53 protein-coding genes, 1 tRNA gene and 1 other RNA gene (2 of these 55 running past the window's edge) are annotated in these 56,723 nt (G+C 66.5%); 9 read left to right on the forward strand and 46 right to left on the reverse strand.

Translation table 11 applies throughout. The features are described from left to right. On the reverse strand, positions 1–14 hold the beginning of the coding sequence (locus Sj15T_RS08085; protein WP_013040564.1) for a D-glycerate dehydrogenase. It extends 985 nt beyond the left edge of the window; the window shows 14 of its 999 coding nt (coding positions 1–14); the start codon lies at positions 12–14; the stop codon falls past the left edge of the window. A gap of 118 nt (positions 15–132) precedes the next feature. On the opposite strand from Sj15T_RS08085, the gene Sj15T_RS08090 reads away from it, so the two are divergent. Further along, positions 133–603, forward strand: coding sequence for an SH3 domain-containing protein (locus Sj15T_RS08090; RefSeq protein WP_013040565.1), 471 nt, complete (start codon positions 133–135; stop codon positions 601–603). Positions 604–610: 7 nt separating this feature from the next. On the opposite strand, the gene Sj15T_RS08095 is transcribed toward Sj15T_RS08090, so the two are convergent. Further along, a complete protein-coding gene (locus Sj15T_RS08095; protein ID WP_007688216.1) occupies positions 611–2,131 on the reverse strand; it encodes a peptide MFS transporter in 1,521 nt (506 codons plus the stop codon). Positions 2,132–2,270: 139 nt separating this feature from the next. On the opposite strand from Sj15T_RS08095, the gene Sj15T_RS08100 reads away from it, so the two are divergent. Beyond that, the gene (locus tag Sj15T_RS08100; protein WP_013040566.1) at positions 2,271–2,849 is read left to right on the forward strand and encodes a nitroreductase; all 579 of its coding nucleotides are present in this window, start codon (positions 2,271–2,273) and stop codon (positions 2,847–2,849) included. Positions 2,850–2,921: 72 nt separating this feature from the next. Beyond that, positions 2,922–3,266 carry a GntR family transcriptional regulator gene (locus Sj15T_RS08105; protein ID WP_007688218.1) on the forward strand — a complete coding sequence of 115 codons (345 nt, stop codon included), beginning with the start codon at positions 2,922–2,924 and terminating at the stop codon, positions 3,264–3,266. 196 nt (positions 3,267–3,462) lie between these two features. Here the strand turns inward: Sj15T_RS08105 and prsR are convergent, their stop codons facing one another. The 7 genes from prsR to Sj15T_RS08140 all read right to left on the reverse strand — a co-directional run bounded on the left by prsR (position 3,463) and on the right by Sj15T_RS08140 (position 10,551). Continuing rightward, entirely contained in the window at positions 3,463–4,827 is a 1,365-nt protein-coding gene (gene prsR, locus Sj15T_RS08110; protein WP_007688219.1) for a PEP-CTERM-box response regulator transcription factor, read from the reverse strand. After that, entirely contained in the window at positions 4,827–6,896 is a 2,070-nt protein-coding gene (prsK, locus tag Sj15T_RS08115; RefSeq protein ID WP_013040567.1) for an XrtA/PEP-CTERM system histidine kinase PrsK, read from the reverse strand. The genes prsR and prsK overlap by 1 nt, the downstream gene beginning before the upstream one ends. Beyond that, on the reverse strand, positions 6,893–8,281 hold the full coding sequence (locus Sj15T_RS08120) for a TIGR03013 family XrtA/PEP-CTERM system glycosyltransferase (protein ID WP_013040568.1): 1,389 nt from the start codon (positions 8,279–8,281) through the stop codon (positions 6,893–6,895). The genes prsK and Sj15T_RS08120 overlap by 4 nt, the downstream gene beginning before the upstream one ends. Positions 8,282–8,458: 177 nt before the next feature. After that, positions 8,459–8,710 (reverse strand): hypothetical protein, encoded by a 252-nt coding sequence (locus Sj15T_RS08125; RefSeq protein WP_013040569.1) that lies wholly within the window; start codon positions 8,708–8,710, stop codon positions 8,459–8,461. Between the two features lie 48 nt (positions 8,711–8,758). Beyond that, positions 8,759–9,415, reverse strand: a complete 657-nt coding sequence (locus Sj15T_RS08130) for a sigma-70 family RNA polymerase sigma factor (RefSeq protein WP_007688223.1) — start codon at positions 9,413–9,415, stop codon at positions 8,759–8,761. A gap of 113 nt (positions 9,416–9,528) precedes the next feature. Then, positions 9,529–9,663, reverse strand: coding sequence for a hypothetical protein (locus Sj15T_RS08135; RefSeq protein ID WP_007688224.1), 135 nt, complete (start codon positions 9,661–9,663; stop codon positions 9,529–9,531). A gap of 93 nt (positions 9,664–9,756) precedes the next feature. Further along, positions 9,757–10,551 carry a response regulator gene (locus Sj15T_RS08140; RefSeq protein WP_007688227.1) on the reverse strand — a complete coding sequence of 265 codons (795 nt, stop codon included), beginning with the start codon at positions 10,549–10,551 and terminating at the stop codon, positions 9,757–9,759. Between the two features lie 351 nt (positions 10,552–10,902). Here Sj15T_RS08140 and Sj15T_RS08145 point away from each other — a divergent pair, with 351 nt between their 5' ends. After that, positions 10,903–11,157 (forward strand): NepR family anti-sigma factor, encoded by a 255-nt coding sequence (locus Sj15T_RS08145; protein ID WP_125445834.1) that lies wholly within the window; start codon positions 10,903–10,905, stop codon positions 11,155–11,157. A 233-nt stretch (positions 11,158–11,390) separates the two neighbouring features. Then, positions 11,391–12,899, forward strand: a complete 1,509-nt coding sequence (locus tag Sj15T_RS08150) for a sensor histidine kinase (protein ID WP_049775160.1) — start codon at positions 11,391–11,393, stop codon at positions 12,897–12,899. Positions 12,900–12,944: 45 nt separating this feature from the next. On the opposite strand, the gene trxB is transcribed toward Sj15T_RS08150, so the two are convergent. The 19 genes from trxB to Sj15T_RS08245 form a co-directional block, all read right to left on the reverse strand. After that, on the reverse strand, positions 12,945–13,907 hold the full coding sequence (gene trxB / locus Sj15T_RS08155; protein ID WP_007688234.1) for a thioredoxin-disulfide reductase: 963 nt from the start codon (positions 13,905–13,907) through the stop codon (positions 12,945–12,947). A gap of 224 nt (positions 13,908–14,131) precedes the next feature. Then, the gene (locus Sj15T_RS08160; protein ID WP_007688235.1) at positions 14,132–14,869 is read right to left on the reverse strand and encodes a peptidase; all 738 of its coding nucleotides are present in this window, start codon (positions 14,867–14,869) and stop codon (positions 14,132–14,134) included. Between the two features lie 24 nt (positions 14,870–14,893). Continuing rightward, positions 14,894–15,763 carry a transglutaminase family protein gene (locus Sj15T_RS08165; RefSeq protein WP_013040572.1) on the reverse strand — a complete coding sequence of 290 codons (870 nt, stop codon included), beginning with the start codon at positions 15,761–15,763 and terminating at the stop codon, positions 14,894–14,896. A 15-nt stretch (positions 15,764–15,778) separates the two neighbouring features. Continuing rightward, positions 15,779–16,711, reverse strand: a complete 933-nt coding sequence (locus Sj15T_RS08170) for an alpha-E domain-containing protein (protein WP_013040573.1) — start codon at positions 16,709–16,711, stop codon at positions 15,779–15,781. 121 nt (positions 16,712–16,832) lie between these two features. Further along, positions 16,833–18,242, reverse strand: coding sequence for a circularly permuted type 2 ATP-grasp protein (locus Sj15T_RS08175; protein WP_013040574.1), 1,410 nt, complete (start codon positions 18,240–18,242; stop codon positions 16,833–16,835). Positions 18,243–18,356: 114 nt separating this feature from the next. Further along, a tRNA-Met gene (locus Sj15T_RS08180) sits at positions 18,357–18,433 on the reverse strand. Positions 18,434–18,540: 107 nt separating this feature from the next. Next, complete coding sequence (locus Sj15T_RS08185) at positions 18,541–19,302, reverse strand: A24 family peptidase (RefSeq protein ID WP_013040576.1); 762 nt, start codon at positions 19,300–19,302, stop codon at positions 18,541–18,543. Continuing rightward, the gene (gene gspN / locus Sj15T_RS08190) at positions 19,299–20,018 is read right to left on the reverse strand and encodes a type II secretion system protein N (RefSeq protein ID WP_013040577.1); all 720 of its coding nucleotides are present in this window, start codon (positions 20,016–20,018) and stop codon (positions 19,299–19,301) included. Before gspN ends, Sj15T_RS08185 begins: the two co-directional genes overlap by 4 nt. Next, positions 20,018–20,503, reverse strand: coding sequence for a type II secretion system protein M (locus tag Sj15T_RS08195; RefSeq protein ID WP_013040578.1), 486 nt, complete (start codon positions 20,501–20,503; stop codon positions 20,018–20,020). Before Sj15T_RS08195 ends, gspN begins: the two co-directional genes overlap by 1 nt. Further along, the gene (gspL, locus tag Sj15T_RS08200; protein WP_013040579.1) at positions 20,500–21,612 is read right to left on the reverse strand and encodes a type II secretion system protein GspL; all 1,113 of its coding nucleotides are present in this window, start codon (positions 21,610–21,612) and stop codon (positions 20,500–20,502) included. The genes Sj15T_RS08195 and gspL overlap by 4 nt, the downstream gene beginning before the upstream one ends. Next, on the reverse strand, positions 21,609–22,598 hold the full coding sequence (gspK, locus tag Sj15T_RS08205; RefSeq protein WP_013040580.1) for a type II secretion system minor pseudopilin GspK: 990 nt from the start codon (positions 22,596–22,598) through the stop codon (positions 21,609–21,611). Before gspK ends, gspL begins: the two co-directional genes overlap by 4 nt. Then, positions 22,591–23,229, reverse strand: a complete 639-nt coding sequence (gene gspJ, locus Sj15T_RS08210; protein ID WP_007688415.1) for a type II secretion system minor pseudopilin GspJ — start codon at positions 23,227–23,229, stop codon at positions 22,591–22,593. Before gspJ ends, gspK begins: the two co-directional genes overlap by 8 nt. Next, entirely contained in the window at positions 23,226–23,609 is a 384-nt protein-coding gene (gspI, locus tag Sj15T_RS08215; RefSeq protein ID WP_013040581.1) for a type II secretion system minor pseudopilin GspI, read from the reverse strand. Before gspI ends, gspJ begins: the two co-directional genes overlap by 4 nt. A gap of 10 nt (positions 23,610–23,619) precedes the next feature. Then, on the reverse strand, positions 23,620–24,027 hold the full coding sequence (locus Sj15T_RS08220; RefSeq protein ID WP_049775162.1) for a GspH/FimT family pseudopilin: 408 nt from the start codon (positions 24,025–24,027) through the stop codon (positions 23,620–23,622). 103 nt (positions 24,028–24,130) lie between these two features. After that, the gene (gene gspG / locus Sj15T_RS08225; protein WP_013040583.1) at positions 24,131–24,649 is read right to left on the reverse strand and encodes a type II secretion system major pseudopilin GspG; all 519 of its coding nucleotides are present in this window, start codon (positions 24,647–24,649) and stop codon (positions 24,131–24,133) included. A 72-nt stretch (positions 24,650–24,721) separates the two neighbouring features. Beyond that, positions 24,722–25,939 carry a type II secretion system inner membrane protein GspF gene (gspF, locus tag Sj15T_RS08230; protein WP_013040584.1) on the reverse strand — a complete coding sequence of 406 codons (1,218 nt, stop codon included), beginning with the start codon at positions 25,937–25,939 and terminating at the stop codon, positions 24,722–24,724. Continuing rightward, a complete protein-coding gene (gene gspE, locus Sj15T_RS08235; protein WP_049775164.1) occupies positions 25,932–27,473 on the reverse strand; it encodes a type II secretion system ATPase GspE in 1,542 nt (513 codons plus the stop codon). Before gspE ends, gspF begins: the two co-directional genes overlap by 8 nt. 71 nt (positions 27,474–27,544) lie before the next feature. Then, positions 27,545–29,725 carry a type II secretion system secretin GspD gene (gene gspD / locus Sj15T_RS08240; RefSeq protein WP_013040586.1) on the reverse strand — a complete coding sequence of 727 codons (2,181 nt, stop codon included), beginning with the start codon at positions 29,723–29,725 and terminating at the stop codon, positions 27,545–27,547. Further along, positions 29,722–30,540 carry a type II secretion system protein N gene (locus Sj15T_RS08245; RefSeq protein WP_013040587.1) on the reverse strand — a complete coding sequence of 273 codons (819 nt, stop codon included), beginning with the start codon at positions 30,538–30,540 and terminating at the stop codon, positions 29,722–29,724. The genes gspD and Sj15T_RS08245 overlap by 4 nt, the downstream gene beginning before the upstream one ends. Before the next feature lie 80 nt (positions 30,541–30,620). Between Sj15T_RS08245 and Sj15T_RS08250 the strand changes: the two genes are divergently transcribed. Beyond that, a complete protein-coding gene (locus Sj15T_RS08250; protein WP_013040588.1) occupies positions 30,621–31,358 on the forward strand; it encodes a 2OG-Fe(II) oxygenase in 738 nt (245 codons plus the stop codon). Positions 31,359–31,562: 204 nt separating this feature from the next. On the opposite strand, the gene Sj15T_RS08255 is transcribed toward Sj15T_RS08250, so the two are convergent. The 4 genes from Sj15T_RS08255 to ssrA all read right to left on the reverse strand — a co-directional run bounded on the left by Sj15T_RS08255 (position 31,563) and on the right by ssrA (position 37,227). Continuing rightward, positions 31,563–34,247 (reverse strand): TonB-dependent receptor, encoded by a 2,685-nt coding sequence (locus tag Sj15T_RS08255; RefSeq protein WP_025772674.1) that lies wholly within the window; start codon positions 34,245–34,247, stop codon positions 31,563–31,565. Between the two features lie 89 nt (positions 34,248–34,336). Next, on the reverse strand, positions 34,337–35,926 hold the full coding sequence (locus Sj15T_RS08260; protein ID WP_007688430.1) for a hypothetical protein: 1,590 nt from the start codon (positions 35,924–35,926) through the stop codon (positions 34,337–34,339). A 274-nt stretch (positions 35,927–36,200) separates the two neighbouring features. Beyond that, positions 36,201–36,584 carry a hypothetical protein gene (locus Sj15T_RS08265; RefSeq protein WP_007688431.1) on the reverse strand — a complete coding sequence of 128 codons (384 nt, stop codon included), beginning with the start codon at positions 36,582–36,584 and terminating at the stop codon, positions 36,201–36,203. A 295-nt stretch (positions 36,585–36,879) separates the two neighbouring features. Next, positions 36,880–37,227, reverse strand: a transfer-messenger RNA (tmRNA) gene (gene ssrA, locus Sj15T_RS08270). Positions 37,228–37,250: 23 nt separating this feature from the next. Here ssrA and Sj15T_RS08275 point away from each other — a divergent pair. Further along, positions 37,251–38,003 (forward strand): NRDE family protein, encoded by a 753-nt coding sequence (locus Sj15T_RS08275; protein ID WP_013040590.1) that lies wholly within the window; start codon positions 37,251–37,253, stop codon positions 38,001–38,003. A gap of 39 nt (positions 38,004–38,042) precedes the next feature. Here the strand turns inward: Sj15T_RS08275 and Sj15T_RS08280 are convergent, their stop codons facing one another. The 5 genes from Sj15T_RS08280 to Sj15T_RS08300 all read right to left on the reverse strand — a co-directional run bounded on the left by Sj15T_RS08280 (position 38,043) and on the right by Sj15T_RS08300 (position 43,444). Beyond that, entirely contained in the window at positions 38,043–39,263 is a 1,221-nt protein-coding gene (locus Sj15T_RS08280; protein ID WP_013040591.1) for an MBL fold metallo-hydrolase, read from the reverse strand. A gap of 112 nt (positions 39,264–39,375) precedes the next feature. Next, the gene (locus Sj15T_RS08285) at positions 39,376–40,758 is read right to left on the reverse strand and encodes a HAMP domain-containing sensor histidine kinase (RefSeq protein ID WP_013040592.1); all 1,383 of its coding nucleotides are present in this window, start codon (positions 40,756–40,758) and stop codon (positions 39,376–39,378) included. Then, positions 40,758–41,852, reverse strand: a complete 1,095-nt coding sequence (locus Sj15T_RS08290) for a DUF2336 domain-containing protein (RefSeq protein WP_013040593.1) — start codon at positions 41,850–41,852, stop codon at positions 40,758–40,760. The genes Sj15T_RS08285 and Sj15T_RS08290 overlap by 1 nt, the downstream gene beginning before the upstream one ends. Positions 41,853–41,898: 46 nt before the next feature. After that, complete coding sequence (locus tag Sj15T_RS08295) at positions 41,899–43,065, reverse strand: hypothetical protein (protein WP_013040594.1); 1,167 nt, start codon at positions 43,063–43,065, stop codon at positions 41,899–41,901. Between the two features lie 76 nt (positions 43,066–43,141). Then, a complete protein-coding gene (locus Sj15T_RS08300; protein ID WP_007688437.1) occupies positions 43,142–43,444 on the reverse strand; it encodes a hypothetical protein in 303 nt (100 codons plus the stop codon). 80 nt (positions 43,445–43,524) lie between these two features. Between Sj15T_RS08300 and Sj15T_RS08305 the strand changes: the two genes are divergently transcribed. Further along, entirely contained in the window at positions 43,525–46,197 is a 2,673-nt protein-coding gene (locus Sj15T_RS08305) for a hypothetical protein (RefSeq protein WP_041386478.1), read from the forward strand. A gap of 87 nt (positions 46,198–46,284) precedes the next feature. Here the strand turns inward: Sj15T_RS08305 and Sj15T_RS08310 are convergent, their stop codons facing one another. The 6 genes from Sj15T_RS08310 to Sj15T_RS08335 form a co-directional block, all read right to left on the reverse strand. Then, positions 46,285–46,557 (reverse strand): DUF4242 domain-containing protein, encoded by a 273-nt coding sequence (locus Sj15T_RS08310; RefSeq protein WP_007688441.1) that lies wholly within the window; start codon positions 46,555–46,557, stop codon positions 46,285–46,287. 102 nt (positions 46,558–46,659) lie between these two features. Then, positions 46,660–47,385, reverse strand: a complete 726-nt coding sequence (locus Sj15T_RS08315; protein WP_013040596.1) for an extensin family protein — start codon at positions 47,383–47,385, stop codon at positions 46,660–46,662. A 3-nt stretch (positions 47,386–47,388) separates the two neighbouring features. Next, complete coding sequence (locus tag Sj15T_RS08320; protein ID WP_013040597.1) at positions 47,389–48,150, reverse strand: NUDIX domain-containing protein; 762 nt, start codon at positions 48,148–48,150, stop codon at positions 47,389–47,391. A 106-nt stretch (positions 48,151–48,256) separates the two neighbouring features. Beyond that, positions 48,257–49,699, reverse strand: coding sequence for an aldehyde dehydrogenase family protein (locus Sj15T_RS08325; protein ID WP_013040598.1), 1,443 nt, complete (start codon positions 49,697–49,699; stop codon positions 48,257–48,259). Positions 49,700–49,741: 42 nt separating this feature from the next. Further along, positions 49,742–50,713, reverse strand: coding sequence for a hypothetical protein (locus Sj15T_RS08330; RefSeq protein WP_013040599.1), 972 nt, complete (start codon positions 50,711–50,713; stop codon positions 49,742–49,744). Between the two features lie 40 nt (positions 50,714–50,753). Next, complete coding sequence (locus Sj15T_RS08335; RefSeq protein WP_013040600.1) at positions 50,754–52,388, reverse strand: GMC family oxidoreductase N-terminal domain-containing protein; 1,635 nt, start codon at positions 52,386–52,388, stop codon at positions 50,754–50,756. A gap of 286 nt (positions 52,389–52,674) precedes the next feature. Between Sj15T_RS08335 and Sj15T_RS08340 the strand changes: the two genes are divergently transcribed. Beyond that, on the forward strand, positions 52,675–53,484 hold the full coding sequence (locus Sj15T_RS08340) for an IclR family transcriptional regulator (RefSeq protein WP_233431864.1): 810 nt from the start codon (positions 52,675–52,677) through the stop codon (positions 53,482–53,484). Positions 53,485–53,529: 45 nt separating this feature from the next. Here Sj15T_RS08340 and Sj15T_RS08345 read toward each other — a convergent pair whose 3' ends face one another. From Sj15T_RS08345 to Sj15T_RS08355, 3 genes are all read right to left on the reverse strand, one after another. Then, entirely contained in the window at positions 53,530–54,834 is a 1,305-nt protein-coding gene (locus Sj15T_RS08345) for an MFS transporter (RefSeq protein ID WP_025772664.1), read from the reverse strand. Positions 54,835–54,994: 160 nt separating this feature from the next. Continuing rightward, on the reverse strand, positions 54,995–56,278 hold the full coding sequence (locus Sj15T_RS08350) for a metallophosphoesterase (RefSeq protein ID WP_013040603.1): 1,284 nt from the start codon (positions 56,276–56,278) through the stop codon (positions 54,995–54,997). A 122-nt stretch (positions 56,279–56,400) separates the two neighbouring features. Continuing rightward, positions 56,401–56,723, reverse strand: the 3' end of a protein-coding gene (locus Sj15T_RS08355; protein ID WP_253720652.1) for a TonB-dependent receptor. The gene runs 1,930 nt beyond the window's last position; the window shows 323 of its 2,253 coding nt (coding positions 1,931–2,253); the start codon falls outside the window, past its right edge — the gene reads right to left on this strand; its stop codon occupies positions 56,401–56,403.

Raw genomic sequence — 56,723 nt, forward strand, 5'->3', positions numbered from 1 at the left:
GGTTTCTTGGCCATATCCGGCCGCTATTCCCCGGGAGCACGATGGTCAAGCGCTTATCCATATCCGCAAGAGAGCGGTTGTCGCTGACGGCCGCGAACGGCTATGGTCGGAGGGTCAGACGATGGGGACGATATGAGCATGAAGGGCTATCTGGGCGCGGGCATGGTGGCGGCGCTGTGCTGGACGGGCGGGGCATGGGCCGCGCCTGCGAAGCCGGTGCCCTATTGGGCTTCGCTGACGCAGGAGGAGGCGCGCATGCGCGTCGGCCCCAGCCTGGATTACCCGTCCAACTGGGTCTATCGCCGCCGCGACCTGCCGGTGAAGGTGGTGCAGGTGCTGGGCCTGTGGCGCAAGGTGGAGGATCCGAGCGGCACGCAGGGCTGGATGCATGTGCGCCTGCTGAGCGACACGCCGACCGCCATCGTCACCGCCGACATCGCGCCGATGCGCGATTCCCCCAGTGAAGACGGCCGCGCCCTGTTCCGCGCTCAGAAGGGCGTGGTGGGACGGCTTTCCTCCTGCGGCAAGGGCTGGTGCGCCTTCGACGTCGGCGGGCAGAAGGGCTTTGTCCGCGCCAGCGACATTTGGGGCGCGACGCGGTAGCGCCGCCCTACTCGCCCTCCTCCGCGAAGCGGTCGGCGTGCATCAGCCGCTTCACCAGCGGCGCCAGCGCCATGACGGCCAGTCCCGCGCCGACGGACCACCAGCCGATCGTGCCGTAAACCGCCAGCACGTCGCCGCGGGAGGCGGCTCCGCCCTCCCCGCCCGTGGCCGCGGCGATCAGACCGGCGGCATATTCGCCCAGCGCCATCGCCAGGAACCAGATGCCCATCATCAGGCCGATCATCCGCGACGGCGCCAGTTTCGACATGGCGGACAGGCCGACCGGCGACAGGCAGAGTTCGCCCAGCGTGTGGCAGAGGTAGAGCAGGAAGATGAACAGCACCGGCGTCAGCGTGCCGGGCGCTCCGGTTCCCGCCACCAGGATCAGGAATCCCGCGCCCACCAGCGCCAGCGCGATGCCGAACTTGGCCGGGGTGGAAGGTTCCCATCCCCGCTTCGCCAGCCAGATCCACAGGCCCGCCAGGACCGGGCCGAACATCAATATATAGGCGGCGTTGACCGACTGGAACATCGAGGCGGGGACGTTGAAGCCCCATATGGTGCGGTCCGTATAGCGATCCGTGAACAGGCTGAGCGACGATCCGGTCTGTTCGTAGAGGCCCCAGAAGATCGGGTTGACGACAAGCAGGAACAGCGCCGCCAGCATCCTGTCCCGCCCGATCCGCTCCATCCGGCCAAAGGCTTCCCAGAGGATGTACAGCACGACGGCCGCGCTCGCCGCCGCCAGCATCCAGCCGACGATCACATGGTTCTGGATCAGGAACCAGCACAGCCCGATCGACGCCAGGCTGGAGAGATAGACCAGCCATTCGCGGCTGACGACGCCGCCGACCCGTTCCTTCAGCCGTTCGGGATCGCGGGGTTCGCCCCGACCCTGCAACAGCGGCTTGCACAGCATGAAGCCGATCACCCCCGCGATCATGCCCACCGACGCCGCGCCGAAGCCCCAGTGCCAGCCCCATGTCTGGCCCAGATAGCCGCAGATGATGGGGCCCATGGTCGCGCCCACATTGATGCCCATGTAGAAGATCGTATAGGCCGGGTCGCGCCGCATGTCGTCCCGCGGATAAAGCTGGCCCACCAGCGCCGAAACGCTGGATTTGAGGAAGCCCGTGCCCGTGATCACGGTCGCCAGGCCGAGCCAGAAGAGGCCAAGGCCCATCGCGCCCGCATCGTCGCTTTCCATGCCCAGGACGATATGGCCGATGGCGATCACGACGCCGCCGAACAGCACCGCCTTGCGCTGGCCCAGATAGCGGTCCGCCAGATAGCCGCCCATCAGCGGCGAGATGTAGATCAGCGACATATAGGCGCCATAGGCGTAGCTGGCGTCGCGGTCGGAAAAGAGGAAATGCTGCGTCAGGTAGAAGATCAGCAGCGCGCGCATGCCGTAGAAGGAGAAGCGTTCCCACATCTCCACGAAGAACAGCAGGAACAGCCCGCGCGGATGGCCAAGCCAGGTCTTGCCCATCCCCGCGCCGGCCGCGGTTGAAACTGAGGTCGCCATCCGGCTCCCGATCCTATCTTGTTGCGGGGCCTGCGGAACGCATCCCTTGTCCAGGCCAGCCTAGAGCCCAAACTATTCATCTGTCAAAGAGCGGCCACGCCCCTTGCGCCATGCGCGTTGCCGGGCCATCTGGGCGGCCATGTTCAACGATCGCACTTCGCCCCTCTCGCTCCTCCAGACCCGCCGATCCGGCAAGCCCCGCGACCTGATCGCGCCGGGACCGGACGAAGGCCAGCTTCGCACGATCCTGGAAGTGGCGCAGCGCACGCCCGATCATGGCAAGCTGGCGCCCTGGCGCTTCGTGATCGTGCCGTTGGAAAAGCGGGACGCTCTCGCCGCATTGCTGGAAAATGCCTATCGCGCCGAAAAGCCCGATGCCGGACGGCTGGAGATAGAGGCGATGCACCAGTTCGCGCATCAGGCGCCGACACTGGTCGTCGCGCTTTCCGCGCCGGTCGAGGGCAGCAAGATCCCGCTTTGGGAACAGGAACTGTCGGCGGGCGCGGCGATCATGAACCTGCTCCATGCGGCTCATGCGCTGGGCTTTGCGGGCGGATGGCTGACGGGCTGGCCCAGCTATAACGAGGATGTACGCGCCGCCTTCGCCAAAGCCGGGGAACGGATCGCCGGCTTCGTCTTCATCGGCACGCCGGGACGGGAGCAGGAGGAGCGTCCTCGGCCAGAATATGACAATATAGTTTCCATCTGGGACAGATAGTTGCATGGTTGACACGATATTGCGCAAGGGCGTCGCTTGACCTGACACGCTGTATTATGGCACTGATGCACCATGGCCGACGATTCGAAACCCGTCTATCTCCGCCTTCGGGAGATCATTGCCGCTTCGATACTGGACGGGGAATTTCGCGACGGGGACATGTTGCCCTCTGTGCGCGCCCTGGCCGCGCAGCAGGGCGCCAATCCGCTGACGGTGGCAAAGGCCTATCAATGCTTTCAGGACGACGGGCTGATCGTCGTCAGGCGCGGCGTCGGCATGTTCGTCGCTGACGGCGCGACGCGCCGGTTGCGGGACATGGAGCGGGCGCGGTTCATGGATACGGTCTGGCCGCCGGTGGCGGAGCAGATCAGGCGGCTGGGGATCAGCGCGGCGGATCTGGGAGTCGAGAGGGTTTAAAGGCAGGCCGATTTGGTCGGGTTACCTATTCCTCCCCATCGCTAGATGGGGAGGTGGCAGCGCGAAGCGCTGACGGAGGGAAAAATGCGCAGGTCATGCCATTTCCCCTCCACCACCGCCTTCGGCGGCGTCGAGGAGAGTCACGTGCCTCTCTTCGACCCTCCCCACGCTTCGCGCAGGGAGGATTTAGCGGCGGCTAATTCTGCATCCGATATTGCTTCAGCAGGTCGTAGAGCGTCGGACGGCTGATCCCCAACATCTTCGCCGCGCCTGAGATATTGCCGTCCGTCCGCGCTATCGCCCGGCGGATGGCGCGGCGGTCGGCCATTTCCCGCGCCGCCTTCAGGTTCACGACATCGCCCCCCTCGGCGCGGTCCCCGTCCAGGTCGAGGTCGGCGGCGGTCACATGCTTGCCGTCGGCCATGATGACGGCGCGCTTCATGCGGTTTTCCAACTCGCGCACATTGCCCGGCCAGCCCCAGGCGTCGAGCGCCGCCAGCGCGTCCGGCGCGAGGCCCTTCACCTGCGGATTCATGTCCTTAGCGAAGCGGTTGAGGAAATGCCGCGCCAGCAGCGCCGGATCGCCGGGCCGTTCCCGGAGCGCGGGAATGCGCACCACGATCTCCGCCAGGCGATAATAGAGATCCTCCCGGAACGTGCCCGCCACGATCATCTCCTCCAGATTCTGGTGGGTGGCGCAGACTATCCGCGTGTCGACCGCTATGGGCTGGCGCCCGCCGATCCGTTCGATCACCCGATCCTGCAGGAAACGCAACAGCTTCACCTGCAGGGCCAACGGGATGTCGCCCACTTCGTCGAGGAACAATGTGCCGCCCTGCGCCAGTTCGATCTTGCCGGGCGTGGTCTTGACTGCGCCGGTGAACGCGCCTTTCTCATGCCCGAACAGTTCCGCCTCCAGCAGCGTTTCCGGGATCGCCGCGCAGTTGATCGCGACGAAGGCCCCTTGCCGCCTTGGGCTGGCGTCGTGCAGGCCCTGCGCGAGCAATTCCTTGCCGGTGCCGCTCGCCCCCAGCAGCAGGACGGATACGTCCGCCGCCGCCACCCGCTCTATGGTGCGGGCGACCTTCATCATCTCAGGCGCGGCGGTGATCAGCCGGCCCAGCACTCGCCCCCCTTCCGGCGCGGTTTCGGCGAGGCGGGCATTTTCCCGCTCCAGCGCATGGACATGGAAGGCGCGGCGAACGATCAGCCCCAGTTCGTCGATGTCGACCGGCTTCTGGTAGAAATCATAGGCGCCGCCGGAAATGGCGTGGAGCGCGCTTTCCCGGGCCCCATGGCCGGATGCGACGATAACCTTGGTATCCGGCTTGATGCGCAGGATTTCCTCCAGCGTGGCGAAACCCTCGCTGGTGCCGTCGGGATCGGGCGGCAGGCCCAGGTCCAGCGTCACCACGTCGGGCGCGTGCTCGCGCAGCATCTCTACCGCCTCCTCGCGGTCGCCCGCGATGAAAAGCTGATATTCCTCATAGGCCCAGCGCAACTGCCGTTGCAGGCCCGGATCGTCCTCCACGATCAGCAATTTCGGTCGCATGTCGCTCATCAGGCGGCCTTCCCCCTAAAATCCCCTAGCGCCAAAGGCAGGCGCAATGTGAACCGGCTCCCCGCGCCGGGCTTGCTTTCCACATCGATCCGCCCGCCCATCGCCTGGGCCAGCGCCCGCGCCTCATAGGCGCCGATGCCGAAGCCCCCCGCCTTGCTGGACGAAAAGGGCTTGAACAATTCGCGGCGGATGAATTCGGCGGTCATGCCCCGGCCCCGGTCGATCACCTCCAGCAGAGCGTCGGTCCCGTCGGCGGACAGGCGCAATTCCACCGGGCTGTCCGGATTGCTGGCGTCGATGGCGTTCTGGAGCAGATGGGTGACGATCTGCTCCACCCGCGCCGGATCGGCCAGCACCGGCGGCGCGTGGCCCGTGACGGCTATTGCGTGCTGGCGCGAGCGGGTTCGCGTCACCTGCTCCGCTACATCGCGCAGCGCCATCGGGCGGGGTTCCTCCGCCCGGCCCTTGTTATGCTGCGACAGGCGGGCGAGCATGTCGTTCATCTTGCCCACCGACTCTTTCAGCGTCAGCATCATGTCGGCGCGAAAGTCCGGATTGTCGGCATGCCGCTCCGCATTGCGGGCCAGCAACGAAAGCTGGCTCACCAGATTCTTGACGTCATGGATGATGAAGGCGAAGCGGCGGTTGAATTCCTCGAAACGCTGGGCGTCGTCCAGCGCCTGCTGCCCTTGCGCCTCGCTCAAATAGCTGGCCGCCTGCCGTCCGGCGGCGCGCAGCATGTCGAAATCCTCCCAGTCCAGCCGCCGGTCGATGGGCGGGCGAGCCAGCAGGATCGCGCCGATCAGCCGGCCGAAATGGATCAGCGGCACCAGCGCCCAGGCGCGGCGATCGAGGCTCATCCAGCCGGGGGCGCTGATTTCCCCCGCGCCGTTGGGCGGCCGGTCGATGTCGATGATCCAGCCGCTCTGTTCGATGAGCGCGGCGAGCGGCGCGGGGACGACCGCCCCGTCGGGCCTGTCGCCCTGCCAGTTCCAATGCGTCTCGAACGCCAGAGCGCCATCCTCCGCCCGCAGCATCAGGAGGGCGGCGGGGGAATCGGTTATGTCGGCCACCGCCTTCGCCACGCGCTCTCCCAGCGGCAGGGCGTTGTCGCCGGGGCGGCCTATCGTATCGCCGAATCGCATCCATTCGGTGCGGTAATCATAGCGGTGCTGGAAGAAATGCTTGGCCACCTGCACCTTCCAGAGGGCGCGCAGCCGGCGGGAGGGCAGCAGAACCAGCGCGCTCACCGCCAGGAAGAAGACGCAGCCGATCTCGACCAGCCGGGCATAGGGACCGGCGACTAGTTCCACCAGCACCGCCGTCGCCGCCAGCACCGCGACGTAGAGCGCGATGGCGGCAAGGGAAAGCGACTGGAAGGTCAGGGCGCGCGACAATTGCAGCCGTCCCGCCATGTCGGCGCGCATGCCCGCCCCGATCACCGGCGCCAGCAGCGCCATCATCGGCCCCCTCAGCGCGTAGAGGTCGCTCGCCCGGTCGACGGCGAAGGCGGCGATGGCGTAAAGATTGAGGTCATATGTCCACATCGCCGCCAGCGCGCCCAGCAGCAGCGCCACCCGCTGCCGTTCGCGCACCGGCCAACTGACGTAGAGGTGATGGACCAGCATCAGGCTGCCGATGGCGGTCATCAGGTGCAGCACCAGCGAGGCATGAAGAAGCGCGCGATGCAGGTCGCTCGATGTCGGCAATTGCCGCCAGATGAGGTCCGTGAAGGTCTGGAGCAGGATGATCCCCGCCACGGCGGCGTAGACAGATCCGATCGCCAGCAGCGATTCTCCTCGCGCGGCGCCGTTCCGCCGCAGCAGCGCGAACAGCAGCAGCAGCCAGGCGGCATTGCGGATATTCTCCCCGATGCCGGTCAGCGGCTTGTCGACCCCGCCGAAGGAGACGTAGAGCGACCAGCAGGAGGTGAGCAGCAGCGCGACGGCCAGCGGGCGCTGTTCGGCGCCTTCCTCCCGGCGGCGCAGGGCGAAGATGCCGAGCGCCGCGAACAGCACGGCGGCCAGCGCATGGCCCCAGTCGCCGACGAATTGCAGCAGGCCGCTCACCGCGCCCCCTCCGGCCAGAGGATGACGCGCAGCGTCTGGATCAGGATCAGCAGGTCCAGGAAGGGCGTGTAGTTCTTGGCGTAATAAAGGTCATATTCCAGCTTGTTGCGGGCATCCTCTATCGACGCGCCATAGGGATAGTTGATCTGCGCCCAGCCGGTGATGCCGGGCTTCACCATGTGGCGCTCCGCATAATAGCGCAGATGCTGTTCCAGATCCTCGACGAACTGGCGGCGTTCGGGGCGCGGGCCGACGAAGCTCATCTCCCCCTTCAGCACCGTCCAGGTCTGCGGCAGTTCGTCGATGCGCAGCTTGCGCAGCCAATAGCCCAGGCGGGTGATGCGCGGATCGTCCTTTTCCGCCCAGACGGCCTGGCCGGTCAGTTCCGCGTCCTGCCGCATGGTGCGCAGCTTCACGATCCAGAATTCCTCGCCGTAAAGGCCAACGCGCTGCTGGCGGTAGAAGGCGGGGCCCTTGCTGTCGAGCTTCACCAGTATTGCCGCCAGCAGGATGACGGGGCCGGTCAGCAGCAGCAGGATCGAACTGGCGACGATGTCGAACAGCCGCTTGGCGATGCTGGACAGGCGGCGGCCCGCCGAAAAGCCGTCGGAGAAGATCAGCCAGCTCGGATTCACGCTGTCCAGGTCGACGCGGCCGGTCTCGCGCTCCAGGAAGGTGGAGATTTCGTTCACATGGACGCCGGTGGTCTTGATGCGCAGCAGGTCGCCCAACGGCAGGGCGTTCCGCCGCTCCTCCAGCGCCAGCACCACCTCGCTGGCGGCCAGGCGGACCACGAAATCGGCGAGGTTGTAGATGGCGTTGCGGTTGATCGCTTCCGGGATCACCTGCGCGCCGTCGTTCATCGCGATATAGCCGACGACGAGGAAGCCGGAGCCCTTGCGCTGCTCGATCTCCCGAATGCGGTCGGCGCGATTGCCCGCGCCCAGCACGACCAGCCGCCGCTTGAACGCCTCGCCGCCCAGCATCGACCCCAGGAGGAGGCGGATCGCCAGCAGCAGGGCGATGGCCAGCCCCATGGCGTAGAGCGAATTGGAACGCCAGAGCGTGATGTCGGGCAGCAGGAAATGCATGACCGACAGGAACAGCACGCCCAGCGAGATGGCGACCAGCAGCCGCGCCAGCGCATGGCGGATGGATTGCAGCGATTCCGGGCCGTAGACGCCGACCGCGATCATGGCCGTCTGGATCGCGATGCCGAAACTGAGCAGCGGCGCGATGCGGGTCGCGATATGGTCGACCTCCATGCCGATCTGTCGGGCGCGCAGGAGCCACCCGCCCTCGGCCGCCGCCAGCAGCAGCATGAAGTCCAGCAGGCCGAGCAGCAGGACCGCATAGGGCACATAATGTTTGAACAATCTTATCATTTGTCGCGCGTTCCCGCTGCGCCCGGCGGGCAGGTTATGGCCGGATCAGCTTACAGGCGCTGTAAGGAAATCCGACACTGGCGGCAGATTGCACGACAATCGCAAAGATTTTCTGAACAGGATCGCGGGCCCGCCGCGCTCCGTCGGCATGCGGGCGGAGCGGACCGGCAAAGGCGGTCAATCATGGTTGCGAAGCGTGTCCGCCGCGCTCCTGGCGGCGTTGCCCACTATATGGGCGGCGCTGTCGAGGGAACCGGCCGCCTCCGTCAAGGCGTCGGCGCGGCGATCGTCGCGATCCTTGGTCATGTAGAAAAAGCCGATCGCCAGCAGCAGCGCCATGGCCACCAGCAGGAATATGATCAGGCTGCCCCGCGACCGACCCGGCAGGGGAGCCGGCTCGAAGGGTTCGTCCTTACGACCTTCGTCCATTCTCCTTCTCCCGATCCTCGTATCCCGAGGCGGAGAGCATAGCACAGATCAGTCCGGGTCGGAGTCGGTATCTTCGCCTGCTTCCCTGGCCTCCCGGCCGCGGCTCAGCCGGTCGACATCGTCCATGATCTCGTCCAGCACGGCCGCGTCGCTGCTTTCCTGGCTGCGCCGGGACGGCAGGTCGCCATTTTCCAATATCTGCTCCAGCGCGGCGCGGCCCCTGGCGACGCGGCTCTTGATGGTGCCGACGGCGACGCCGCAGATTTCGGCCGCTTCCTCATAGGCGAAGCCGCCAGCGCCGACCAGGATCAAGGCCTCCCGCTGGGGCTGGGGCAATTGCAGCAATGCGCGTTGCATGTCCGACAGCTCGACATGCTTGTCCTGCCCGGCGGGCGCCGCGAGCAGGCGATCGGCCGCCAGATCGTCCCAATCGCCGCGAAAGCGGGATCGGCGCATCTGCGAGAGATAATGATTGCGCAGGATGATGAAGGTCCAGGCGCGCATGTTGGTGCCCGCCTGGAAACGGCTGCGCGCCGCCCAGGCCTTCAGCAGCGTTTCCTGCACCAGGTCGTCCGCGACGTCGCGATTGCCCGACAGGGACCGGCCGAAAGCGCGGAGATGGGGAATGACCGCAGCCAGTTCCCGCTTGAAATCCGCGTCGGACAGCGTTTCGCGTTCAACATCCTGGCCCACGCCGTCGCTCATGGTAACAACCCCTTCTCCGGCTGTCGCCCTCGCTGCATGAACGGAAGTCGTCAAAGCCATATGTGCGTCCGCATCCCAATCTTTTTCTTCTCAAGGACCAATTGCCGCAGCATTCAATAGCCCCATAATATCACAATCATCACGATGATCGCGAGCGTCAGTGAAACGCCGAGCACGTAACGCACGACATGCGGGGTGGAGCCTGCCCGGGCTTCTTCCGTCGCAATATGCCGTTCCCGTTCGACCATGGGGTCTCTCCCGATCGTTACGCATCAATAACGCGAGTCGCGGACCGGGGTTCCCCCCTCTCCAGCCTAATTTTCGAACGCCGGGATCGGCGGTCAGGCCGGGGCGGTCGCTTCGTCGAAGAACAGCGCCTGCGAGATCGCGGCCTTGACGGTCGAACGCTGGAAGGGCTTGGTGATGAGGAAGGTCGGCTCCGGCCGCTCGCCCGTCAGCAGGCGTTCGGGGAAGGCGGTGATGAAGATCACCGGCACGGAGAATTCGGCAAGTATGTCCTTCACCGCGTCGATGCCGCTGGAATCGTCGGCAAGCTGGATGTCGGCCAGCACCAGGCCGGGCCGTTCCGCCATGGCTTCGCGCACCGCATCCTCCCGCGTGACGGCGATGGCAGTCACTTCATGGCCCAGGTCGCGGACGATGGTCTCTATGTCCATCGCGATGATCGGCTCATCCTCTATGATCAGCACCTTGGCGCGGGTCTGCGCCTCGATCTCGGTCAGCGCTTCCTTGACCAGCGCCTCGACATCGTCGCTGTCCAGGCCGATCAGGTAACCGACATCGTCGACCGTGAATCCCTCCAGCGCGGTCAGCAGCAGCGCCTGGCGCGGCAGCGGCGTCAGGCGGGCGAGGCGCGCTTGGGCGATCGCCTCCTGCCCGTCGGCGCCGGTCAGCACCGGCACGTCCTCCAGGTGGGAGGAGGACCAGATGGCATGGAAAGTCTTGTAGAGGCCGAGGCGGGGATCGACGTCCGAGGGAAATTCGTCGGGCGCCGCCACGATCGCCTCCAGCGTGGCGCGCACATAAGCGTCGCCATGCGCCTGGCTGCCCGTCAACGCGCGCGCATAACGCCGCAAGAAAGGAAGGTGGGGGTGCAGTTGCTGACCAAGCGACATCTGTAAAACTTCTCCCAGCCCATCGGGCGCCTTGTCCTGAGTTAAGGCGGCGCCTTAACAAAATTTCGAAACATTCGCCGGACAGGAGGATGGATGGACGATGCCGATGTGGCAAGCCCCCTTAACCCCCTGTCGGAATGGAAATGCGTTCGGCATCAGCGCCCGCATCGCCTCCATCCTAACCACCGAACGTGCGCGGCGGGCAAAAAATGCTTCGGCATGGGAACCAACAACCCAACGATTTGTTTCACTGCCGTTCGGTTTTTTCGAGAATCTTTGGAATTTTGTGTTTTGATTTCCCAGACGCTGAATTGACGTCACCAGGGGAAAGCCGCAAAAGAGCAGGCTGGCATGACATTGATGGCTGCAGAGGGACGTGTTTTGGTTGCTTCAACGACGGAACGGGACGTGACGGGAGGGCACAGGAAAGATGTCGGCACCAGCACTCCGGATTCTGGCGTGAAGGGCGGCGCCGCCCGCAAGAAACGCGCGGCGGCCGCGAAAGATGACGGGCAGGTCGCCAATGCGTTGCGATCCGTCTACCAGCGCGCGGTCGATGAGGATATTCCCGCGGAAATGCTCGACCTTCTCAGCAAGCTCGACTGACTCTCCCTGATCGGCCGGACCGGGGGGAGCCGGAAACAAGCGGAGGGGACATGGCGCATCTGGTAAATTCCGGCCGGCGAGCGACGCCTTCCCCCACAGATCGGCGTTCGATGTTCAGCGTCAGCTAGATGGACAGAAGTTCTCCACCGCCGCCCGCCGCGGACATGCCTCCCTCGGTGACCGCTTCCCTGCTTCGGAAATTGAACGCGGTTTCGCATTCCACCGGCGTCAAGATGTTCCTCATCCTGACGCTGGCGCTGCTGCCGCTCGGCCTGATCGCCCTGGCCGCCTCGCTCCAGGCGATCCGCACCACCGATCTGGAAAAGGAAGCGCTGCTGCGCGTCGCGGTGACGCAAAGCGCGCGGAAATTGTCCGCCGATCTCGCGTCCGACCGAACGGCGCTGATGCTGACGGCCAATGCCTTCGCGACGTCGGGCGCCGATCCGGCAATGTGCGCGCGCCTTTCGGTCTTCCTGGCCTCTCATGATCGCGGCGGGGGCCGTTATTATATCCACGACCGATCGGGCCGGCGGCTGTGCGGATCGCCCCTGCCCGAGCCGGCGGGCCTTTCCCTGTCGGACCGTTTCGACGATGCCGCCGCGCAACTGCTGCCGGACTCGCCCTATCTCGTCAGCCGGGCAAGGAGCGCCAATGGCGCGGTGGTCGCCATCGCTTATTATTCCCGCGGCTATCTGGAGGCGATGACCAACCCGGCGGGCAGCTCGCAGAACCGGCAGATCAGCCTGCACCAGGGGCGGCGCAGCCTGCTCATCACCCGCCCGGCCAGCTTTGCGGGCGGGCACAGCACGACGCTTTCCGCGCGGCTAGACCCGCCCGACATCGTCCTTACCATGACGGTGCGCGATCCGCCGGTCACCATCGCGCGGATGTTGTCGCTGTTCCTGCCGCTGGTGATGTGGTTTGCTGCGGCGGCCATCGGCTGGTTCGTCGTCAACCGCCTGCTGATACGGCCTCTGGTGCTGCTGCGCCGCACGGTGGCGGCCTATCAGCCCGGCGAGGTGCTGGAACCGATGCGGCGCATCCGCACACCGGCGCAGGAGATCGTGGCGCTGGGCAACACCTTCCGCGAAATCAGCGAGGATGTCGCCACCCATGAGGCGGAGATGGCGGAGAGCCTGGAAACCCAGCGCAAGCTGACGCGGGAGGTGCATCACCGGGTCAAGAACAACCTCCAGATCATCGCCAGCCTGATCAACCTGCATGCGCGATCCGCCCATGACGCCGAAGCGGTCGAGGCCTATGCGACGATCCAGCGGCGGGTCGACGCGCTGTCGGTCGTCCATCGCAACCATTATGCCGAGCTGGAGGAGCATCGCGGCGTCGGGGTGCGGTCGCTGATCAGCGAATTGTCGGCCAGCCTGCGTGGCACCGCCCCGGCCGAAGCGCGACGCTTCGGCATCCAGATCGACAGCGACAACCTGCACATCAGCCAGGATGTCGCGGTGCCGGTCGCCTTCCTGCTGACCGAGCTGGTGGAACTCGCCATGCTGTCCAATCCCCGCACGGCGATGCGCATATCCGTGCAATTGGAACCGGGACGCACCGACCGGGCGGTGCTCCACATCCTTTCGCCGGCGCTGCGCGGATCGCCGGACATGACCGCGCGGCTGGAGGAACGCTATGGGCGAGTCCTGACCGGCCTGTCGCGCCAATTACGCGCCCCGTTGGACCATGATCCGGAGACAGGGGATTATGCGATCGTGATCACGGTGCTGGAATAGGCTCTTGGCGCGTGGGGATGGGCCGCCATCCCCCGTCCAGCCCCGTCATTCGGCCGCGACAGCCTCAAAATCGGCTTCGGCCAGGAACTTTTCCACGTCCAGCGCAGCCATGCAGCCCATGCCGGCGGCGGTCACGGCCTGGCGATAGACCTTGTCGCTGACGTCGCCTGCCGCGAACACGCCGGGAATGGCGGTCTTCGTCGTGCCCTTTTCCACCAGCAGATAGCCTTCGTCCATCGGCAGCTTGTCGACGAACAGTTCCGTCGCGGGCTGGTGGCCGATGGCGACGAAAGCGCCGTCCGTGGCGATATGCGACTTGTGGCCCGTCACCGTGTCGACCAGATCGACGCCCACCAGCCCTTCCGGATTGCCGCCGCCGACGAAGCGCTCCACCGCCTGGTTCCACAGCACCCTGATGTTCGGATGCGCGAACAGCCGCTGTTGCAGGATCTTCTCCGCCCGCAGCGAATCGCGGCGGTGGATCAGCGTGACGTCATGGCTGTGGTTGGTGAGGTAGAGCGCTTCCTCGACCGCGGTATTGCCCCCGCCGATCACGACCACCTTCTTGCCGCGATAGAAGAAGCCGTCGCAGGTCGCGCAGGCCGAAACGCCCTTGCCCTGCAACAACTGCTCGCCCTCCGCGCCCAGCCATTTGGCCTGCGCGCCCGTCGCGATCACCAGGCTGTCGGCGTAGTAGAGCGTGCCGCTGTCGCCCTTCAGGCGGAAGGGGCGTTCGCTAAGGTCCACGTCGACGATCTGGTCGTACATCATCTGCGCGCCGACATGTTCGGCCTGCGCCTGCATCTGCTCCATCAGCCAGGGGCCCTGGATGACGTCGCGGAAGCCGGGATAATTTTCGACATCGGTGGTGATGGTCAACTGCCCGCCCGGCTGCATGCCCTGCACCACGATCGGCGCCAGACCCGCGCGCGCGCCGTAGATGGCGGCGGACAGGCCCGCCGGGCCGGAACCGAGGATCAGCATGCGGGTCGAATGAGTGGCGGTCATGTAGGTCTTTCCGGCTGCGATTCGTCTGTCGGGATGAGATAGGCCAAGCAGGCTGGCGCGCAAGCGATGGATTTGCTTGAAGGGCTGGAAGCTGAGCCTCTTCGTCTCCCCTCCCCCGCTGTCGTCATCCCAGCATAGGCTGGGATCTAGTGCGGCTATGCTGTGGCCTATGGCCTGAGATCCCAGCTTTCGCTGGGATGGCGGAAAGGGGCTGGTGGGGCTATTTAATCGAGGACGTTGGGCAAATCCTCGAAACCCTTGCGCAGCGCGGCCGACCAACTGTGGGAGAGAAGCTGGAACTCCTCATTATCCGCCTCGATCCGGGTCCGCACGCGGAAGTCGAAGGCGTCCCGCTCGATCACCGTCAGGTCCAGCGGCATCCCCACCGACAGGTTGGAGCGAAGCGTCGAATCCATCGACACCAGCACCGCCTTGGTCGCATCCTCCAGGCTGGTTTCGCGCTTGATGATGCGATCGAGGATAGGCTTGCCATATTTATGCTCGCCGATCTGGAAGAAGGGCGTGTCCTCCGTCGCCTCGATGAAATTGCCGGCCGAATAGATGAGGTAGAGGCGCGGCTTGCCACCCCTGCGCTGGCCGGCGATCAGGATGGAGGCGTCCGCCGCCGCCCCCTGCATTTCTATGGTGCTGCGATAGCGGCCCTGCATGGTGCACATCGCCTCTCCCACGATCTGCGCGACGCGATGCATGGTGGGACAGTTGAGGATCGTCTCCACATCCAGGTCGAGCGCCGAATCCTTGATGGCCCGGCCCAGCATCGCCTTCACCCCCTGGGTGATCGACAGATTGCCGGAGCACATCATGGTGATCGCCCGCTCGCCCGGCACGCTGTAGGTGAAGCTCTTGCGGAAGCGGGCGATATTATCCATCCCCGCATTGGTGCGGGTGTCGGACAGCATGACCAGCCCCTGGTCCACGCGCACCGCCACACAATAAGTCATGGCCCCAAGGGCTCCTATCGTCGTTCAACCCTGCGTGGTGGTCTGCGCGCCCTGTTGCTGCTGCCGCTGGAGCTGCCGCTCCTCCACCCCGTCCTCCGCCTGCGCGATCCGGACGTCCGCGTCAATCCAGATATCGCCCGCCACGGTCACGGAACCGCGTATCGGCGCGGCCTCATCCGCGTCCAGCCCGCAAGCGAGGCGCAGGTAGCGCTCTGTCACGCAGACGCGGTTGGAGGGGTCGAAACCCACCCATCCCAGTTCGGGCACCAACGCCTCCGCCCAGCCATGGGTTTCGTGCAGCACGTCGCCCTCATCGGCCAGCAGATAGCCGGACACGTAGCGCGCCGGAATGCCCATGGCCCGCGCCCCGGCGATGAACACCTGCGCATGGTCCTGGCAGACCCCGGCGCCCAGCGCGAAGGCCTCCGCCGCCGTGGTGTCAGCGCTCGTCACGCCCGCGCGATAGGCCACGGCATCGCTGACGGCGGTCGACAGGGCGTGCAGCCGGGCCAGCGGCCCGTCTTCGTCGGGAAGGGCCAACGCCATCGCCCGGATTTCCGGCGACGCCTGGGTCAGCCGCGTATCCCGCAGGAAATAGCGCGGGTTCACCGGGCAGCCCAGCCAGCCGAGCACGCCATGGCTCTCCTGCGTCTCGACCAGTCCTTCGGCGACGATCACGGCATTGTCGGTGCGGTCGTGCCGGACCCAGATCGCCTCCATCTCGCCATAGCTGTTGGGGCGGAAGCCGACCAGCGGCTCGCCATTGACGCTGACCTGCCAGTCCAGCACCTTCTGGCTGGGCGTGTCGACCGGCATCAGCTTCAGCCGCATCGCCACCCGCCCGGCGGCGGCCTCATAACGATAGATGGTCTGGTGACGGACGAGCAGTTTCACCGCGTCCCCTCCCCCTCATCCGAAATGATAGGCCTGGGCGATCTCCACGCCCAGCCGGTTGGTGCTCATCAGGCCGTTCTGGACCGTTTCGTGCAACCCCGCGCGGAAGATTTCGCCGCTGTCCAGCTTCTCCAGGTCGGCCACCATTTCGCGCACGGTATCGTGGCAGGCGGCCCGCGCATCGTGCCACCCCGCCAGGCGGTTCAACCGATAGGCAAGCTGGTCGTAGCAATAGGCGACGCTGCGCGGGAACAGGCGGTTCAGCATCAGGAAATCCGTGATCTGCCAGGGCGTGTAGGTGCCGCCATAGACATGATGGAACGCCCGCGCGCCCGACAGAGCGTACAGCACCGACGTCCATTGATAATGGTCGCGATTGCCGCCCACCACCTCGGTCTCCGGCAGCAGCACATAATATTTGATGTCCAACAGGCGCAGCGTCATCTGCGCCCGCTCCAGCGCCGATCCGGCGCGCAGGAAATCATGCCCCTCATTGCGGAGCTGGCCGGAATGAGCCGCGCCGCGGAAGGTCATCACCCGCGTCTTCACCCAGTCGATCAGCGCGGGAAGCTGCTGCCGCGCTTCGGCCACGTCGTAGCTGTCGAGCTTGCGCCAACCCTCGTTCAGCGCCTCCCACATGTCCTGCGTCAGCATGGTGCGGGCCGACTTGGCGTTGGCGCGGGCCTTCAGCAGGCTGGAACGGATGGAGGAGGGATTGTCGAGGTCGAGCATCAGGAAAGCGATGGCGTCGCTCTCCGTCACCTGGGCGCCTTCGGGGAAATGGTTGAGCGCGCCGGTGGCCCGCACCACCGATCGCCATTCATCGCGATGATGCGCGCCGGGCAGGATCGCCATGCGCTGGCCCATGGTCAGCAGGCGCGCCGTGGCCTCGGCACGCTCCATGTAGCGCGCCATCCAGAAGAGATTTTCGGCGGTGCGGCTCAGCATGGGCGGGCCTCCGTCATCCCGGCAAAAGCTGAGATCTCAGGCGAGAAGGCACGGCATAGCCTCACGAAATCCCAGTTTTCGCTGGGATGATGAATAAGGAAAAGGGACAGGTCCACGATCATCAATCCTGCAAAACCCAGGTGTCCTTCACCCCGCCGCCCTGGCTGGAGTTCACGACGAGCGATCCTTCGGTCAGCGCCACGCGGGTGAGGCCGCCGGGCACCAGCCTGATCTGCTTGCCCACCAGGCAATAGGGACGGAAATCCGCGTGGCGCCCGACCACCGCCGCCGGGCCGAGCGTGGGGACGGTCGACAGGTCCAAGGTCGGCTGGGCGATGAATTCGCCGGGATTGGCCCGGATGCGGTCGGCATAGGCGGCGATCTCGTCCTTGGTCGATTTCGGCCCGATCAGCATGCCATAGCCGCCCGATCCATGGACTTCCTTCGCCACCAGATCGTGGAGATTTTCCAGCACATAGGCGCATTCGTCGGGCTTGCCGCATTGCCAGGTCTGGATATTGTCCAGGATCGGCTGCTCGCCGAGGTAGAAGCGGATCATTTCCGGCACGTAGATGTACACGGCCTTGTCGTCCGCAATGCCCGATCCCGGCGCGGAGGCCAGCGTCACCCCGCCATTGCGATAGACGTTGAAGATGCCGGGCACGCCCAGCAGGCTGTCGGGCCGGAACACCAGCGGGTCGATATATTCGTCGTCGATGCGGCGGTAGATGACGTCGACCGCCTTCGGACCCAGCGTGGTCTTCATCCACACCCTGTCATCGTCCACGAACAGGTCCGCCGGTTCGACCAGTTCCACGCCCATCAGGTCGGCCAGGAAGCTGTGTTCGTAATAGGCGCTGTTGAGCGAGCCGGGCGTCAGCACCACCACCACGGGATCGCCCTTGCAGGCCGGGGGGGCGACTTCCTTCAGGCTCTTCAGCAATTCCGCCGGATAATCGTCAACCGGCGCCACCACCCCCTGCGCGAACAGTTCCGGGAACATGCGGGTCATGATCTCGCGATTTTCGAGCATGTAGGAGACGCCGGAAGGGGTGCGGCAATTATCCTCCAGCACCTCGAACCGGGTCGGCCCGGTGCGGACGATGTCGATGCCGACGATATGGCTGTAGACCTTCCCCGGCGGGGTGAAGTCAGCCATTTCGGCCAGATAGGCGCTGTTCCGGTAGATGATGTCGGCGGGCATGATCCCCGCCTTCACGATTTCGCCGCGATGATAGACGTCGTGCAGGAAGGCGTTGAGCGCGCGCGCCCGCTGGCGGATGCCCTTGTCCAGCACGCGCCATTCCTGGCCGGTGAAGATGCGCGGCAGCAGGTCGAAGGGGATCAGCCGTTCCGGATCGCCGCCCTCGCCATAGACGGCGAAGGTGATGCCGATGCGCCGGAAGATCGCCTCCGCCTCATCCATCCGACGATTGAGCCCGGCAATGCCCGTCCGCTCCACCCAGTTCTGCACTTCCGCGTAACAGGGGCGTATCGAACCGTCCGGCTCAAACATTTCGTGGAAGGGCAAAGTGTCGATCCTCCCTCAGCCGGCATTCGGCTAGTTGTGCATTGCAACATTAGTGCAACAGGAAGGAACGAATGCAAGCGGAAAATCCGCCTATGCCTAACATGCCGGAAAGGATGGTAGCGGAGGAGGGACTTGAACCCCCGACACGCGGATTATGATTCCGCTGCTCTAACCAGCTGAGCTACTCCGCCCCATGGGCCGTCCGCCGGGCCATGCCCTGCGGTGAGGCGGCGCTATAAGCAGAGCGGGCTGATGGGTCAACGGGGTTTCACCGCATCGTGAAATTTCTCTGGCCGCGTCATCCGCCGCCGCCGGTGAGGATCGTGGCGAGCCACCATCCCGGCACTGCGGCGATGGCGAGGAAGGCGCCCAGCGGCACCCGCGTCGTGCCATCGACCCGCCTGCCCGTCGCCATGACGGCGACGACCGACAGCAGCCCCACGCTCGCCGCCAGCAGCAGGATGAAGGGCAAGGCCTGCCAGCCGAACCAGGCGCCGAGCGCGCCCAGCAGCTTGGCGTCGCCCAGGCCCAGCCCGTCCCGCCCCCGCGTCCGCCGATAGCCGAACGCGATCAGCAGCAGCGCGAGGTAGCCGGCCAGCGCGCCGATCGCCCGATCCGCCATCGTCGCTTCGGTGGCCCAAGGCCCCATGGTGAAGCCCAGAAAGGCCAATGGCAGGGTCAGCGCGTCGGGCAGCCAGAAATGCCGCCTGTCGAGCACCGCCAGCGTCAGGAGCAGCCAGCCCAGCAGAGCCCATCCAACCCCGCCCGGATCGGGCGCAAACCCCAGCGCAAGCGCGCCGATGATCGCGCATCCCGCCTCCACCCGTCCATGCAGCGGATCGATGGGCGCACCGCAGGTCCGGCACCGCCCCCGCTGAATCAGCGCGCTCAGCATCGGCACCAGATCGACTGCGCCAAGCACGCGCCCGCAGCCGTCGCAGGCCGACCGGCCGCGCAGCACGCTCCGGCCCCTGGGCCAGCGCAGGATGATCGTGGCCAGGAAGCTCCCGGCTATGGCTCCGGCTGTCGCGCCCAGCAGGGCGGGAAGGGCCTGGATCACAGCGTCCCTTCGATCTTCAGCACGCGCGCGCCCCCGGCTTCTGCAAAGCCCGCCCTGGCCAATGCCTCGCCCAGGGTGGCGTCGGCGGTTTCCACCCGCATTTCCGCCTGATAGCGACCCGATCGCCAGATGCGCAGATCGAGCTTTTCCAGTCCCGACTGGCTGACCAGCGGCAACAGCAGCGTTTCACCGTCGCAACTGGCCAGGCCCGAAAGGCCCTGCGACAGATTGAGGCCCGGAAACTGCCCCGCCATTCGCGCCCGCACCCGCCCCTCTGCATGGCCGCAGCGGTCGCCGGAGAACCAGGCCGACACATCTTCCATCACAAGGCTGCTGAGCGGCAGCGGCGCGAAGGTCCGGCCCAGCGGCACCGCGCCCGTCACATCGTCGATACCCATGCGCCCGAAGCCGACGGTCAGCGCGCCGCCCAGATCGTCCGCCGCGCCGTTGCGGCGCCAGATGTCGAACCGCGCCCGTCCCGCCAGCAACGACAGGGGCGACAGGCCGGCATGGACCGACCCCAGCGGCACCGTGCCCAGCATCAGCCGGTCGATCCCGCCGCTCCACACCGTGCCGCGCACCTCCCGCGCCGCCACGCCCAGCCGCTCCAGACCCGCCATGCCGAGCGCGACGCGCATCGGCAGGAAGATGACGAAGCCCATCGCGAACAGGGCGATGATCGCGATGCGCGTCCGTCGCGAAAGGCCAAGCCCCATCACCGCTCGCCCCGCACCAGCACGGCCTGCACCGATACGCTGCCCGCCGTCGCCGCCGGCCGCGCACTCATCGTTTCGACCCGGATGCCCTGCCCTTCCAATGCGGCAAGCCATGACAGCAGCGCGACCGGCCGGACGGAGGCCATCGCCATGTCGATCCGGTCCGCGCCCTGCGCCTGCGCGCGTTCCAGCGTCAGCCCGGCCTCGCCAGCGCTCTGGCCGATGAACTGCTCCAGCGGCACGCCCGCATCGACCGTCGCCGTCGTGCGCGGCAGGGATTTCAGCAGCGTCACCTTGGCGCGGATCGCGGCGTTGCGGTCCGTCGCCTCCCGCAACGCGTCCCCTGCCGAACGCTGCGCCGCGTCCAGCGGCCGCGCCACGCCCAGCCACAGGATCACCACCGCCAGCAGCGCGAACATCACGCCCAGCATCCATTGTTCGCGGGGGCTTCGTTCGCCCCATAATGCCTGCAACCGTTCCATCATGACCGCACCGTGATGTCCGCCAGCATCCGCCCGCCGGGATCCTGCGAAGGCGTCGCCGTGATCGTGAAGCCCGCCGCCTGCAACGCCAGCAGCACGCTGTTGATGTCATCCCCCTTCGCCGCCGCCAGCGTGGCGCGGATCATCCCGTCCGGATCGCGCGACAGCGCCGTCAGCGATACGCCCGGCACGTCCTGCATCGCGCTCAACAGGCCGGAAACGGGCGCGGTGAAGGCATAGCCGCCCGCCCCTCGCGCGGCGAGCCGGCGGTCCATCTCCACCTCCGCCTGGAGGAGGTCGTTCGCCCCCGGCACCACCTGCCGCGCCAGGGCCAGGCTTTCCGCGTCCAGCCCGCGCGCCGCGAAATGCCGTTTGGCAAGGCCGACCAGGGCGATGGACAGGCTGACGAGCAGGATGAGGGCGCTCCACAGCGCGATGCGAGCCATGGTCCGCTTGTCGAAGGACCGCCGCACCCGCTTGGCGAAGTCGCCCTGCCGCAGGTCGAGCGGCGGCCGGTCCAGCGCGGCGATCGCCCGCGCATCGATCTGCCCTGCGGGAACGTCCCGCACCACGGCATCGCCGACCAGTTCCGGCAGGGCCAGGTCGCCCGCCAGCGCCAGATCGGGCCCCCGCAGCACCGCTTCGCCGCCGATCACGCCGCGCTCGAACCCCTCCTGCGGTTCGGGCAACAGCAGCGGGGCAGGCACGATGATGTCGGGATCCAGACCATGATGCTGCGCCCAGAGCAGCCAGTGCTGCATGTCCGCCCGCGCCGCCACGGCGACGCAATGCGGCCGCGCCGGATCGTCATTCTCGTCCGCCGCGGCGAAAAGCTGGTCCGCCGGCGCGATCCCGCTCGCCATGGCCGCGAGCCGCGCCGCCGCCCTGCCCTGCCGCGCCGGCAGGTCGGGATAGGCGCCCTGGTGCAGCGTCACCAGCGCCGCCGGCGGCACCAGCATCACCGTCATATCCTCCGGCAGCGCCGTCAGGCCGCAGGCCGCCAGCCAGTTCGTCCCCGCCCCCTTCCGCACCACGGCGCCGTTCGCCACCCGCGTCCACAACGGCTCCGCGCCCGGCCGTTCCGGCAGGACGACGATCAATCCCTCGCTCACGCGCCGGTCCCCCAATTGCGGCGTATCAGCGTGGCCGGACTTTGCCGCGCATCGATCAGCGCTCGTTCGACCACCTGCGTTCCCCCGACATCCACCGACACTTCCACTTCGAAAAATCCCGTCGTCAACTTGACCTGCCGCGCCGCCTCCTCCAGCGGACTGAGCCCCGCCAGCGACGGCGCGCGCCAGAATTCCACCGTGCTGCCGTAGCCATCCGCCGGGCGCTGCGCCAGCAATTGCCGCGCCTGCGCGACGCTCAGCTGCCCCTGCATCAGCATGGCGAAAAGCGGCGCCTGATCGGGCAGCAGCGTATTGATGTTGATGGGCGACAGGTCGGCGGTCGGCAGGGCGCAGACCCATGGCCGCACCAGCCCGTAAATGGCCGGCGTCGCCCCGTTGACCGCCCGCAATTCGCTGGCGTCGACCATGAAGCGGTTGGCCGCGCGATAGGGCCGCGGCGCCCGCGCATAGGTCTCGTCCTCCGCGCCGCCGGGCTGGGGCGCGCCATCCGTGTCGATCCAGTCGGCCAGCGACGCCGCCGCCACTTGCGCCTGCCGCGCATCGACTCCCAGCGCCTGCAACAGCGCCTGGAACTGCGACACGCCCACCGGACGCACCTTCAGGTCAGCCTCTGTCTCGCCCGCGACCACGCTGTTGAGGTTGAAGCAATTGCCCGCGTCCGTCACCCGCGCCGTGGCCACGCCGCCCGGCACGGATATGGCCTGGGGCGTGCCCATCCAGTTGCCCGCCAGCGTCGTCTTGCCCGGACTGGCCGCCACCAGGTCGCCTATGCGCAACCGGGCGATCTCCGTTCCGGCATCGGCAAAGGCGCGCGCCTGGTCGACCGCGCCGCCATTGCCGGTCATCCGCGTGGCCAGCGCCAGCCGCTCCAGCGCGGTGGAGGCGACCACAGCCATCACCGCCACCAGCAGCAGCACGGTGAGCAGCGCAGCGCCGCGCTCACCCGGCTTGCGCGGGTCAGCCATTGGCCGGCGCCCCTTCCGGCCTTTCCGCCGGCCCCGGCCCCACCAGGAAGCGCAGCGTCACCGGCGGCTCCCCGGTCCGCGTCACTATCATCTCCACGGCGCGGGGCATCAGGTCGGGCTGGGTCGGCGCCCATTGGTCGCGCCACTCCCCGCCAGCGTCGCGGAAGCGCAGCGCGACATCCTCGACCCCGGTGAGCAGCGCGGCCGGCTCGTCGCCCGCCGCGCCGTCGACCTGCGCATAGGTGCGCCGCTCCAGCCGCCCCTGCCGCACCCAATATTCGACTTTCTGGAGGGAGGGCCGCGGCAGGTCGCCCAGATTGTCCCACCCGCCGCGCACGAACTGGAGGACGGGCAGGCTCTCCCCCTCCCGATGCGACCAGAAGGCGGGCGCCAGCGTACCCGCTTCGGTGCGGCTGATGCGCGGCACCGCCTGCCCCAGATCGGCCGCCAGAGCGCCGCTCGCCCGCTGCACGGCGGCCATGTCGTCCAGCCGCAGCTTGATCTGCGCCTGCGCCGACACGCCGTTGCCCAGCAGCAGCACGCCCGCCGCCGCCAGCATGGCGAAGATCGCCAGGGCTACGAGCAGTTCGACCAGGGTGAAGCCCTGCTGGGCGGAGCGCGCCCTTGTCATTGCACCACCCGCACGAAACTCAGCACCACGGGGGAGGAACCCGCCTGCCCGTCGACGGTCAGGTCGACCTGCAACAGGCGCTTGTCGTCCGTCGCCTTGACTTCCCGCGTCCAGTGCCAGCGCCGCCCGCCATTGTCGATGTCGCCCTCTTGAGAACCAAGCGAAGGCGGCGCGGGGTCGGTCTGCACCTCCACCATCAGGTTGCGCGCGACGATCTGGCCCATCGCCTTGCTGTCGAGGTCGGCGGCGGTGTGCAGGGTCACGCCCTGCAAGCGCACCAGCGCCAGCGCGGCAAGGCTGAACACTGCCAGCGCGACCAGCATTTCGAGGAGGGTAAAGCCGTGCTCCTTCCCACGCGCCTTGCGGCAACGTGACAGCATGAGGCGCATCCTACCCACCGACAACGACCTTTCCGGCCATGTCGACCGAAATCGAGACCCGTTCCCCCTCGCGGGCAAGGGTCACGGTCATCGGATCGGTCGGCAAGCCCGTCCCGTCGAAACCGATCTGCTGCCGTCCGTCCTTGCTGACCAGCGCTCGCGTCCCCGATTTCCAGTCAGCGGTGGCGAAGGGCTTATCCTCCAGCCCCACCCATTGCCCGCCGTCGCGGCGTTGAAAGCCATAGCCGGAAGCCGATACCCACACCCCCATGGGACGCGCCGTGACGACCGCTTCGTCGCGCGCCGCGGCCAGGCGCGCGGCGAAGCGGTCGGCATCCTCTATCACGCGCCCGCGCGGATCGGGGATCGCCAGCACGACCGCAGCCGAAATGAAGCCGATGATCGTCAGCACGACCATCAGCTCGATCAATGTGAAGCCCGTCTGCCCCTTCGTTTCGAACGAAGTCGATAAACGGCAGGCCTTTCCCTTCCCGCCTCCGCCGAACGAGGGGCGGAAACGATCAAAGCTCGCTGGAATAGATGTCGGCATTTTCATTGTCGCCACCCGGCTGCCCGTCCGCGCCCAGCGAACCGATGTCGAACGCGCCCTTTCGTCCCGGCACGACATAGCTGTAGGGCCTGCCCCAGGGATCGTTCGGCAGCTTCTTGATATAACCCCCGCGCCGGTAACGCTGCGGCTGGGCGAGCGAGGCCGGCGGGCTGATCAGCGCCTGCAGCCCGTCCGTCGCGGAGGGATAGGTCAGGTTGTCGAGCCGATATTGCTCCAGCGCCTGTTCGATGGTGGCGATGTCGGCCCTGGCCTTTTCCACCCGCGCCGTGTCCGTGGCCGGAATGACGTTGATCGCCACGATCGTCGCCAGCAGGCCGATGATGACGATCACGACCATCAGTTCGACCAGCGTGAAGCCGTGTTCGGCGGAACGCCTCACGGGCGTGAAGCCGTGTTCGGCGGAACGCCTCACGGGCGTGAAGCCGTGTTCGGCGGAACGCTTCAAGGACATGAAGCCGTGTTCGCCCATTGCGCCATCCTGCTCCTGCCTTCGCAGGAGCACGGCGCACTTCAACCTCTTCAAATCGGGCATAAACACTCCTCAGGCCCCGGTAAGGCTCTGCAATTGCAGGATCGGCAACAGGATGGACAGGATGATGACCGCGACGATGCCGCCCATCAAGATGATGATCGCCGGCTCCAGCATGGCCAGCGCGGCGGAGGTGAAGCTGTCGAATTCCCGCTCCAGATAGTCCGCCGCCCGCTCCAGCATGCTGTCCAGCCGCCCGGCGCTCTCTCCGCTCGCCGCCAGATAGACCAGCAAGGGGGGAAACACCCCCGCTCGCCGCAGCGCCGCCGACAGGCTGCCGCCGCCGCGAATGGCCTCCACGATCTCCTCCGACGCCTGGCGCAGCACCCGGTTATGGACGGTCTGGGTGGTCAGCGACAGCCCCTCCATCAAAGGCAGACGGCTGGCCACCATGGTCGAGAGCGTCCGCGCCATCCGCGCCGCATGCAGGTCGCGGATCAGTCGTCCCAGCAAGGGCAAGCGCAGCAGCGTCGCATCGAAACGATAGCGGAAGCTCTCGATTTTCAATGCCCGCCAAAAGCCGAAGCCAGCCACCCCCAGCAGGATCGCCAGCAGCCACCAATAGCCCGCCAGAAAGGCCGAAATCCCCATCACCATGCGGGTGAGCAGCGGCAGTTGCTGGCCCACCGTGTCGAACTGCTCCACCACCTTGGGGACGACGAAGATCATCAGCGCCGCGACCACGCACACCGCAAAGGCGGCAAGCACGGAAGGATAGGCGATGGCGGTCAGCACCTTCGACCGGATCACCGCCTGCCGTTCCATGAGGTCGGACAGGCGCTCCATGATCGTGGGCAGGCTGCCCGAACTCTCGCCCGCCGAGATCATCGCGCGGTATAGCGGCGGGAAGCTCCTCGGCTCGGCGCCCAGGGCATCGGCCAGCCGCCGCCCCTCCAGCACGCCAGAATGCACCTTGCCGACAATGGCCCGCACATGCGCCTGCTCGCTTTGACGCCCGATGGTGCGCAGCGACTCCTCCAGCGGACTGACCTGGATCAGCGTCGACAACTGCCGGGTGAACAGCGTCAGTTCCTTGGCCGAAAGGCGCGGGGCGCGCAGCGACAGCCCTGCCCGCCTGCGCGCCGTCTCCACCGCGCCCGGCTCGATCCGCACGATGAACAGCTTGCGCGCATCCAGCTTCGCCCGCGCATCCTCGACCGTTTCGGCCTTGATCGCGCCCTTGCGCTCGCGCCCGGCGGGGTCGATGGCGATATAGTCGAACTCAGCCATCCGGGATCGTTTCCACCTCGCCCGCGTCGCGCCGGGACACGCGGATCGCCTCTTCCGCCGTGGTCTGGCCGTCCCGCACCAGCGCGCGCGCCGCCGAACCCAGATTGGGGGCGTTCAGGAAAGCATGGCGCGCCACCAATGATTCATCGCCGCCGTCGTTGATCAGGCGGCGGATGGTGTCGTCCACCCGGATCGCCTCGAACACGCCGATGCGGCCCTTGTAGCCGGTGCCGTTGCATGCCTCGCATCCCCGCGCCCGATAGATGATCGTGCCCGGATCGAAGCCCAGCAGGGCGCTGGCGGACTTGTCCGCCTGCACCGGCTCCCGGCAATGCTGGCACAGCCGCCGCACCAGCCGCTGCGCGATCACGGCGCGCAGGGTGGAGGCGAGCAGGAATGGTTCCACCCGCATGTCGCGCATCCGCGTGATCGCGCCCACGGCATCGTTGGTGTGGACGGTGGACAGCACCAGATGCCCCGTCAGGGACGCCTGCACGGCGATTTCAGCCGTCTCCCGGTCGCGGATTTCGCCGACCATCACCACATCGGGGTCTTGTCGCAGGATCGCCCGCAGGCCCGCCGCGAAGGTCAGGCCGACCTTGGCGTTCACCTGCGTCTGCCCGACGCCCTCGATCGCATATTCGACCGGGTCTTCGACGGTCAGGATATTGCGCGTGCCGTCGTTAAGTTGTCGCAGCCCCGCATAGAGCGTCGTCGTCTTGCCCGATCCCGTTGGTCCGGTGACCAGGATGATGCCATTGGGTTCCTGCAACCCCTCCCGGAAAATCCTGTCCGCCGCCCCGGCCATGCCCAGCAGGTCGAGGTTCATGCCCGCATTCTCCTTGTCGAGAATGCGCAGCACCACCCGCTCTCCCGCCCGGCTCGGCAGGGTCGACACGCGCACGTCGAGCAGCTTGCCGCCCAGCGTCAGCCCGATCCGCCCGTCCTGCGGCACGCGCCGCTCGGCTATGTCGAGGCGGGCCATCACCTTGATGCGGCTGACGACGACCGGCGCGACATGCGGCGGCATCCGCAAGGTTTCGCGCAACACGCCGTCGACGCGCATCCGCACGAGCAGGCCGGTCTCATAAGGTTCGATATGAATGTCCGACACGCCCTGCCGCGCCGCTTCGGCGATGATGCCGTTGATAAGGCGGATGGCAGGCGCATCGTCCGCGCTGTCGAGCAGGTCGTCGGCGGTCGGAATGTCGGCGGCCAATATGTCCAGCTCGTCCGCCCCGACGTCGAGCGATCCCGCCATGGCCGCCGCGCTGCCCTCCATCGCATAATGGTCCGACAAATGCCGGTCGAACTGCGCGGCATCGACGAAACGCACGTCGAAGCTGCGCGCCAGATGCCGCCGCACCTCCAGCAGGACGCGGGGATCGCTGCCTTCGCGCACGGCGATGGTCAGCCGCTCTCCCTCCAGCGGCAGCATGACCACGCCATGCCTGCGCGCGAAGGCATAGGGTATGTCGACGGCGCGGGGGGCGATATGCGGGGCAATCGCTCCATCTTGCTCCTGCGCAGGCAGGAGCCCAGGGCCAGATTGCGCTTTCCCACCCTGGACTCCTGCCTGCGCAGGAGCACGTTGCTGCTCGTCGTTCACGGCTTTGCCTCACTTGGCGGAACGGGCCGCACCACGCCGCTCGACTGGCGGGCGGTCGGTTCGATGATCTCGGCGGGCGGCCGCGCCACGGCGTCGCCGGGCTGCGGCGCTGCGGCCGGAGGAGCCGCGCCCATATAGTCGCGCACCAGTTCGTCGATGCTCGGCTCCTGTTCCGGATTGCGCAGCAACTGCATGCCGCGAATATAGCCGTAGCGCTGCTGCGTCAGTTTCTGCGCATCCTCCTTGGACCGCAGGATGGTGGGGCGGATGAAGACCATCAGGTTCGTCTTGGTCCGGCTCTTGCTGCGCGACTTGAACAGTTCGCCAAGGCCGGGAATGTCGGACAGCAGCGGAATGCGCTCTATCGTCTTGCGCTCATTGTCGTCCAGCAGGCCGCCCAGCGCCAATATCTCGCCATCGTCGACCGTCACGGTCGTCTCGATCTCGCGCTTGTTGATGATGAGGTCGCTGTTGTTGTTCGACACCGGCCCGGCGACGCTGGACACTTCCTGCTTCAGGAACAGCTTGATCGCGCCGCCGGTGTTGATCTGGGGCTTCACCTCCAGCTTGATGCCGACATCCTGCCGCTGCACAGTGCGGAACTGGTTGTCGAAATTCTGGCTCAGCGCCTCGCCCGTCGTCACCGGCACCTGCTGGCCGACCAGTATCGACGCCTTCTGGTTATCCAGCGTCATGACGGAGGGGGTGGAGAGGATGTTGCTGTCGGTATCGGATTTGACGGCATTGATGATCGCGCCGAAAATCCCGTTCCGCCCCAGCGACGTCGCCACCCCGCCGAAGCCGCCGGTCGCGTTCATCAGGCTGTCGACCGCCGCCTGCTGCAGCGTATTAGCAAGGTCGCCATTTTCCCGCGTCCTCGTCTCCGTTCGGGTGCCGTCCGGCGCCACGACGGTCGTCGTCGTCTCGCCCAGCCGATCGGCGGCGATCGCGCCTGCCAACGTCAAGATATTGGGCGAAGCATTGGAATAATTGGTCGCGGCAAAGCCCGTCTTGGTGCTGCCGATCAGGAATTGCACGCCCAGCTTCTTGGCGGCGGCGTCGCTGATCTCGACGATGATCGCCTCCACCAGCACCTGTTCGCGCCGCGTGTCGATCTGGCGGATCGTCTCGCCCAGCATCCGCTGCACGTCGCTGTTCGCCGCGACGATGATCGCATTGGCGCCTTCATAGCGGGTGACGATGGCAGGCCCGCGGGACGAAATCCCGTTGCCGCCCGAACCGCCCGACCCCGCCACCACGGTCGAGGCGGCGGCAGGCGCGGCGGAGGGCGGGGTTCCGGCGGCCGGGGTTGAAGCGGTCACGGGCGAAGCGGTCGCCTGGCCCACCAGTTGCTGCAACACCGGCAGCAGCTTTTCGGCATCGGCATGTTCCAGCCAGTAGACGCGGATTTCGGTCCCGCTGGCCGCCTGCCGGTCCAGGTCGCGCGCCATCTGCGCCAGCCGCGCCACCGTTCCGGCGTCACCCCGGATCGCGACGGCGTTGCTGCTGTCGATCGGCACGACGGTCGCGGGCTTCGCCGCCCCTTCCCCGCCCGTCGTCACCAGCGCCTGCAGGGACGTCGCGATCTCCCGCGCCCCGGCATTTTTCAGCACGACCGTGGTGGTCGAGGCCGTATCCCGGTCGATCCGCGCGATCACCTGCCGGATGCGCCCGATATTGTCGGCATAGTCGGCCACGACCACGCTGTTGCCCGCCCGGTTCGCCGTCACCGAACCATCCTTGCTGACCAGCGGCCGCAGCGTTTCCAGCGCGCTCGCCGCGTCGATGGAGCGCAGGCGGAACACCTCCGTCACGAACTGGTTGCGATTGGCCGCCCGGCCCACGGCGCTGGGCTGGCCCGCCGCGCCGTCCGCCGGCTGGATGCGATAGGCGCCGCCCGGCGCCGGCACCGCCACCAGTCCGTTCGCCCGCAGGGTCGACAGGAAAATCTCGAAATATTCGGACCGCGACAGGGGCCGGTCGGTCACGACGGAAACCTTCCCCGACACGCGATTGTCGATGATGAAGGTCCGCCCCGTCACTCGCGCCGCGTCCTGGATGAAGGCGCGGATGTCGGCGTCGCGCACGTTCAGCGTCTGCTGCGCCATGACCGGCGATGCGATGGGAGCCGCCAGCGCGAGGGCCATGGCGGCGGAAAGAAGCGGTTTTCTGGTCATTGGCCTTGCAGTGTCAGATTGACGGAGGATGTGGCCGCGCCGCGTTCCACCATCAGGGAAATGCGCGCGCCGGGCATGATCCTGCCCTGCAGCGCCTGAAGATCGCTCAGCGATCCTATGGGCTGGCCATCGACCTGGGTGATGACGTCGCCGGGCTGGAAGCCGGCCTGCTGGAAGCCCGGTCCCCTGGCCGTCAGGATCAGGCCGGTGACGCGCCCGTTCTGCATCCGGGGGGTGAAGCCGACGTCGCGCTTCAGCATGTCCGCGCTGGGATTGTCCATCCCCGCCACCGGCGGCGGCGGAGGCGAACCTTCCGGCGCGACGACGGGCGCGGGCTGCGACTGGTCGAGGAAAACCTGCTCCTCCGCCCCGCCCCGGTCGATGGTGATATGGTCGAAGGCGACCGCCTTCAGCACCACGCCAGGCATGATCTCCTCCCCCACGGCAAAGCTGTTCTGCACCCCGTCCGGTCCCGCCACGATGGCCGAGCCCAGTCCCGACCCTTCGTTCAGCCGGATGCCGTAGACCGTCAGCGCCAGGGAGGTCACGACGCCGCCGCCCGCCTGTTGCGGGCCGCCGCGATAAAAGGGGTCGAAGCGGGAAAACAGGGCCTGCCGCTCCGCGACGGAGAGGAAGCGGGCCTGCCGCCCTTCCCAGGGGCCGAAACTGCCGACGGGCGTCAGCACCGCCCAGACCAGCGCCGCGCACAGCAGCGCCAGCAGGCCCAGAAACAGCTTCTCGACCGCCGCCAGCCAGTCGACGGGCCGCAGCCGCCCGCCCATGTTCCGGATATTCTCGCTGAAAGCCACACGCATGCGCGTCGTTCATCCCCCTCGATATCGGCGCCTGCTATAAAATCGGTTTTACCACCGGATGACACTATTGTGACGCTTTGATGACAATCGCAACGACCGAAGCGACGGCGCTTGCATTTCGCGCGGCCAGCGATAGCAAAAGGCTTGATTTCCGCTTCCTGGACCCGCCGATGGCAGACAGCCTTCCCCCCTTCGCCGCCGACGCCGATCCCGCCTGGATCGCGTCCCACCCCCGCGTCCAGCGCGTGCCCAGCCGCGACCTTACCCTGTTCATCCAGCGCCATTTCCTCTCGGCGGAGGAATGCGCCGGCCTGGTCGAACGGATCGACGCCCACCGCCGCCCCTCCACCATCGCGGACGCGAATGGCGACGGATATTTCCGCACCAGCGAGACATGCGACCTGGATGCTTCCGACCCGTTCGTCGCGGGGATCGACGCGAAGCTCGCCGCCTTTGTCGGCATCGACCCCGCCCATGGCGAGCCCATTCAGGGGCAGCGCTATGCGCTCGGCCAGGAATTCAAGGCGCATACCGACTATTTCGAACCCGGGGGCATCGATTTCGAACGCTTCTGCGCGGTTTCCGGCAACCGCACCTGGACGCTGATGGTCTACCTGAACGAACCGGCGGCGGGCGGCGCGACCCGCTTCGTCAAGATCGGCAAGACGGTGCAGCCCGAAACCGGCAAGCTGCTGGCATGGAACAACCGGCTGGGGCCGGGCGCCTGTAATCCCGCCAGCATCCACCACGGCATGAAGGTGCGCGGCGGGGTCAAGCATGTCATCACCAAATGGTATCGCGAGCGCCCCTGGGCGTGATCGGGCGTGGGGCGCGAATGACCCTTGGCGCCATCAGGCGCGCCGTGCTCCTGCCTGCGCAGGGGCACGGCGCGCCCTTGGAGCGATTTCCAAGCGATCGAAACTGATCGCTGGTTAAGAAATCGCGGAAAACCAAAATCCAGAGCGGCCATCTGATTCAACCAGATCGAAACCCGCTCCAGGAGAAGGCGGCGGCCGGCAGGTTCAGAAGGCGACGGTCAGCGACGCGGCCAGGGTCGTGCCGATCTTGTATCGGTTGTAGAACAGCTTGGCGCCGTCCAATTGCTGGAACTCCTGGAATTTCCGGCCGGTGATGTTGCGCGCCTCGAACTTGAACTCGCTGTTGATGCCGCCCGGCAGCTTCACCGCCTGGCGCGCCACGAAGTCCAGCGTCAGGCCCGGCTTTTCCCTGATGTCGGGCTGAAGGTTCGGACCACGGCTGGTCACGCGGGGACTGGCGTAGGTGAGCAGCAGGGTCTGCTGCGACAGCTTGTCGGTATCCTCCAGCCCGACCTGGACGTTCACCAGATGGTCGGACTGGCCGGTCAGCGGCACGCCGTCCTGGAAATAGTCCGACGCCGCGGGCAGCGGCCCGGCGGTGTAGCTGTAGGGGACGGTCGTGTCGCCTTCGCCGACCTTCAGCTTCGACCTGGTATAGGTGTAGTTGCCGATCAGCACCAGGCGCCGGCTCTGGAAGAAGGCCGCGTCGGACAGGCTGTCGAGCGGCAGATATTTCTGCGCCTCGACCTCCGCGCCGTAGAGCGTCGCTTCCGGCGCGTTGGCGAAGCTGGTCGTCACGTCATATTTGTCGTTGATGGTGGTGTAGGTTTCGATCGGGTTGTCGATCTTCTTCCAGAAACCCGCCAGCGTCAGCCGTTCGTCGCGGCCCATATACCATTCGGCCCGCGCTTCCGCATTCCACAATTCGCTGTCCTGCAGGAACGGGTTGCCGCGGTAGAAGCGGTTGGATTCCGTGTCGATATAGGGCTGCGCGATCAGTTCGCGGAACTGCGGGCGGGCGATGGTCTTCGACCCGCTGATGCGGAACTGAAGCCCCTTGGACGCCTCGAACGTCAGCGTCGCGGCCGGCAGCCAATAGCTTTCGTCGATCCTGTTAACCGGGGTCAGCCCGGTGTTGTAGACATCGACGCCCGTGACCGACTGCCGGCCCTTTTCATGGCGCACGCCCGCATCGATGGTCAGGCCCGGCGCCAGTTCCGCCTTCACCTGACCATAGCCCGCATGGACGCGCAGCGCGGCGTCATAGACCGGATAGTTGCCGGAAAAGTCCAGCAGCGTCATGTCGTAAAGCTGGATGGCGGCATCCGACAACAGATAGTCGGGCCGCATCTGCTGCGCGTCGATCGGCAGGTTGGTCGCATCGAAATGCAGTTCATAGCGCGACGACGTGCGCTTCGTGTCGCTGAACGCATAGCCTGTCGTCAGCGTCAGGGCGGGCGAGAATTTGTAGCTGAGGTCGGCGCCCGCCGACCACAGATCCTCGTTCAGGTCGCTGAAGGTGATCGACGCGTCGCCGCGCTGGCGGTTGAGCGCGTTGATGAAGCGATCCCCCACCGGATCGGCGGCAAGGTCGCGATTGGTGCGCACATATTCGAACTCGCGCTCATAGGGCGCCTCGCGCTGAGAATTGGCGTAGCCGCCGCGCAGATCCAGGCTGAGCGCGTCGGCCAGCCTGAACTCGCCCACCAGTTGCGTGTCGATCAACTGCCGTTCGTACCAGGCGGTGTTCTGCTTCATATAGTCCGCGCCCTCGATCTCGCCATTGTTCCGCCCGAGCGACAGGGCGCCGCGCTTCAGCGTGTCGCGGATGAAGACGTTGGTCCAGCGGATCTTCTGCTCCCCCAGTTCCAGCCCGGCCCCGAACAACGCGTTGACGGTGACCTCATTGTCCGTGCTGACCTGCGTCCCCGTCTTGCCCGGCGCCTGGCTGAGGTCGGTCGACGCCTGCTGGAGCGAAGCGCGCGTGCGCCATTTGTTGCTGTAGGACGCGGTCAGCAACAGCCCCAGGCGCCCGTCGCTTCCAACGTCGAAGGCGGTGCCGCCGTTCAGCGATCCGGAAAAGTTGAACGGCAGGCTGTTGGTCCGCTGCAGCACCGATGTCTTGGCGTTCAGGAACTGCATCGAGATCGCCTGCAGGCCGCCCCGCGGAATGTTGGAGAAGGGAACGCCGCCCTTGAACGCCTGCGCCAGCAGCGGCGGGACGTCGCGCGAACCGTCGTCGAAACCCGTCCAGTCCGACTTGCTGCCATAATAGGTGTAGCCCAGCTGGCCGGACGTCTCCGTATTGGCCGAGCTGCCGACGCTCAGTTCCAGGTAGCTTTCCGCCGGAATCGCCTTGGTCGTGAGGTTGATCACGCCGCCGCCGAATTCGCCGGGGAAATTGGCCGAATAGCTTTTCTGCACCAGCGTCGAGGCGATCACGCTGGTCGGGAAGATGTCGAGCGGCACGACGCGCTTCAACGGTTCGGGGCTGGGCAGCGGCGAACCGTTCAGCAAGGCCAGCGAATAGCGGTCGCCAAGGCCGCGCACATAGACATAGCCGCCGGACACGACCGAAAGGCCGGTCACGCGCTGGAGCGAACCGGCGATGTCGCCCTCGCCCGTGCGCTTGATGTCGGCGGCGGACAACACGTTCACCACCTGCGGCGCGGCCTGGGACACATTGCTGTTGCGGCGGCCGGTGACGATGATGTCGGAACCGGGGATGGACACGTCGACCCGCCCGGCCTGGGCGTCGGCTTCCTCCGATTGCGTCGGGGTGCCGGAGGTGACGGGCGGCGTGGGCGCGGCGTTCTGGGCCATGGCCGCAGGCGCGACCAGCGCGGTGGAAATCAGGAGCAGGCGCGCCATGTTCAGCGGCTGTGACATGAAAATGTCCCCCAAAAGAAATTCAGTGCAAAGAAGGCGGGGAAGCGCCGGATGCACGCTTCCCCGCCCCTGTTGAGGTCAGGAACCGATCAGGTGGTCGGGATGGCCGTGCAGTTCTTGCTGCTGCTGCCGAAGCTCGCCGTCACCGAGTTGCAGGTCCAGCCGGCATACCAACTGTCGTTGCTGTCCTTCACCGCGCCGACATAGTTGGTGGTGGTGAAGGCGCTGTCGACCGTCTTGGGGTCGATCGCGGTGCGGGCGGTTTCAGTCGCGCCGTTGACGAACAGGCTGGTCAGCGACGGCGTGTAGGTGAACGTGCTGTTCGGGTCGGTCGTGAAGATCGACTGGACCAGCGCCACGTCAGCGCCGCCGGTGCCCTTGAACGGGGTGGCGTTGCACTGCATGACCACCGACAGGTAGCGCGGCTTGCCCGCGTCCTGCAGCGCCGGGTCGGCATCGCGCACGGTCGACGCGCTGTTGATGCGCAGGCAGCTCTGGTCGGGGCTGACGATGATGCCGTTCACCATGGCAAGGTCGGCGCCGCCGCGCAGCATCATGGTCGCGCCGTCATCGCCGGTGTTCGACCGCTGGATATGGGTGAAGTTCGCCACCTTCAGATATTGGCGGGGCAGCGCGTCCTCGCTGGCATTGCTGTTCGTGGTCGAACCATTGGAGTCCGTCTCGGTGAAGGTGTCGCCGATATTGGCGTTGGCGCGCTGGACGGAGATGATGAACTGGGCCGTGCCGCGGAAGCCCACGTCGGTATCCAGATTGTCGTCCTCATTGCCGGTCAGCACCAGATATTTCATGTGCGTCGAACCGCCGAACACCTCGATGCCGTCGTCCGAGCTGTTATGAACCTGGATATGGTCGATCTGCGTGCCGGTGCCCACGCCCGAGGGAGTCAGGCCCTGCAGCTCCTTGCCGTTCGACAGCACGAAGCCCGAATAGCGGATCTGGACATAGCTCAACCGGCCGGAACTGTCGGCATCGTCCGCGCCGCCGTAAATGGCGTTGCTGGCGCCTTCGGTGTCGCGCGTGCAGGCGGTGGTGCCCGGCGCGGCGGCCGGCGCGTCGCAATCGGTGATCTTCGCCCGGCCGAGCAGCACGATGCCGCCCCACTGCCCGGATGACTGGTCGTTGGCGGCGCCGGTCACATTCTCGCGGCTGGTGAAGACGATGGGGCTTGTCGCGGTGCCCACCGCATTGATCTTATTGCCGCGATTCACCGCCAGATAGGCGTTGCCGGTGCTGGCGAAGACCACCACGCCCGGATCGATCGACAGGGTGACGTTGGTGCCGGTGCTCGCGGCGCCCTGATCGGTGCCGACGTCCACGCGGCCCGGCAGGGAATAGATGACGCCCGCGGCCTTGGCGATCGCGGTGGTGCTGTTGAACCGCGCGGGAAAGCCGCAGTTCCGCCAGGTGTTGCTGCCGTCGGTGATGGTGCCAAGGTCGGTCAACTGGTCGGAACCCGCAATCGTCGGGCAGCTCGAAGCCGGCGTCACCGCCGTCGGCGTCGGCGTGGGAGTCGGCGTGGGCGTGGGGCTGGGCGTGGGGGTGGGCAGCACGATGGTGCCTTCGCCGGGCGAAGCGATGTCGTCCGCGCCGCATGCGCCGAGCGCCGCGCAGGCGCAGCCTGCCATCAGGATGGTTTGCAGTCGGTTGAACTTGGCCATGTCGTCTCCGCTTCCGGCTTTGCCGGCATGTGATGGAATGCGGAGCGCCAAGGGGAACTAGAATCGGACAACGCCCCCTGTCGCCCTCCGAGGCGGCAGCTAGGCTCGTCAGATGACAGGCTTATTTTGATTCCGTGACGAAACGGCGTCTTTGAGATGACAGTTTGAAGACTATTCTTTCATTCGCGTGACGGCGAACGCGGCAGGGGCGCCGTCCGGTAGCGGACGACGCCCCCTCTCCCTGCACCCAGGGCTTCCGCCTGACGCCTTTTTTTCAGCGCATGGCGTATTGCGCGTTCAGCCGGCCGAGAGCGCGGCGGGCGATGTCCCGCGACGACGCCTCGTTGCCGTCCGCCGTCACCAGGGGAGTGTCCGGCGCGAACCGGGCGGCCTTGTAGGCCGCATGGGCAGCATCGATGCGGCCCATGCCGGCATAGGCATTACCCAGGTTGATGAGACGGGCCGGATCGTTCGCCGCATCGGGACGGACCGCTTCCAGGCGGCGGGCGGCGCGGCCGTAATCCCCCGCGACCAGCGCGCCGGCGGCGAGACGGCCGTCGGGCACGCCGACCACGACCACCTCCTCCGTCGCCGCGAAGGCCATGGCCGGCGCCATCGCCGCCAGCCCAAGGGCCAGAATCGCTGCCGCCTTCGCCATTCCGTTTCTCCTGAAAAAACCTTCTACAATAGCCATTAGTATTTCACTTTGATGACATGGCGACAAGGGGCCGGGAAACCTCTGGAAGGGATTTTTATCACTTTATTTTCAATGCCTTATGACTTTTTCTTCGAACTGTCATAAAAGTGTAATCGAATGAAGGGGTTACGGCCCCTTCCGATTCGCGCCAGGAGCGCACAGGGCTGAACGATCCGCGATAGGCGGCTGGCGGGGACATGGATTTTCGGGAAGAAGGGTCCGGAGGGTTCTGTTGCCCGGCCCCTCCGGAGGCCGCTGAATTCCCTTCTGTTGCCCGGTGGGTTCAACCGCGTTCTTTTTGAGTAATGTCCGGCCGTGAGGCCATCAATTACGCAGCAAGAGCAAGAGCCTCGTTATCGTTGGCACTTGTGAGTTTTGAACCTTTTTACGGCTTACTCAGGCCGGGTGAAAATATCGCTTTTCAACACACGTCGATCCTAGTTCGGCCCCGTCAAACACCCCCCTCGCGAAAGGGGATATGTGGTGGAGCCGCCGGGTACCGCCCCCGGGTCCGCTGCGCCTATTGCACGACACAATTTATCACCATAGCCGGGCGAACCCGGCACGGGCCTATATGGAGAGGCGCGGACCGTTTATCAAGCCGCCGCTGAATCGGGAGGAAAAGGCATGTGCATCATGGCGATGGCGTGGGACGCGCACCCGCACTGGCGGCTGATCCTGATCGGCAATCGCGACGAACTCCACGCCCGCCCGGCGGCGCCGCTCGCCCGGTGGGAGAATCCGGACCATCTGATCGCGGGGCGCGACCTGCTGTCCGGCGGAACCTGGCTGGGCGTGTCGGAACAGGGGCGCGCCGCGATCGTCACCAACCTGCGCGGCCATGGCGATCCCCATCCCGATCGCGCCTCTCGCGGCGCGCTGGTTACGGACCTTCTGAGCGGCCGGGAAGCGGCTCCGCCGGCGGATTTCAATCCGTTCAACCTGATCCTGGTCGAAGGGGATCGGGCGCAGTTCCTGACCAACCGCCCCGCCCCGTTGCGCACCGACCTTGCGCCCGGCCTTTACGGCCTTTCCAACGGCACGCTCGACGCGCCCTGGCCCAAGACGCTGGCCCTGAAATCCGCCCTGCTCGATTGGCTGGTCGCGGGAGCAGACGATCCGCTGACGCTGTTCGACGCTCTCCGCGCGGAAAGCCTGCCCCATGCCGGCATCGCCCCCGACGCGCCCTCTGACGTTCCGGCCGAGGCGATGGTGTCGCCCATCTTCATCCGAAATCCCGTCTATGGCACGCGATGCAGCACCATCGTCGCGGTGGACGCGCAGGGGCAAGGCGTCATCGCGGAGCGCCGCTTCGACGCGGACGGCGCGCAAACGGGGGAAAGCGGCATGGCCTTCCACTGGCCCGAAAGAGGCCGATGACGCGAAACGGCCGGCAGCGGCCATCCCGGCGGCGGCAAGCTACTCCAGTCCCGCGATCGCGCGCCGGTCGCACCGCCGCTCTCCGCGCCGCACCGGCGACAAGCCGGGCACCTGGATCGACTGCCCGACCCTGAGCGGCGCGAAGCGACGCCGTTCAATGCCCGCGCAGCGCAGATAAAGCTCCAGCATCCTGGGCGGCGTGTCCCATTTCTCATAGGAAAGGCGGAACGTCCCCCAATGGATGGGAATGGCGGTGGAAGCCTCCAGCTTCCCGAACAACCGCACCGCCTGTTCCGGTCCGACATGCGCGTCCGACTGCATCTGGCCGGGCCAGAAACGGAAGGCTCCGATGGGAATCAGCGCCAGCCTTATCGACCCCAGCCGCGCCGCTTCGTCAGGCCAGGCCATGTCGCCCGCGCCCGTGTCGCCCGCGAAGAAGATATTTCCCGCCCTCGTGCTGATGAAGAAGCTGGACCAGAGCGCCCGGCTGCGGTCCGTGCCCCAGCGGCTGCTCCAATGATGATTGCGCAGAACATGGACGCGATAATCCGGGCAATGTTCGTAATTTTCGCACTGGATCACCGTGTCGTCGCCCAGGCCGCCCAGCGCCGCGCCGCTGACCGATTGCCCCCAGTCGAGCGCGGTCGACGGTATGCCGTTCGCTTTCAGTATCGCGTCGTTGCCCAGGCTGGTGACGATCTTTGGCCGGTCCCGTTCCCAGAGCCTTTTCAGCGTGGGGATGTCCATATGGTCGTAATGATTGTGGCTGACGAGGATAAGGTCGATCTTCGGCAGGTCGTCGAAGCGCACGCCCGGCTGCGCCACCCGCTTCGGCCCCAGCGGCGGAAGGGGACTGGCATGGTCCGACCAGATCGGATCGGTGAGGATATTGAGGCCCGCCGCCTGCACCAGCACGGTCGCATGCCCGACCCAGGTGGCGACCATGCCCCGCGGCGCGGCGAAGGCGGGCGGGCGCGATGGCTTGACCGCCACCATGTCGGGCCAGGAGGGCCGGTCGTCCTGGCCCAGCAGCCAGCGGGCGATGAAGCCGCGCGGGTTGCTGCCCGGCGGCGCGGGAGAGCGGATTTCCCCGTCGGGATTGAAGAAGCGCGCGCCGTCATAATGGCGGCTGACCGGCCCCTCATAATAGATGCGGTCGAGAAAGGGCGGGACGATGGTCGCCGCCAGGCAGAGGGCGACCGTCAGGAACAGCAGCGCGACGCCCAGGCCTTTCACGATTTTCCCGACGATGCGGCCCATGCCGTCTCCTGCCCTGATGACCGGGGACGGACATAGCGCGGATCGGGCTATCGGCAAGCGCTCAGATTGGGGGCGCTTGAAAGCAAGGGGGTGATGCCCGCCGTCCCTTGCCTCAGTTCTGCAAAGCGGGAAGCAGCAGCGTGAAGCGCGCGCCGCCTTCGGGCGCGTCGTCGATGTGGATGTCGCCGCCCATGGCGCGCGCCAGCCGCCGCGAAATATAGAGGCCAAGGCCGCTGCCGCCCGCGTCGCCGCGGCCGAGCCGTTCAAACTTGTCGAAGATGCGCTCCCGGCTGTCGGCCGCTATGCCGTCGCCCTGGTCCAGCACCGCGATCCAGGCCTGGCCGCCAAGCCGGCCCGTTTCGATCCGCACCGTCGATCCTTCGGGCGCATAACGCACGGCATTGCCCACCAGGTTCATCAGTATCTGCAAGGCGCGGCGGAATTCCCCGATGGCGGGCTCCGCCTCCTCCAGCGCTGGCGCGAGGATGCCGATCCCCCGGTCCCGCGCCTTGACCAGGAACAGCCCGGCAGCGCGCCGCCCGACATCGGCCAGGTCGATCTCTTCCGCAGTCACGCTGAAATCCGGCCGGTCTATCGCCTGCAGGTCCGCCAGATCGTCGATCAGCGCCATCAGATGCCGCCCCGCCGCCGAAATGTCGCCGGCATAGCCCAGATAATCCGGCCGCAGCGGCCCTTCCAGTTGCGCGCCGATCGAATCGGCATTGGCGATGATCCGCCCCAGGGGCCGACGCAGGTAACGGTCGAGCCGTTTCCCGAATTCGGCGGGATAGAATAGCAGCGGCTCCGGCGTGGCGAGCGGCGCGGCGACGGCGCGGTCCACGGGCAGCGCCTTGCCGCGATAGCCCACCAACTGGCCCGCAAGGTCGAACATCGGAAAGCCCGACAGGATGAAACGCTGCGCCGGATCGCTGGTCAACCCGGCCACCTGGTCGCGAAAGGCGCGCCGCTGGGCAAAGCCGCGCAGGATCGCCAGGTCGCCGTCCGCATCGGCGCGCAGCTCGAAAAAGCTGGTGAAGCGGCTGCCCGGCAGGGGCGGTGCGGACGGCAAGGCGCCCTCTCCGCCCAACCCCTCCAGCACCATCTGGAAGCGCAACTGGGTGTCGATCTGCCATGTCCAGCCGTCGGACAGGGCGGCGATGTCTGTTTCCCGCCGCGCCAGATCGAGCGGCGCCGCGACTGCCTGCCGCTCATGCCAATCGATGATGGAAAGCTGCACCCGTTCGGCTTCCGGCTTGGCCCGCACCCACATGTCGATGTCGCCGCGCTCCGCCGCGGCGACGACCGGACGGGACAGGGCGATGCCCAGATGCGCCGCCAGCCGCGCCATCGCCGCCAGTTGCGGGATCGCCAGCGCGCTGCCGAGGTCTCCCCCTGCCTCCTGCTGCAAGGCGAGCACGGGCGCATCCGCGCTCAGCAGCCGGCCGTCCGCGGCGACCGTCGCCCGGATGATGGCGGGATGCGCCGGCATGTTCATCAACCGGCGATCCGCCGCAGATGATCCAACTTGGCCCGCAGCGCGGCGGGCGCGCGCAGGGCTCCCACCGCCGCATCGGCCTGCGCCACGCTCAATTCCTGATAGCGCATGGCTTCTCCGACGATGGTGGCATCGGACAAGGAGGGCCGCACCGGCCGCAGCGCCAGCAATAATTGCCGGTAATCGCTGTCCGATCCTCCCAGCGCGCGGCACAGCGCCGCAACCTGCCCCACCGGACCCATGACCAGGATGTCCGCGACCTGCGCGCTCTCCATCCGCAACCGCCGCCCGGCCAGCGCGGCGAACAGCAGGAAACGCCTGTGCTGCAGGGCGGCCGCCATTATTTCGGGCGCATCGGCGCGATCGCCCAATCGGCCAACCAGCCGGTCCGCCGCGGCGATCGGCCCCGTCGCCTCATCATGCCGGGCCAGTTGGCGCTGCGCCGCGGCCTCGACCAGCGGCACCACGGATTCCGCCTCGATCAGGCCGCTCCGCTGGACGATGGCCGCCAGGCAGGCGGCCGCTGTCCACAACAGCTCCGCGAAGAAACCGGCAGGCAGATCGGGCTGCATCGGCTGATCCTCCGCCGCCGTCAGCAGCCAGCGCCCCTCCGCCAACATCAGCGCGGCAAGCGCCTCGCCCAGCGCGGGATCGTCGGGGGGGAACAGCGAGTCCGCTTCCGATTCGCCCGAACCGCCGTCCGGCCCGCCGAACTGGCGCAGCATCAGGCTGATCCCGCCCCGCATCTGCATATGGGCGAGCAGCGCCGGTCCCAGCAGGGTCGGCTGGGCGCGCAGCGTCGACCAGCAAACGGGTTGCGGCCATTGCGCCAGGGCCGCCGCGATTTCCGGCGTTTCCTCCAGCGCCAGGCGCAATCCGATCTCCATCGCGGTCAGGCACCCGCCCAGATGGCGCCGGGTCTCCGCCGCCAGCGCGTCGTGCCGTTCCCGTCCGTCGTCGGGAAAGAAAAACGCCAGATCAATGGCATGGCCGACGGGCACGGCGGACATGCCCGCCATGACTTGCGCCATCGGCCAGCAGTCCGCCCGGGTCGGTCCGATCAGGGACGAATAGGCGCTCATGCCGGCCAGCATAATGGCACGTCGTTAAAATGCACTAAACCGTAACGAGCAAAATCGTTCAATTCCGGCGGAGCAGGATCATCGTTCCCACAGACGCGATGGCGCACAGCATCGCCAGGTCGAACATCGGCGCCAACGCTCCGGTCGCCGAAGCCAGCAGCAGCGGAATGAGCGCGCTGGCGGGCGTGAAGATCATCCATGGCCGCAGCGGCCCGGCCTTTTGCCAGCGATCCGCCATCTGGACGATCGCCAGCATCAGCGCGAGATAGGTCGCCGTCGTCCCTCCCCCCGCCAAGGCGATCCCGCCTAGCGCGAAGGCCGGCGTGACGAAGGCCAGCCAGCCCATGGGCAGCGGCCGCAACGCCATTTCGTCCAGCCTGTCCGCCGTTTCCGCCAGCAGCAGCGACAGCAGCAGCAGGCAGAAGCCGGTGCCGGTCCAGAGCAGTTCGATCGGCACCAGCGCGATCGCGCCCAGCGCCATGGCGGCGATCCGCACCTGCAATGCCGGAACCTGCATGCGCATCAGCGCCGGACTGATCAACCGGGCCGCCGGGCCCAGCAGATATTGTTCGGCCGCGCCCCGGACGCGCCGCAGCCGCGGTCCGCCGGCAAGCACCGCCTGCGCCGCCAGATCGGCCTGCTCCTGCGTCTCCACCAGGGCGACGCGGCCCTCCATCAGGTCGTCCTGCGGCACGGTGATCCGGCGCGCGCCGGCCTGCACCGCGCCCCGCACCAGCGTCAGCGCCAGATCCCAGTCCCCGATCATGTCGAGCGTGTTGAACAGCAGGTCCGGACTGACCCGGACGAGGCCCGCCCAGCGCTGCCCGGCGTCGATCCGTTCGAACGGCGCGCTCGCCCGGCTGTCGTCGGTCACCAGCAGGGCATCGCCCTGATGGGCGGCCATAGCCTCGAAATAAGCCTGTCCGATGATCGCGCCGTCCGCGACCAGCAGGGCGTCGGCGTCGCGGGGGGCGTCGCGCACCATCGACACCATGTCGCGGACCAGCGCGACGGCGATGCCGTCGGCCGACAGCCGGTCGACGGCCTGCGACAGGGCCGGGGTGATGACGCTGACCAGGATCATCACCCGGTCGGCCCCGGCGCGCACCGCCTGCCGCGCCTGATATTCCACCAGAGTCTGCCCGGCGAAATGCAGGCTGGCGCGCAGCGACCCGGCCGAATCGCCGCCAGCCCGGCTCGCGCTGAGAATAGCCGCAAAAGTCATGCGTGATGAAACCGACCCGATCCTTGTTCAGTCCACCTTTACAAGGCGGAGGGCATCGCGCAAGCAGCCTGACGCGTCAACGTTGCGTAAGGTCGTCTAGCGCGGCGCGCAGCCGCCGCAATATGCGCGGGTCGCCCGGCGCGGCGTCGGCCGCTTCATCGGCCATCGCCATCAGGCCGGTCAGGCCGAAACTGGCCGCCAGCCCCTTCAGCCGCCAGGCGGCAAGCTGCCAGTTCGCGTCGCAGCGCGACCGCCCCAGCAGATCGACCTGCCGTTCGGCGCTTTCGATGAAGGCGACGCGCAGATCCTCTATCAGCGGTCTGTCGTCGCCGACAGCGGCGGCAAGAGCGGCATTCAGGGCGCCTGGATCATAGGACATGGGGTCAACGCTATCTGGCTTGCGTTAAGTTTTGGTAACAGGGCATTTTCGTACGCGCAAAAGCTGCTAGGATGGGCCGCATGAACGGGGGCAGCACAATCGTCGAATTCTGGCGGGACAAGGACGCGGCGACCGATGACGCGGCGCGGGCGGACGACGCCCTGCTGTTGAAACAGGCCGTCCTGGACCTGGAGGACGATGGCATGCCCGCGGAAAGCGAAGGCCATGGCATGCGCGCCGCGACCTGGGCGTTGCTCGCCGCCGGCCTTGGCTGGATCGGCTTTTCCGGCTGGGCGACGCTGTCCTCCGGGCAATGGCGCGCCGGGCCTGCGGCGTGGCCGGGGCTGGTTGCGACCATCCTGGTCCCGCTCATCCTGCTGGGCGTCTGCTACCTGCTGCTCTTGCGGAACAGCCGGAGCGAAGCCCGCCGCTATCGCGACACCGCCCGCGCCCTCCGGACGGAGGCCGAACTGCTGGAACTGCGGGTCGCGCGAATCGCCGGCCAGTTGGAAACCGCGCGCCAGAGCATGCAGGACCAGGCGGAACTGCTCGACAGCTATGGCGCCGCCGCCAGCAGCAATATGGAGGCTTCGGCCGAACTGATCGCGAGCCGGGCCAACAGCACCGCCGAACGCGCCGAGGCCGCCGAACGCGCCGGGCTGGCGCTTGTGCAGCGCATGGAGGCGCTGGTCGCCGCCATCCCGGAACTGGAGGATCGCGCAACCCGCATGTCCGCGCAGATCATGGACAATGGTCATGCGCTGGCGGAACGCATCGACATGCTGGAGGCGCGGCTGCATGCGCTGGGCGAGATTTCCGACGACGCCCGCAGCCGGACGCTTTCCGCGACCAAGAGCCTGTCCAGCCAGCTCACCGAACTTCAGGAAGCCACCCGCTCCGCCGCGCAGGAAGTGACCGGCATGGCCGATGTCGCTTCGGGCCGGATCGAGGCGACGACCCAGAGCGCGCGCAAGGCGATGGAGGAGAGCCGGCTCGACATCGAACAGAAGTCGATCCTGCTGAGCGGCCTCACCGACCGGACAAAGGCGGAAATAGAGGAAACCGCCCAGTCGGTCATCGCCCTGCTGACGCAGGAACTGAACCGCGTCGAGATCGACGTGCTGCACCGCCTGGAAACCACCCATGGGCGGGCGCAGGAAACCATGGCGGCGGTCGACGCCAATCTGACCGCGCAGGCCGCGTCGCTCAAGGCGCTGATCGAGGGCGCGCAGGCCGGCATCGCCGCCACCAGCCAATCCGCCCTTTCCACACTGGCGCGCGACGCCGAGACCGTGGAGGCCGAACTGCGCCGCCGGGTGGAAGCGGCCATTGCGCAAACCCGTGAAGGCATCAGGCTGAGCGACGAGAGCATCGCCCGCCACGAGGAGGCGCTGGAGGCGCTGATAGCCCGGTCGCGCGACAGCATCGCCGCCATCGGGGATGACACCGTCGCCCATCTCGCGGACCATGTGGGCGAGATCGAAAGCCGCCTGCACCAGATCAACGATCTGGTCGAGGGCCAGCGGGCGCTTGTCTCCGGCCTGCAAAGCAGCCTGGACGAGGCGGTCGATTCCGCCCAGTCGCGCTTTGCCGCGATGGAACAGTCCGCCCTCGCCCGCAATGAGCGGCTGACCGAAGCGCTGTCGCGCCTGACCGCCGAAACGCAGCGCATCGACGCCGCGCTGGGGGCTGGCGGCATGACCGCCGAAAAGCTGATCGGCAGCGCGGAAACGCTGATGATGGCGCTCGATTCCAGCGTGCGCGAACTCGACGAAACCTTCCCCGCCGCGCTCCAGCGCTTCAACGGGCGGATCGAGACCAGCCGCACCCTGCTCGACAGCGCGGCGCCGGAAATGGAGCGGCTGGAGGCGATCTCCGAAGCGCTGCTCGGCCGCACCCAGGAGGCCGAGGAACTGCTGCGCGGACAGGGCCGACGCCTGACCGAATGGCTGGAAAGCACGCAGAGCGGCGTCGACGCCAATCGCGAACTGGTGGAGAAGCTGCGCACCGCGCTCGACAATGCGCATCAGGAGGCCACCCGCATCACCGAGGGAGCCGGTCCGCTGCTCGTCACCGCGCTGCTGCGGGTGAAGGACACCGCCGACCAGGCCGCCGAACGCGCCCGCCAGGCGCTGAGCCGCGCCATTCCCGAAGCGGCGGAGGCGCTTGCCGACGCCAGCGAGCAGGCGATGCAGCGCGCCATCGACGAAAAGGTCACAGCCCAGATCGAAATGGTCGCCAGGGTGGCGGAGGAAGCGGTGAGGGCCGCGCATCAGGCATCCGACCGCCTGACGCGCCAGCTGCTGACCATCGCCGACACCAGCGCCAGCGTGGAGGCGCGGATAGAGGAGGCCGAGCGCGCCGCCGAAGACCGCGACCGCGACCATTTCGCGCGACGGTCCGCGCTGATCATCGAATCGCTCAACAGCACGGCCATCGACGTTTCGAAGATCCTGTCGAACGATGTGACGGATTCGGCCTGGTCAGCCTATCTGAAGGGCGACCGCGGCGTCTTCACCCGTCGTGCCGTCAAGCTGTTGGACGCGGGCGAGTCCCGCGAAATCGCCCTGCATTACGACAATGATCCTGAATTCCAGGAGCATGTGAACCGTTATATCCACGATTTCGAATCGATGCTGCGGATCATCCTGTCGGCCCGCGACGGCAATGCGCTGGGCGTGGCGATCCTCTCCTCCGACATGGGCAAGCTCTATGTCGCGCTGGCGCAGGCGATCGAAAGGCTGCGACAATAGGGTTCGGCCCGGCGATCGTTCCGCCGTCGCCTGCTTCCGCGGAGGGGCGCGGCGCGCCTCACCCCGCATCCCCACTTCCCCGACGCATCAGTCCGCCGTCGTCGGATCGATCGTCGCGCATATCCGGGCGATGCTGTTCGCCGGAAACCCCGCCATTTCGGCGTGCCGACGGATCAGTTCCTCGCTGGGCGCGCGATAGACGCAGTAAATCTTGTCGTCCGTCACATAGCTGTGAACCCACTGAATGTCCGGGCCAAGCTGGCGCAGGACATTGCAGGATCCCTGCGACGCGTCCTTGAGCTGATCGGGCGATAATCCACCGACACCCGGCATGTCCCGTTCGATCACGAATTGCGGCATGGCGTCCTCTCCTGCCTGAAAGGCGCGGGGATCATAGACCCTCCATGCCCCATGTTCGAGGGCGATATTGGATTAGGGCTGAATGTCGATGGCCCCAGGCCCTCAACGGCAGGCGCGCCCGCCCCGTGCGCCGCGCTCCGCCTGATCGAGGTGCAGATGGTCGCGATGGGCCGCATTGTAATCGGGCGACAGGACCGTCGAAAACAGCGCGCAGGCGCCGTCGCGGACCTCATGCAGGAAATCCGCTTCCTTCCCCTCTCCCTTCCAGTCCGCCGCGACGCCGATCCGACGGCCATCGGTCAGGATGAAACCCGCCACGTCGATGGCGTCGGCGGTGGCATGCTCGCTGAAATCCCCGGCACTGCGTCCATAGAGGCGGCGGCAGCTATAGGCGCCGAAATGCGTGACCTTCCGAACCGCCCGGCCGAAATGGCGCTGGGCGGCGGGCTGGACCACCTGCCATTCCCAGAGCTTGAGCGCCGCCGCAACCGGGCAGGATGGCGCCACCGCTGCCGGCTCCAGCGCAATGGCGCCCTCGGCGGGCGCCAGCCGCACGGCGTCGGCATAGGCGCAACGGCCCTCGCCGCCCGGCTTCATCCGCGCATAGGCGACGCCCGCCCGATCCAGCAGGGCGCGGCATTCGGCCGGACGGGCGGCCAGCATGGCGAGCTTGCGCCCGGTGAAGAGGCCGACGGGCTGGGAGAGGTCTAGGCGCGTCCAGGGCAGATTCTGCGGCTGGCGGGCGACATAGGCATAGCCGACCAGGCAAAGGATCAATATCGCCGCGACATGGACCAGGCGGCGCAGGAAGACATGGATTCGTCGCATGGCTCAAGCACGCCGGACTGTCCCCATTGGTTCCGCCGTCACCGGATAGCCGAGATGATCGGGGATGCAGAGATGCGGCGTTCCATCCCTTTCCTCAAGCCAGGGCGTCACGGTTTCGACCGGGATCGACAAGGCGTGGGCGGCCAGATCGTCGAAGCTGGCAAATCGGGCCAGCCGTTCCAGATTGCGCCGCGTCGGAAAGATGACCTGCCCCTCCCCCCGGTCGCAACGCGCCAGCATGTCCGCCGCGCTGCTCCAGAAAAGCGCCACATTCTCTGTCGCATCGACGCTCGCGACTTGTCCTTCGGGCGCCCGGGCGATGTAGAAGCGGGTGTCGAACACCCGCCGCGCCTGTTCCAGATGCGCGGGATGCCAGCGGGCGAAGGGCAGCAGCCTATCCAGCGCGATTTCCAGCCCATGGTCGTCGAGTATGTCGCCCAGCCCCGCCCCCGCCGCCAGCGCCCGCCGCATGACGGCGATCCGGTCCGGCCCCGGCGGCGAGGTGAAGGCGATGGCGAGGCCGCTTTCCTCCAGCGTCTCCCGCACGGCGGCGATCCGCGCCGCCGCTTCGTCCAACGGCAGGCCGTCGGCGATCGTCGCGGCCAGGGCATGGTCGCCGGCATCCACCGCGCCGCCCGGAAAGACCAGCGCGCCCGCTGCGAAGGCCATGCTGGATGCGCGCTCCACCATCAGGATTTCCGCGTCGGCGCCGGGGCGGTCGCGCAGGATGACCACCGTCGCGGCGGCGCGGCCTGTGGGAAGCATATCTGTCATGGAACCGGCATAAGCGCCGAAATCGCCGGCGGTAAAGGCCCTTCCGTCGAGCGCCGGGGATTGATCGGACCGCGTCTACCCGAATGCCACGGCCGCGTCAGCTTCGCCGGATCACCAGGTTGCGGATTTCACTCATGTCCTCCATGGCGAAGCGCACGCCTTCGCGCCCCAGCCCGCTGTCCTTGACCCCGCCATAGGGCATGTTGTCGACGCGGTAGCTCGACACGTCGTTGACGACGATGCCGCCGACGTCGAGATGGTCCCACGCCTCCAGCACCTTGTGGATGTCGCGCGTGAACAGCCCGGCCTGAAGCCCGAACTTGCTGTCGTTGACCTCGGCGAGCGCAGCCCTCCAGTCGGAGAATTTCGACAGGATAACCACCGGACCGAACGCCTCCTCCCGCACGAGGTCGGTGTCGTGGGGGACGTCTTCCAGCAAGGCGGCTTCCAGCATGTTGCCTTCGCATCCGCCGCCTGCGAGCAGGGTCGCGCCCGCCGCGACCGCATCGTCGATCCAGCCCTTCAGCCGCCTGGCCTCGTTGACCGAGATCATGGGGCCTATGAACGTGTCGCGCAGCTTGGGATCGCCGGATTTCAGGGTCCGGACCTTCGCGGCGAGCATGTCGCGGAACCTGTCGTAAATATCCTCGTGGATGATCACGCGTTGCACATGGATGCAACTTTGGCCCGATTGATAATAGCCGCCGAAGATGATCCGCGCCAGCGCATGGTCCAGGTCGGCGTCCTTGTCGACGACGACCGCCGCGTTGCCGCCCAGTTCCAGCACGACCTTCTTCTTGCCCGCACGCGCCTTCAAGTCCCAGCCCACGTCCGGCGAACCCGTGAAGCTGAGCAGCTTCAGCCGGTCGTCGGTGGTGAACAGGTCGGCGCCCGCGCGCGATGCGGGCAGGATGCTGAACGCGCCCTCCGGCAATATGTCGCATTCGGCGAGCACCTCCCCCATGATGATCGCGCCCAGCGGCGTCAGCGACGCGGGCTTCATCACGAAGGGGCAGCCGATCGCGATGGCCGGAGCGATCTTGTGCGCGGCGAGGTTGAGGGGGAAGTTGAAGGGCGAGATGAAGCTGCACGGGCCGATGGGCACGCGCTTCCACATCCCCATATAGCCCCTGGCGCGGGCCGAAATGTCGAGCGGCTGGACCTCGCCATAATTGCGGGTCGCTTCCTCGGCGGCGATGCGGAAGGTGTCGATCAGGCGGCCCACCTCCCCCTCGCTGTCGGCGATGGGCTTGCCCGCCTCGACGCACAGGGCATAGGCGAGCTCGTCGAAACGCTCCTGAAAGCGGGTGACGCAATGGGCGAGGATGTCGCGCCGTTCGAAGCTCGCCAGCCGCGCCATCGGCTCGGCTGCGCGCGCGGCCCCGGCGATGGCTTCGGAAATGATCTCCGGCGTCGCGAGCGCGGTGCGGAAAGCGACCTCCCCGGTGAACTTGTCGGTCACCGCCAGGTCGGCATTGGGCTGCGCCGCCCGGTTGTTGAGATAGAGCGGATAGACGTCTTTAAGCTTCATCACGGCCATTCTCCCATATCCCCGGCGCGCCGCGGATGCTGTTTCCCTTATCTACCGCTGGAGCGCCCGCGCAATCCGGCTGAGATAGAAGACGCGCTCGAACGTGGCGTCGAACGCGACGGGGGTCGACTGGTCGGGCGATCTATACCAGCGGCCGTCCTGCGCCTGGACATCGCATATCCATTGCGTCATGCGCGCGGAAACATCCCTGAACCCGTTGTCCCCGGTCACGGCGAACAGTTCGGCGCAGCCCCAGGCGATCTTGCCGTTGGAGGTCGATTCAGATATTTCGGGATGGCATCCGTTCACGAACGCCAGCAGCTTTTCCGCCGCATCGATCCATTTGCGCTCGCCCGTCAGCAGGTTCATCTGCGCCATCAACGCGAGAGCATATCCGATATACCAATATATCTGCCCGCTTTCCGACCGCCGGACCGTCCAGCCCCTGCCATCCTCCCCCGCCGCCGGCCGCACATATCCCCTTTCAGGCGACCACCGGAAATATAACGCCTCCCTGGGTTCGGGCTGGTCCTCGACAAGGGCGCGAACCAGATCGGCTCCCTTCGCGACCTCATGGCTCCTCCCCGCGGCGAGCAGCGCCGTCAGGGCGCAGCATGTCAGGCCGACATCGACGACCCGCCCCTGTCCGTCGACAAGGACGCCGCCCGTGGTCGGGCAAAGCTGCCCGCTTATGGCGTTCGCCGCCGGAACGGACATGTCGTAGCGACCGGCCAGATGGGCTCCCCAGGTCAGCCACGAATCCCGGTAGATCGGTCCGACCGTCGCGGCCGGATATTGCTCGCCCCCGAACTGCCCGTCCCGGTAGAAGTCCCGCTTTATCTTGCGCGCGACGCGTTCCGCCTCCAGATAGCGGCCGGCGACGGTCAATGTCAGGAGAGCCTTGTAATAGCCGAACAATATGGACTCGCTGCCTTCAAGCTCGCCGCTGTCCGATACGCGCTCGACAAGCCATTTCAGGCCGAGCGATATTGCTTCCTCGCAACGCCGAACGATCTCTGCCAATGATCCTCTCCAGGATTGAGAATGCGTGATGGGGGCTGCCTCACGCCGCCGTCCGGCGGATGAGATCGGCGCCCTTTTCCCCGATCATCAGGGCCGCCGCATTGGTGTTGGAGGACGGCATGGTCGGCATGATGGAGGCGTCCACGACCCGAAGCCGGTCGACCCCCCTGACGCGCAGCCGATCGTCGACCACCGCCCAGTCGTCGCGCCCCATCTTGCACGTGCCGATCGGATGATAGGAGGTCTGGCCGCTTTGCCGGATATATTCCTTGATCTCCTCATCGGAGGAAACCGCCGCGCCGGGCCGCAATTCCGTCACGACGAATCTGGAGAGCGCATCCTGCGACGCGATGGTCCGCGCCATCCTGATCCCCGCTGTCAGAACCCGGACATCCTCTTCGTCCTCGAACTGGTTGGGGTAGATGAGGGGCGCGGCATTCGCGTCGGGCGAGGATATGTGGAGATGGCCGCGCGATCGCGGCGACAATTGGACGACGCCTATCGTCAGGCCGGGATGCGGGTCGATCCCCAGATCCTTGCTGTAGGCCATCCGGTCCTGGCCGCTGAAATGGTGAAGCTGGAGCTTCAGGTCGGGCATCGGAGCATCCGGCCGGGACCGCACGATGGCATGCGCCGACGCGAGCGGGGTCGACATCAGCCCCCGGCCCAGGAACAGCCATTCCGCCCCCACCTTCATGCGGAACAGGTAATTGCGGACCAGTTCGTTCAGGCCGGCGGTATTCCTGGCCTTCAGGCTGATGCGGGTTTGCAGGTGATCGATCAAATTCTCGCCGACGCCGGGCAAATGGTGGACGACAGGGATGCCGGCATCTTTGAGGATGAACCCGTTGCCGATCCCGGAAAGCTCCAGCAACTGCGGTGAACCGATCGCGCCTGCACTGACGATGATCTCTCTATCGGCGCGGATGGTCTGTTCCCCGCCGGCGTTCTGCAAGACCACGGCGCTGGCGCTTCCGCCGACGACATCGATCTTCCTGACCCGCGTGTTCGCCAGGACATGCAGGTTCCTGCGCTTCATGGCCGGGGAAAGATAACCGACGGCGGCGCTTTGCCGCCGTCCATAGCGGGTGTTGAACTGCAACGGGCTCGCCCCCTCGATCGACGCGCCGTTATAGTCGGCATTGGCCGCTATGCCGGCCTGCGCGCACGCATCCAGGAACGCGCCGGTGACCGGCAGATCCAGCCTGAGGCGCTCCACCGAAATCGGGCCGCCCCGCCCCCTGTAGCGCGGGTCTCCGCCCTTGAAATTCTCGAATTTCTTGAAGAATGGCAGGACATCGTCATAGCCCCAGCCGATATTGCCCATTTGCCGCCAGCGATCATATTCCTCGCGCAGGCCCCGGATGAAGATGGTGCCGTTGACGGAGCTGGAACCGCCGACGACCTTGCCCCGCGGCCAGCTCAGCCTTCGGCCGTTCAGCGCTGGCACCCCCTCCGTCTCATAGGGCCAGATCACGTCGGTCCGGCGCAGCATCTGCCCGGTCCCCAGCGGAGCCCGCATCCAGAACAGCGTGTCCGGGCCGCCCGCTTCGACGAGCAACACCGAATGTTCCCCGCTTTCGCTGAGCCGGCTGGCGACGACGCATCCCGACGATCCAGCGCCGATCACGATATAATCGTACGAAGTCCGGACATCGTTATGCGCCATGCTCATGCTGGGAATATTCCATTTCGTGCGACCCGCGGCTCAGGCCGGGCCGGATGCAGGCTTGCTGCATCCGGCGCCTCCCCCACGGTTTAGCTTGAATGATAAGTCATAATAGTTCCATATATCGAAACTGTCAAAGGATTATCGTCGGTATGTCGGAACTTTTAAATTTTCTCGGCATGGCCTATCAGGAGGATGCTTTTGGCCGCTCCAGTTCCTGTGTAATTGCGGAAGCTGGTGCGCGGGTGCCGACAGGCGAATCGGACGCGAGGGGATGGAAGTGGGAAAATCTGTGCCGGCCGAAGACCAGGGATCGATCACGAGGCAGCGTTCCTCCAAATATTCCGACCCCTTCTTCGCCACGACGCTGGAGCGGGGCTTGCGGGTTCTTGCGGCATTCCGCCCGGATGACGCGTGGCTCAGCAATTCGGAGATTTCCGCCCGGACGGGAATGCCGCGATCCTCCGTCTCGCGCCTGACCAACACGCTGGTCCAACTTGGCTATCTGGGCCTCAATGAAAGCGGGTCCTATCGCGTGGGTTCCCAGGTTCTTTCCGTGGCCTATCCGCTGCTGGCGCGGTTCAAGATTCGGCAGATCGCGCGCCCCTTCATGCGCGATTTCGCCGTGCGGGCCGGCGGCAACGTGTCGATCGCCATGTCGAACGACCTCAACGCCATCATGCTGGACGTCACGCGATCGGACGACACGGCGCTGCCCGACTATATTTCCGACATAGGATTTTCCGTACCGCTCTATCGCACCGCCATCGGCCGCGCGATCCTGTCGCTCATGTCGCCGGAGGAGCGCGCCGCGCTTCACCAGCGGACCTTGGAGACCGCCCCGCAACTGGCCGACGGAAAGGCGGAGGCCGACCAGGGCGTGGAGGACTGCAAGACGGACGGTTTCTGCTTCGCCTCGTCCTGGCGGGCCGAAACGCTGGCGGTGGCGGCTCCGCTGCTGCGGACCGCCGATGGGGAATGCCTGGCGCTGGTGTGCGCCGTTCCGGCTTTCCGGACCAATGAGAATGAGATGCGGAACGATGTCGGGCCGCGCCTCGTTTCGCTTGCCGCCCGGATCAGGGCGCTTGCCGGCGGCGCGTAGCCGGAGCCTGGCCGCGCAAGCATTTCCAGGAGCCGTTTCCCGGCTTCAGCCCGACTTCAGTTCGCTATTGAGGCGCAGGCTTGCGCGCCACAGGAAGAAGGCGGGGATCAGGCCCAGCCATGCCGCGCCATAAAGGACATATCGCACGCTTTCGGCCCCGACGGCGGGCTTCAGCATTTCCGACAAGATGCCGAACAGCAGCGGCCCCAGTCCCAGCCCGACCAGATTCTGCATGAACAGAAGTATGGCGCTGGCCATCGCCCGCGCCTCTGGCCGCACGAGCCCGTGCAGGCAGGCGAAGGTCGGGCCGTAATAGGATGCGTTGAACACCGTGGGTATGAAGATCAGCACGAGGGCGATATGCCATTCGTCGATCCAATAGCCGAGGAAGAGAATGGGAGCGCCGAGCGCCATGCCGATCACGGGCGTGGTCAGCATATGCCGCTTGTCCACGCGGCCGAAACGGTCCGCCATGTAACCGCCCAGCCAGGTGCCGACGATCCCCGCCGCGCCGATGGCGATGCCAAGCAGCAGCCCCGTTTCTCCCACGCTGAGGCCGTGCGAGCGCTGAAACAGGATCAAGGCCCAGACATTCTTGCCATAGGTGAGGAAAGCCGTGAAAGAGGCCCCGATGGCGAGGTGAAGGAAGGTGCGCGTGCCGAACACCTCCCGCAGGGCGCCGACGACGGTCAGATCGGCCCCAGGCGCCGGAGGAGCGGCCGCCGGCCGTCTGCGCTCGTCCCGGATCAGGAAGGGCAGGGCCATGGCCATCAGGATGCCGGGAGCCCCCACCAGCATGAACGCGAAGCGCCATCCCCACAGATCGTTGGCGAAGCCCCCTATGGCCAGCCCGAACAGGGTGCCGATGGGAATGCCGAGGCCATAGAAGGCGATGGCCGACGAACGCTTCGAAGGTTCGACCGTGGAGCTGATCAACGAGTGCGCCGCCGGGGTGCAGCCCGCCTCCCCTATGCCGACGCCGATGCGGGCGAGCAGGAGCTGGATGAAATTATGGGCCATGCCGCACAGCACCGTCATCCCGGCCCAGGTCGCGAGCGAGATGGAGATCAGCCCGACGCGATTGGTCGTGGGGCGATCGGCGAACCGGGCGATGGGAATGCCCAGCACCGTATAGAAAAGCGCGAAGGCCAGGCCCGTCATCAAGCCGATTTGGGTGTCGGACAGCGAAAGATCCCTGGCTATCGGCTCTGCCAGGATGTTGACGATCTGCCGGTCGAGAAAGTTGAAAATATAGACCAGGAGCAATATCCAGAGCATCGTCCGGGCGCCCGACCTGTTCCGCACTTCGGCGGCGGCCGCAGCAGTCGCAACTTGATTGGTTTCATCCACTTTTCTCTCCCGGCGCCAGGGGCGCGGATGTGGCGGCGGGATTGCCCCCGCGGCGCCCATCAAAACTGGCTTCACATGGGGTCGCGACTTCCCGTTTTCTTCGGCGCGTTCGGCCCGGCGCCCGCCATGACTTCCGGAGACTGTCGCTTCGACAGGCCCGTCACTTGCGCCCGTCGCCGCGCGCGGACCGCGCCGGCGCGAAGCGGGCATGGAAATCGTCGAGATCCAGCGCGAATTCGTCGGACGCGATGAACTCCTCGTCCGTCGCAGTCGGCTTTTCCTTTTCCTTGTAGAATGCCGAATAGGTCGGCAGCTTGGAAGCCGTGGACTTGTAATAGGTGGAGATGGTCTTCACCTGCACGCTGGCCTTCGGGCCCGACAGGTCGAACTGCATCAGCCGCATCCATCCGTCGCCGATCGTCTCGCGCTCGTTCGCTCGCGCGGGCGCGGCGGTCACGAAGGATTGCCGGCGCCCTTGATAGTCCGACAGCACCTGATAGACCTTGTGCCCGAACCTGTTGAGGTCGACGCGATGGGCCTGCCCATATTGGTGGCCGCTGAGCATCAGGAAGATCTGGTCGTTCTGCGACAGGAACTTGTCCCACACGTCCTGCGGATTGTTGTGGACGGGATTGACCGCCTTGAAATCCACGGCGGGATTTTCGCGCCTTTCGCCTGCGCGGTTGAGGAAGCTGTGCGTGCTGACGATGGTGGGCAGGCCGGGGTAGCGCTTGATCACGCCCTCCGCCCATTTCAGCACCGCGTCGGACGGCGCCATCTCGAACCCGATATGCAGGAAGCGGTAGCCGCCCGCATCGAAGAGCTGGGCGCTGTCGGCGCCGCCATTATAGCTGGCGACATACCAGGACTTCTTCCTGAAGAAGGGCGTGTCCGCCCCGAATATGGACGTCCAGTTCTTGAGCCCGCCATAGGCGAGCATGCCGTTGGGCAGGCCCCCCTGGCCTTCCGGCCAGCGTGAATCGGCCCAGTTCGAATCATAGTCGTGATTGCCCGGCACGACCGAGAAGGGCAATTTCCCGGCAATCATCTCATATCCCCGGCGCGCCGTCGGCATTTCGACCGTGAGCACGCGGGAATCCGGATGGATTTGCGGCAGGCTGGTCAGATATGTCTGGATATGCTTGTACCCCTGGGCGGCATATTCCGGGGTCATGCGCTGGCTGGCATGTTGCCAGACATCGCCGAGCGCCGTGGCGAAGGCGATGTCGCCGCCCTGCGATTCCGCGTTCTCCGCGATGTAGCGCATCTGATCGAAGAAGAGTTCCCGCGCATCGAAGGGAAAGCCCTCCTCGGTCTGATGGCGGTAATCGGTGTAATATTGGGTGTCCGGAATGACGGCGATCGTGAATTTCCCGTCCTCGGCTCGCGCAACCGACGTGCCGACAATGGCAAGCAACAAGATCAGAATGCGTTTGATCGACATGTTCCGGCCTTCCCAAGGCGCTTTCCGGGCCGCCCGGCGCACAGGGCGCCGGACGGATTGGAAAGCCAATTCAGACAATATTCCAGGGCGCCGATTTCCCTGCAAGCGAAGCGGAGCGGGCCTTAGAATTCATACCGCACGCCGCCGCCGAACAGCCGCGGCGACCCGACCAGGCGCTGCGCCAGATTGCGGTCGATCGCATACACCTCGTCAGTGAGGTTGCGGACATAGGCGAATACCGACCAGCCCGCATCCGACGACAGTTCCCCGCGCAATCCGAACAGGGCATATGTCGGCACCCTGGAGGTCGCGACATTGTTCAGGCGCTTGAATTCGGCGCTCTTGTAACGGGCGTCGAACGTGGTCGTGAACTCCAGCCCCCCGCCGAGCTGGAGCTTGTGAACCAGGGATGCGTTGGCGGTGCGATGCGGCGCGGCGGGAAGAT

The sequence above is a fragment of the Sphingobium sp. TA15 genome, from assembly GCF_037101235.1.
GTDB lineage: Bacteria > Pseudomonadota > Alphaproteobacteria > Sphingomonadales > Sphingomonadaceae > Sphingobium > Sphingobium indicum.

Excerpts from the sequence above, each read along its gene's own strand:
- Sj15T_RS08090 (WP_013040565.1), top strand. The coding sequence starts at position 133 with ATGAGCATGAAGGGCTATCTGGGCGCGGGCATGGTGGCGGCGCTGTGC.
- Sj15T_RS08095 (WP_007688216.1), bottom strand. The coding sequence starts at position 2,131 with ATGGCGACCTCAGTTTCAACCGCGGCCGGCGCGGGGATGGGCAAGACC.
- Sj15T_RS08100 (WP_013040566.1), top strand. The coding sequence starts at position 2,271 with ATGTTCAACGATCGCACTTCGCCCCTCTCGCTCCTCCAGACCCGCCGA.
- Sj15T_RS08105 (WP_007688218.1), top strand. The coding sequence starts at position 2,922 with ATGGCCGACGATTCGAAACCCGTCTATCTCCGCCTTCGGGAGATCATT.
- prsR (WP_007688219.1), bottom strand. The coding sequence starts at position 4,827 with ATGAGCGACATGCGACCGAAATTGCTGATCGTGGAGGACGATCCGGGC.
- Sj15T_RS08120 (WP_013040568.1), bottom strand. The coding sequence starts at position 8,281 with ATGATAAGATTGTTCAAACATTATGTGCCCTATGCGGTCCTGCTGCTC.
- Sj15T_RS08125 (WP_013040569.1), bottom strand. The coding sequence starts at position 8,710 with ATGGACGAAGGTCGTAAGGACGAACCCTTCGAGCCGGCTCCCCTGCCG.
- Sj15T_RS08130 (WP_007688223.1), bottom strand. The coding sequence starts at position 9,415 with ATGAGCGACGGCGTGGGCCAGGATGTTGAACGCGAAACGCTGTCCGAC.
- Sj15T_RS08135 (WP_007688224.1), bottom strand. The coding sequence starts at position 9,663 with ATGGTCGAACGGGAACGGCATATTGCGACGGAAGAAGCCCGGGCAGGC.
- Sj15T_RS08140 (WP_007688227.1), bottom strand. The coding sequence starts at position 10,551 with ATGTCGCTTGGTCAGCAACTGCACCCCCACCTTCCTTTCTTGCGGCGT.
- Sj15T_RS08145 (WP_125445834.1), top strand. The coding sequence starts at position 10,903 with ATGACATTGATGGCTGCAGAGGGACGTGTTTTGGTTGCTTCAACGACG.
- Sj15T_RS08150 (WP_049775160.1), top strand. The coding sequence starts at position 11,391 with ATGTTCCTCATCCTGACGCTGGCGCTGCTGCCGCTCGGCCTGATCGCC.
- trxB (WP_007688234.1), bottom strand. The coding sequence starts at position 13,907 with ATGACCGCCACTCATTCGACCCGCATGCTGATCCTCGGTTCCGGCCCG.
- Sj15T_RS08160 (WP_007688235.1), bottom strand. The coding sequence starts at position 14,869 with ATGACTTATTGTGTGGCGGTGCGCGTGGACCAGGGGCTGGTCATGCTG.
- Sj15T_RS08170 (WP_013040573.1), bottom strand. The coding sequence starts at position 16,711 with ATGCTGAGCCGCACCGCCGAAAATCTCTTCTGGATGGCGCGCTACATG.
- gspN (WP_013040577.1), bottom strand. The coding sequence starts at position 20,018 with ATGGGGCTTGGCCTTTCGCGACGGACGCGCATCGCGATCATCGCCCTG.
- Sj15T_RS08195 (WP_013040578.1), bottom strand. The coding sequence starts at position 20,503 with ATGATGGAACGGTTGCAGGCATTATGGGGCGAACGAAGCCCCCGCGAA.
- gspK (WP_013040580.1), bottom strand. The coding sequence starts at position 22,598 with ATGGCTGACCCGCGCAAGCCGGGTGAGCGCGGCGCTGCGCTGCTCACC.
- gspJ (WP_007688415.1), bottom strand. The coding sequence starts at position 23,229 with ATGACAAGGGCGCGCTCCGCCCAGCAGGGCTTCACCCTGGTCGAACTG.
- gspI (WP_013040581.1), bottom strand. The coding sequence starts at position 23,609 with ATGCTGTCACGTTGCCGCAAGGCGCGTGGGAAGGAGCACGGCTTTACC.
- Sj15T_RS08220 (WP_049775162.1), bottom strand. The coding sequence starts at position 24,027 with ATGGTCGTGCTGACGATCATCGGCTTCATTTCGGCTGCGGTCGTGCTG.
- gspG (WP_013040583.1), bottom strand. The coding sequence starts at position 24,649 with ATGGGCGAACACGGCTTCATGTCCTTGAAGCGTTCCGCCGAACACGGC.
- gspF (WP_013040584.1), bottom strand. The coding sequence starts at position 25,939 with ATGGCTGAGTTCGACTATATCGCCATCGACCCCGCCGGGCGCGAGCGC.
- gspD (WP_013040586.1), bottom strand. The coding sequence starts at position 29,725 with ATGACCAGAAAACCGCTTCTTTCCGCCGCCATGGCCCTCGCGCTGGCG.
- Sj15T_RS08245 (WP_013040587.1), bottom strand. The coding sequence starts at position 30,540 with ATGCGTGTGGCTTTCAGCGAGAATATCCGGAACATGGGCGGGCGGCTG.
- Sj15T_RS08250 (WP_013040588.1), top strand. The coding sequence starts at position 30,621 with ATGACAATCGCAACGACCGAAGCGACGGCGCTTGCATTTCGCGCGGCC.
- Sj15T_RS08255 (WP_025772674.1), bottom strand. The coding sequence starts at position 34,247 with ATGTCACAGCCGCTGAACATGGCGCGCCTGCTCCTGATTTCCACCGCG.
- Sj15T_RS08260 (WP_007688430.1), bottom strand. The coding sequence starts at position 35,926 with ATGGCCAAGTTCAACCGACTGCAAACCATCCTGATGGCAGGCTGCGCC.
- Sj15T_RS08265 (WP_007688431.1), bottom strand. The coding sequence starts at position 36,584 with ATGGCGAAGGCGGCAGCGATTCTGGCCCTTGGGCTGGCGGCGATGGCG.
- Sj15T_RS08275 (WP_013040590.1), top strand. The coding sequence starts at position 37,251 with ATGTGCATCATGGCGATGGCGTGGGACGCGCACCCGCACTGGCGGCTG.
- Sj15T_RS08280 (WP_013040591.1), bottom strand. The coding sequence starts at position 39,263 with ATGGGCCGCATCGTCGGGAAAATCGTGAAAGGCCTGGGCGTCGCGCTG.
- Sj15T_RS08285 (WP_013040592.1), bottom strand. The coding sequence starts at position 40,758 with ATGAACATGCCGGCGCATCCCGCCATCATCCGGGCGACGGTCGCCGCG.
- Sj15T_RS08290 (WP_013040593.1), bottom strand. The coding sequence starts at position 41,852 with ATGCTGGCCGGCATGAGCGCCTATTCGTCCCTGATCGGACCGACCCGG.
- Sj15T_RS08295 (WP_013040594.1), bottom strand. The coding sequence starts at position 43,065 with ATGACTTTTGCGGCTATTCTCAGCGCGAGCCGGGCTGGCGGCGATTCG.
- Sj15T_RS08300 (WP_007688437.1), bottom strand. The coding sequence starts at position 43,444 with ATGTCCTATGATCCAGGCGCCCTGAATGCCGCTCTTGCCGCCGCTGTC.
- Sj15T_RS08305 (WP_041386478.1), top strand. The coding sequence starts at position 43,525 with ATGAACGGGGGCAGCACAATCGTCGAATTCTGGCGGGACAAGGACGCG.
- Sj15T_RS08310 (WP_007688441.1), bottom strand. The coding sequence starts at position 46,557 with ATGCCGCAATTCGTGATCGAACGGGACATGCCGGGTGTCGGTGGATTA.
- Sj15T_RS08315 (WP_013040596.1), bottom strand. The coding sequence starts at position 47,385 with ATGCGACGAATCCATGTCTTCCTGCGCCGCCTGGTCCATGTCGCGGCG.
- Sj15T_RS08320 (WP_013040597.1), bottom strand. The coding sequence starts at position 48,150 with ATGCTTCCCACAGGCCGCGCCGCCGCGACGGTGGTCATCCTGCGCGAC.
- Sj15T_RS08325 (WP_013040598.1), bottom strand. The coding sequence starts at position 49,699 with ATGGCCGTGATGAAGCTTAAAGACGTCTATCCGCTCTATCTCAACAAC.
- Sj15T_RS08335 (WP_013040600.1), bottom strand. The coding sequence starts at position 52,388 with ATGAGCATGGCGCATAACGATGTCCGGACTTCGTACGATTATATCGTG.
- Sj15T_RS08350 (WP_013040603.1), bottom strand. The coding sequence starts at position 56,278 with ATGTCGATCAAACGCATTCTGATCTTGTTGCTTGCCATTGTCGGCACG.